50 protein-coding genes and 2 pseudogenes (1 of these 52 running past the window's edge) are annotated in these 57,671 nt (G+C 57.4%); 26 read left to right on the top strand and 26 right to left on the bottom strand.

Annotation, left to right across the window (positions count from 1 at the left end):
- Positions 1-11, bottom strand: the 5' portion of a protein-coding gene (locus QN399_RS22305) for a GAF domain-containing protein (protein ID WP_330201677.1). It extends 475 nt beyond the left edge of the window; 11 of the gene's 486 nt are visible here — the first part of the coding sequence; the start codon lies at positions 9-11; the stop codon falls past the left edge of the window.
- A complete protein-coding gene (locus QN399_RS22300; protein WP_330201676.1) occupies positions 8-898 on the bottom strand; it encodes an ATP-binding protein in 891 nt (296 codons plus the stop codon). Before QN399_RS22300 ends, QN399_RS22305 begins: the two co-directional genes overlap by 4 nt.
- 86 nt (positions 899-984) lie before the next feature.
- Here QN399_RS22300 and QN399_RS22295 point away from each other — a divergent pair, with 86 nt between their 5' ends.
- Entirely contained in the window at positions 985-3,315 is a 2,331-nt protein-coding gene (locus QN399_RS22295) for a response regulator (RefSeq protein ID WP_330201675.1), read from the top strand.
- Between the two features lie 15 nt (positions 3,316-3,330).
- On the opposite strand, the gene QN399_RS22290 is transcribed toward QN399_RS22295, so the two are convergent.
- Complete coding sequence (locus QN399_RS22290; protein WP_219061655.1) at positions 3,331-3,813, bottom strand: glutathione peroxidase; 483 nt, start codon at positions 3,811-3,813, stop codon at positions 3,331-3,333.
- Between the two features lie 112 nt (positions 3,814-3,925).
- Positions 3,926-4,321, bottom strand: coding sequence for a peptide-methionine (R)-S-oxide reductase MsrB (gene msrB / locus QN399_RS22285; protein ID WP_330201674.1), 396 nt, complete (start codon positions 4,319-4,321; stop codon positions 3,926-3,928).
- Between the two features lie 192 nt (positions 4,322-4,513).
- On the opposite strand from msrB, the gene QN399_RS22280 reads away from it, so the two are divergent.
- From QN399_RS22280 to QN399_RS22270, 3 genes are all read left to right on the top strand, one after another.
- Complete coding sequence (locus tag QN399_RS22280; RefSeq protein ID WP_323565997.1) at positions 4,514-5,725, top strand: pyridoxal phosphate-dependent aminotransferase; 1,212 nt, start codon at positions 4,514-4,516, stop codon at positions 5,723-5,725.
- Between the two features lie 230 nt (positions 5,726-5,955).
- Positions 5,956-6,846, top strand: coding sequence for a protease HtpX (gene htpX, locus QN399_RS22275; RefSeq protein ID WP_330201673.1), 891 nt, complete (start codon positions 5,956-5,958; stop codon positions 6,844-6,846).
- A 73-nt stretch (positions 6,847-6,919) separates the two neighbouring features.
- Positions 6,920-7,570 carry a DUF2959 domain-containing protein gene (locus tag QN399_RS22270; RefSeq protein WP_330201672.1) on the top strand — a complete coding sequence of 217 codons (651 nt, stop codon included), beginning with the start codon at positions 6,920-6,922 and terminating at the stop codon, positions 7,568-7,570.
- On the opposite strand, the gene QN399_RS22265 is transcribed toward QN399_RS22270, so the two are convergent.
- The gene (locus QN399_RS22265; protein ID WP_330201671.1) at positions 7,547-8,212 is read right to left on the bottom strand and encodes a thiopurine S-methyltransferase; all 666 of its coding nucleotides are present in this window, start codon (positions 8,210-8,212) and stop codon (positions 7,547-7,549) included. The two genes, QN399_RS22270 and QN399_RS22265, sit on opposite strands and share 24 nt — an antisense overlap.
- Before the next feature lie 103 nt (positions 8,213-8,315).
- On the opposite strand from QN399_RS22265, the gene QN399_RS22260 reads away from it, so the two are divergent.
- Positions 8,316-9,083, top strand: coding sequence for a class III extradiol ring-cleavage dioxygenase (locus QN399_RS22260; protein WP_330201670.1), 768 nt, complete (start codon positions 8,316-8,318; stop codon positions 9,081-9,083).
- A 144-nt stretch (positions 9,084-9,227) separates the two neighbouring features.
- Here the strand turns inward: QN399_RS22260 and QN399_RS22255 are convergent, their stop codons facing one another.
- Positions 9,228-10,943, bottom strand: a complete 1,716-nt coding sequence (locus QN399_RS22255) for a DEAD/DEAH box helicase (RefSeq protein WP_330201669.1) — start codon at positions 10,941-10,943, stop codon at positions 9,228-9,230.
- Between the two features lie 385 nt (positions 10,944-11,328).
- Here QN399_RS22255 and QN399_RS22250 point away from each other — a divergent pair, with 385 nt between their 5' ends.
- The gene (locus QN399_RS22250) at positions 11,329-12,120 is read left to right on the top strand and encodes a crotonase/enoyl-CoA hydratase family protein (protein ID WP_330201668.1); all 792 of its coding nucleotides are present in this window, start codon (positions 11,329-11,331) and stop codon (positions 12,118-12,120) included.
- Between the two features lie 12 nt (positions 12,121-12,132).
- Here the strand turns inward: QN399_RS22250 and QN399_RS22245 are convergent, their stop codons facing one another.
- Positions 12,133-12,888 carry a spermidine synthase gene (locus QN399_RS22245; protein WP_330201667.1) on the bottom strand — a complete coding sequence of 252 codons (756 nt, stop codon included), beginning with the start codon at positions 12,886-12,888 and terminating at the stop codon, positions 12,133-12,135.
- Positions 12,889-13,262: 374 nt separating this feature from the next.
- Between QN399_RS22245 and QN399_RS22240 the strand changes: the two genes are divergently transcribed.
- Positions 13,263-14,609: a class II 3-deoxy-7-phosphoheptulonate synthase gene (locus QN399_RS22240; protein WP_330201666.1), complete on the top strand. Its 1,347-nt coding sequence runs from the start codon at positions 13,263-13,265 to the stop codon at positions 14,607-14,609.
- A 73-nt stretch (positions 14,610-14,682) separates the two neighbouring features.
- Here the strand turns inward: QN399_RS22240 and QN399_RS22235 are convergent, their stop codons facing one another.
- Together QN399_RS22235 and QN399_RS22230 are read right to left on the bottom strand one after the other, a co-directional pair.
- On the bottom strand, positions 14,683-15,897 hold the full coding sequence (locus tag QN399_RS22235) for a winged helix-turn-helix domain-containing protein (RefSeq protein WP_330201665.1): 1,215 nt from the start codon (positions 15,895-15,897) through the stop codon (positions 14,683-14,685).
- A 50-nt stretch (positions 15,898-15,947) separates the two neighbouring features.
- Positions 15,948-16,184, bottom strand: coding sequence for a DUF1127 domain-containing protein (locus QN399_RS22230; protein WP_330201664.1), 237 nt, complete (start codon positions 16,182-16,184; stop codon positions 15,948-15,950).
- A gap of 94 nt (positions 16,185-16,278) precedes the next feature.
- Between QN399_RS22230 and QN399_RS22225 the strand changes: the two genes are divergently transcribed.
- Positions 16,279-17,133: a LysR substrate-binding domain-containing protein gene (locus tag QN399_RS22225; protein ID WP_330201663.1), complete on the top strand. Its 855-nt coding sequence runs from the start codon at positions 16,279-16,281 to the stop codon at positions 17,131-17,133.
- Here QN399_RS22225 and QN399_RS22220 read toward each other — a convergent pair.
- A complete protein-coding gene (locus QN399_RS22220) occupies positions 17,123-17,869 on the bottom strand; it encodes a sulfite exporter TauE/SafE family protein (protein ID WP_330201682.1) in 747 nt (248 codons plus the stop codon). The two genes, QN399_RS22225 and QN399_RS22220, sit on opposite strands and share 11 nt — an antisense overlap.
- A gap of 210 nt (positions 17,870-18,079) precedes the next feature.
- Here QN399_RS22220 and QN399_RS22215 point away from each other — a divergent pair, with 210 nt between their 5' ends.
- Together QN399_RS22215 and QN399_RS22210 are read left to right on the top strand one after the other, a co-directional pair.
- Complete coding sequence (locus tag QN399_RS22215) at positions 18,080-18,550, top strand: MarR family transcriptional regulator (RefSeq protein WP_330201662.1); 471 nt, start codon at positions 18,080-18,082, stop codon at positions 18,548-18,550.
- 190 nt (positions 18,551-18,740) lie between these two features.
- The gene (locus tag QN399_RS22210; protein ID WP_330201661.1) at positions 18,741-19,160 is read left to right on the top strand and encodes an organic hydroperoxide resistance protein; all 420 of its coding nucleotides are present in this window, start codon (positions 18,741-18,743) and stop codon (positions 19,158-19,160) included.
- Positions 19,161-19,260: 100 nt separating this feature from the next.
- Here the strand turns inward: QN399_RS22210 and QN399_RS22205 are convergent, their stop codons facing one another.
- Both QN399_RS22205 and earP read right to left on the bottom strand, forming a co-directional pair.
- Complete coding sequence (locus QN399_RS22205) at positions 19,261-19,830, bottom strand: elongation factor P (protein ID WP_330201660.1); 570 nt, start codon at positions 19,828-19,830, stop codon at positions 19,261-19,263.
- Between the two features lie 47 nt (positions 19,831-19,877).
- The gene (earP, locus tag QN399_RS22200) at positions 19,878-21,011 is read right to left on the bottom strand and encodes an elongation factor P maturation arginine rhamnosyltransferase EarP (RefSeq protein WP_330201659.1); all 1,134 of its coding nucleotides are present in this window, start codon (positions 21,009-21,011) and stop codon (positions 19,878-19,880) included.
- Positions 21,012-21,137: 126 nt separating this feature from the next.
- Here earP and QN399_RS22195 point away from each other — a divergent pair, with 126 nt between their 5' ends.
- From QN399_RS22195 to QN399_RS22180, 4 genes are all read left to right on the top strand, one after another.
- Positions 21,138-21,515, top strand: coding sequence for a hypothetical protein (locus tag QN399_RS22195; RefSeq protein WP_330201658.1), 378 nt, complete (start codon positions 21,138-21,140; stop codon positions 21,513-21,515).
- Between the two features lie 17 nt (positions 21,516-21,532).
- Positions 21,533-22,015: a transcription elongation factor GreAB gene (locus QN399_RS22190; protein ID WP_330201681.1), complete on the top strand. Its 483-nt coding sequence runs from the start codon at positions 21,533-21,535 to the stop codon at positions 22,013-22,015.
- A 122-nt stretch (positions 22,016-22,137) separates the two neighbouring features.
- Complete coding sequence (locus tag QN399_RS22185; protein WP_219061673.1) at positions 22,138-22,335, top strand: hypothetical protein; 198 nt, start codon at positions 22,138-22,140, stop codon at positions 22,333-22,335.
- Positions 22,336-22,446: 111 nt separating this feature from the next.
- Positions 22,447-23,016 carry a DUF1003 domain-containing protein gene (locus QN399_RS22180; RefSeq protein ID WP_330201657.1) on the top strand — a complete coding sequence of 190 codons (570 nt, stop codon included), beginning with the start codon at positions 22,447-22,449 and terminating at the stop codon, positions 23,014-23,016.
- A gap of 207 nt (positions 23,017-23,223) precedes the next feature.
- On the opposite strand, the gene mgtA is transcribed toward QN399_RS22180, so the two are convergent.
- The 9 genes and pseudogenes from mgtA to QN399_RS22135 all read right to left on the bottom strand — a co-directional run bounded on the left by mgtA (position 23,224) and on the right by QN399_RS22135 (position 38,604).
- Entirely contained in the window at positions 23,224-25,989 is a 2,766-nt protein-coding gene (gene mgtA / locus QN399_RS22175) for a magnesium-translocating P-type ATPase (protein ID WP_330201656.1), read from the bottom strand.
- 515 nt (positions 25,990-26,504) lie between these two features.
- Positions 26,505-27,782: a serine/threonine transporter gene (locus tag QN399_RS22170; protein WP_330201655.1), complete on the bottom strand. Its 1,278-nt coding sequence runs from the start codon at positions 27,780-27,782 to the stop codon at positions 26,505-26,507.
- Positions 27,783-28,443: 661 nt separating this feature from the next.
- A complete protein-coding gene (locus QN399_RS22165) occupies positions 28,444-32,436 on the bottom strand; it encodes an EAL domain-containing protein (RefSeq protein WP_330201654.1) in 3,993 nt (1,330 codons plus the stop codon).
- Positions 32,426-33,097 (bottom strand): biliverdin-producing heme oxygenase, encoded by a 672-nt coding sequence (locus QN399_RS22160; protein WP_330201653.1) that lies wholly within the window; start codon positions 33,095-33,097, stop codon positions 32,426-32,428. Before QN399_RS22160 ends, QN399_RS22165 begins: the two co-directional genes overlap by 11 nt.
- 8 nt (positions 33,098-33,105) lie before the next feature.
- Positions 33,106-34,053 (bottom strand): MerR family transcriptional regulator, encoded by a 948-nt coding sequence (locus QN399_RS22155; RefSeq protein ID WP_330201652.1) that lies wholly within the window; start codon positions 34,051-34,053, stop codon positions 33,106-33,108.
- A gap of 198 nt (positions 34,054-34,251) precedes the next feature.
- Positions 34,252-34,870: pseudogene (locus QN399_RS22150) on the bottom strand (IS630 family transposase); the annotation flags it as partial.
- Between the two features lie 68 nt (positions 34,871-34,938).
- Positions 34,939-36,429 (bottom strand): DASS family sodium-coupled anion symporter, encoded by a 1,491-nt coding sequence (locus tag QN399_RS22145; RefSeq protein WP_330201680.1) that lies wholly within the window; start codon positions 36,427-36,429, stop codon positions 34,939-34,941.
- Positions 36,430-36,586: 157 nt separating this feature from the next.
- Positions 36,587-37,918 carry an ATP-binding protein gene (locus tag QN399_RS22140; RefSeq protein WP_330201651.1) on the bottom strand — a complete coding sequence of 444 codons (1,332 nt, stop codon included), beginning with the start codon at positions 37,916-37,918 and terminating at the stop codon, positions 36,587-36,589.
- Positions 37,915-38,604 (bottom strand): response regulator transcription factor, encoded by a 690-nt coding sequence (locus QN399_RS22135; RefSeq protein WP_330201650.1) that lies wholly within the window; start codon positions 38,602-38,604, stop codon positions 37,915-37,917. The genes QN399_RS22140 and QN399_RS22135 overlap by 4 nt, the downstream gene beginning before the upstream one ends.
- Before the next feature lie 187 nt (positions 38,605-38,791).
- On the opposite strand from QN399_RS22135, the gene dsbD reads away from it, so the two are divergent.
- Genes dsbD through dsbG form a run of 3 tightly spaced genes read left to right on the top strand, consistent with a single transcriptional unit; the run spans position 38,792 to position 42,134 of the window.
- Entirely contained in the window at positions 38,792-40,534 is a 1,743-nt protein-coding gene (gene dsbD, locus QN399_RS22130) for a protein-disulfide reductase DsbD (RefSeq protein ID WP_330201649.1), read from the top strand.
- Positions 40,534-41,370 (top strand): prolipoprotein diacylglyceryl transferase family protein, encoded by an 837-nt coding sequence (locus tag QN399_RS22125; RefSeq protein WP_330201648.1) that lies wholly within the window; start codon positions 40,534-40,536, stop codon positions 41,368-41,370. Before dsbD ends, QN399_RS22125 begins: the two co-directional genes overlap by 1 nt.
- Positions 41,367-42,134 carry a thiol:disulfide interchange protein DsbG gene (gene dsbG / locus QN399_RS22120; RefSeq protein ID WP_330201647.1) on the top strand — a complete coding sequence of 256 codons (768 nt, stop codon included), beginning with the start codon at positions 41,367-41,369 and terminating at the stop codon, positions 42,132-42,134. Before QN399_RS22125 ends, dsbG begins: the two co-directional genes overlap by 4 nt.
- A 173-nt stretch (positions 42,135-42,307) precedes the next feature.
- Here dsbG and QN399_RS22115 read toward each other — a convergent pair whose 3' ends face one another.
- A complete protein-coding gene (locus QN399_RS22115; RefSeq protein WP_219061682.1) occupies positions 42,308-43,261 on the bottom strand; it encodes an AraC family transcriptional regulator in 954 nt (317 codons plus the stop codon).
- 242 nt (positions 43,262-43,503) lie between these two features.
- Between QN399_RS22115 and QN399_RS22110 the strand changes: the two genes are divergently transcribed.
- The gene (locus tag QN399_RS22110; protein WP_330201646.1) at positions 43,504-44,067 is read left to right on the top strand and encodes a TetR/AcrR family transcriptional regulator; all 564 of its coding nucleotides are present in this window, start codon (positions 43,504-43,506) and stop codon (positions 44,065-44,067) included.
- Positions 44,068-44,270: 203 nt separating this feature from the next.
- Here the strand turns inward: QN399_RS22110 and fabF are convergent, their stop codons facing one another.
- From fabF to QN399_RS22090, 4 genes and pseudogenes are all read right to left on the bottom strand, one after another.
- Positions 44,271-45,545, bottom strand: a complete 1,275-nt coding sequence (gene fabF, locus QN399_RS22105; protein WP_330201645.1) for a beta-ketoacyl-ACP synthase II — start codon at positions 45,543-45,545, stop codon at positions 44,271-44,273.
- A gap of 29 nt (positions 45,546-45,574) precedes the next feature.
- A complete protein-coding gene (locus QN399_RS22100; RefSeq protein ID WP_330201644.1) occupies positions 45,575-46,381 on the bottom strand; it encodes an SDR family oxidoreductase in 807 nt (268 codons plus the stop codon).
- 288 nt (positions 46,382-46,669) lie between these two features.
- Positions 46,670-47,005, bottom strand: coding sequence for a helix-hairpin-helix domain-containing protein (locus QN399_RS22095; RefSeq protein WP_330201643.1), 336 nt, complete (start codon positions 47,003-47,005; stop codon positions 46,670-46,672).
- 1,283 nt (positions 47,006-48,288) lie between these two features.
- A pseudogene (locus QN399_RS22090) lies at positions 48,289-49,199 on the bottom strand (IS630 family transposase).
- A 276-nt stretch (positions 49,200-49,475) separates the two neighbouring features.
- Here QN399_RS22090 and QN399_RS22085 point away from each other — a divergent pair.
- From QN399_RS22085 to QN399_RS22050, 8 genes are all read left to right on the top strand, one after another.
- Positions 49,476-49,739: a hypothetical protein gene (locus tag QN399_RS22085; protein ID WP_330201642.1), complete on the top strand. Its 264-nt coding sequence runs from the start codon at positions 49,476-49,478 to the stop codon at positions 49,737-49,739.
- 725 nt (positions 49,740-50,464) lie between these two features.
- A complete protein-coding gene (locus tag QN399_RS22080; RefSeq protein ID WP_330201641.1) occupies positions 50,465-51,490 on the top strand; it encodes a glycosyltransferase in 1,026 nt (341 codons plus the stop codon).
- Positions 51,490-52,668, top strand: coding sequence for an FAD-dependent oxidoreductase (locus QN399_RS22075; protein ID WP_330201640.1), 1,179 nt, complete (start codon positions 51,490-51,492; stop codon positions 52,666-52,668). The genes QN399_RS22080 and QN399_RS22075 overlap by 1 nt, the downstream gene beginning before the upstream one ends.
- Positions 52,661-53,455 carry a pyridine nucleotide transhydrogenase gene (locus QN399_RS22070; RefSeq protein WP_330201639.1) on the top strand — a complete coding sequence of 265 codons (795 nt, stop codon included), beginning with the start codon at positions 52,661-52,663 and terminating at the stop codon, positions 53,453-53,455. The genes QN399_RS22075 and QN399_RS22070 overlap by 8 nt, the downstream gene beginning before the upstream one ends.
- On the top strand, positions 53,452-54,288 hold the full coding sequence (locus tag QN399_RS22065; protein ID WP_330201638.1) for a TIM barrel protein: 837 nt from the start codon (positions 53,452-53,454) through the stop codon (positions 54,286-54,288). Before QN399_RS22070 ends, QN399_RS22065 begins: the two co-directional genes overlap by 4 nt.
- Positions 54,285-54,641, top strand: coding sequence for an EamA family transporter (locus tag QN399_RS22060; protein ID WP_219060389.1), 357 nt, complete (start codon positions 54,285-54,287; stop codon positions 54,639-54,641). The genes QN399_RS22065 and QN399_RS22060 overlap by 4 nt, the downstream gene beginning before the upstream one ends.
- A 14-nt stretch (positions 54,642-54,655) precedes the next feature.
- A complete protein-coding gene (locus QN399_RS22055; RefSeq protein ID WP_330201679.1) occupies positions 54,656-55,462 on the top strand; it encodes a glycosyltransferase family 2 protein in 807 nt (268 codons plus the stop codon).
- Complete coding sequence (locus tag QN399_RS22050) at positions 55,459-57,255, top strand: hypothetical protein (protein ID WP_330201637.1); 1,797 nt, start codon at positions 55,459-55,461, stop codon at positions 57,253-57,255. The genes QN399_RS22055 and QN399_RS22050 overlap by 4 nt, the downstream gene beginning before the upstream one ends.
- Positions 57,256-57,671: the final 416 nt, after the last annotated feature.

The raw sequence follows: 57,671 nt of genomic DNA, 5'->3' as shown, positions 1-57,671 counted from the left end.
AAATCGATCATACTTGTTGCTCCAACAATTTTAGTCCTACCCAATAACGCGCAAATTGATAAGCACAACGACCGTTGCGATTACCGCGCCCGGTCGCCCAACGGACCGCCGTGATATCCAGCGCCTCATCGCGCTGCCACTCAAGGCCTGACGCTGATGCCAATTGACCAATCCAGTGTTCGACCACGCTCAGAAAGTGCTCCTGAGTGAACGGATAGAACGAGAGCCACAGGCCAAAACGGTCAGACAAGGCAATCTTGTCTTCCACCGCCTCGCTGGGGTGCAGCTCGCCGTCGACCCGCTGCCAGTTTTCGTTATCGCTTTCCTTCTCCGGCACCAAATGGCGACGGTTGGACGTGGCGTACAACAGCACGTTGTCCGGCGCCTGCTCAAGCGAACCGTCCAGCACGCTCTTGAGCACGCGGTAATCGCTCTCGCCCGCTTCGAACGACAGGTCATCGCAAAACAGTACGAAGCGCTGAGGCAATTTCTGCAATTGCTCCACCACACGAGGCAGATCGCCCAGGTGATCGCGCTCAATCTCGATCAGACGCAAACCGCGCTGATGATTTTCAGCCAACAATGCACGGACCAGCGATGACTTGCCGGTCCCTCGTGAACCCCAGAGCAACGCATGGTTGGCCGGCAGACCATCAATGAACTGCCGGGTATTGCGCGCCAGTTGATCGCGCTGTTTATCGACACCGATCAGGTCAGACAAGCGCGTGTCCAGGCTGACGTGGAGTGGCATCAAGTAACCACTGCGACCTTCCTGCACCCAACGCGCGGCCAGGGAGTGCGCCCAGTCGATGGGACGACGAGGTGCCGGCAATAGCGGCTCCAGACGGGCCAGCACCGCATCGGCGCGTTCGAGAAATGCATTTAACCGAGAGTCCACGGTGTCTCCTTAATTAAACTGAATAAAGGCAAGGCCTGATCGGCTATGATTTCCTGGCGAAGAAACACGAGGAATGGCTTTACCCCATGGATATATCGTTCACCAACCGTCTGTCGTTCAAGCAAGCGCGCCTGACAGTGCTGGTCGGTTTCGCGCTGGGAACCGTGCTTAGCCTGATTCAAATCACCCTCGATTATGCCAGCGAAGACGCCTCCATCGATCGCGAAATTCGCTCCCTGCTGGAAATCAGTCACAACCCCGCCTCGCGAATCGCTTACAACATTGACGCCGAACTTGCTCAGGAACTGACCCAGGGCTTGCTGCGCTCCCCCGCTATCATGGGCGCGAAGCTCAGCGACAATAACAATGTGGTACTTGCCGACGTTGAACGCCCACGGGCGGAGAGTCGCTACCGGATGATCAGCGACTTTCTTTTTGGCGAAAGCCGCCAGTTCGAAGATATCCTGCACCTGAACCACATGCCCAACGACTCGATCGGCACCTTGCACCTGGATGTCGACACCTTCGCGTTTGGCAGCCACTTCCTGCAACGGGCCGAAATCACCCTGATCAACGGGTTTGCCCGCAGCCTGCTGCTGAGCGGCATTTTATTAGCGATGTTTTATTTCACCCTGACCAAGCCACTGGTGGGAGTGATCCGCGCACTGAGCCGTAGCGACCCGCACAGCCCGGAGCAAACCCGGTTACCGTGCCCGCCGTGTCATGAGCAGGACGAGATTGGCGTTTTGGTGCAAGTCGCCAATGAGCAGCTTGAAACAATAGCCAGCGAACTCGCCCAACGCCGGACGGCAGAAAACCGCCTCACCGACCACCTGAGCGAGCTGGAAAACATCGTTTCAGCACGGACTAACGAACTCAAAGCCAGTAATACCCGGCTCAGCCAGTCTAACGAGGAACTGCAGATAGCGCGCTGCACCGCTTTGGACATGGCCCAAGCGCGCTCAGCCTTCCTGGCCAACATGAGCCACGAAATCCGCACTCCGCTCAACGGCCTGCTGGGCATGCTAGCGCTGTCTCTGGACAGCCCCCTCAACGCCGAACAGCGTCAACAACTGTCCATTGCGCATGACTCGGGCAAGGTACTGGTGGAGTTGCTCAACGATATTCTCGACCTGTCGAAGTTTGATGCCGGCCAGCTGGAGCTTGAGCATATCCCCTTCGACCTGGGTGTTTTAATCGAGGACACCGCCAACCTGCTATCGCAAAACGCAGCACCCAGCGTCGAACTGACCTGCCTGATTGATCCGCACTTCCCGGCATTGGTACTCGGCGACCCCACCCGGGTTCGACAAATCGTCAGCAACCTGCTGTCCAACGCGTTGAAATTCACCCGCCTTGGCCGCGTCGATGTGCGCCTGAGCACCCACGCTGACGGCGTACGGATCGAAGTCCGGGACACCGGCATCGGCATCGCCCAGGACGCCCAGGCAAAAATCATCCAACCGTTCATGCAGGCTGCAGCGGGCATCACCCGACAGTTCGGCGGTACCGGTCTTGGGCTGGCACTGACCCACAATCTATGCGGCGCCATGAAGGGCTATCTGAGTATTGAGTCTCAAGTCGGTTTCGGCAGCCAGTTCTGCGCCGAGCTGCCCCTGCCCAGCTACGCCCCGGCACCGGTGTTCGCACCGCTCAAAGGGCAAGTGATTGTCGTCAGTCCTGCAAGCAGCGGCCTGGCGGAGTTGCTGAGCAGCCTGCTGCCCAGCTGGGGCATCGCATACCGGCGCTATGGTATCGGAGACAGCCTTTATGGCCTTGAACCCGACCTGCTGATCACCGACTGTCCGGAATGTCTGTTCGGCCTGCGTCCCGCGATCAAAGCACCGATCCTGCTGATCACGGCATACGGCAACTTCATGCCCAGCGACCAGGTCATAGCGCTCGAACCCCTGCAACAACAGGCCCGCCCGCTGGCACGCAATGCGCTGTATCAGAGCTTGCGACGGGTGCTGCAAGCAGACGAATCCGGCCACCGCGAACTGTCGCTCGGGAATCAGGCAACGGCGCGCAGAGCGCGAATTCTGCTGGTCGAGGACAATCCGGTCAATCAACTGGTGGCCAAGGGCATCCTCAGCAAACTCGGCTGCGAGGTGGTTGTCAGTGGGCATGGTGCCGATGCGCTCGAACGGCTTGAGCATCAGACCTTCGACTTGGTGCTGATGGACTGCAACATGCCGGTGATGGATGGCTACGAAGCCAGTCGGCAGATTCGCCAGTCCGGGCGCTGGCAACAGCTGCCGATCATTGCCCTGACGGCCAACGCCATGCCCGAAGAACGCGAACACTGTCGCGCGGCGGGCATGAGTGACTACCTGGCCAAACCCTTCCGCCGCGAAGAACTGATCAGCCTGCTGGACAAGTGGCTGCCCGTCGCCCCTGGCGGAGCCCCTCTGTAGACACTGGCCTGCGCCCTACAGCAATGCTTCGATTTCGCTGGAGAGATCCTCTGGCTTGGTCAGGGGTGCAAAGCGTTTGACCAGCTTGCCGTCCTTGCCAATCAGAAACTTGGTGAAGTTCCACTTGATGCGTTTCGAGCCCAGCAGGCCCGGCGCCTGTTTTTTCAACTGGACGAACAACGGGTGAGCGTCGCTGCCATTGACATCGACTTTCTTGAACAGCGGAAAACTGACCCCGAAATTCAATTCACAAAACTCGGAAATAGCCCCTTCGTTCCCCGGTTCCTGATGGCCGAACTGATTGCAGGGGAATCCCAACACCACCAGACCTCGGTCCTTGTAACGCTGCCAAAGCTGTTCCAGGCCTTTGTATTGGGGGGTGAAACCGCATTTGCTCGCGGTGTTGACCACCAATACGGCCTTGCCAGCAAAATCTGCCAACGTCTTTTGCTCGCCCTTGATGGTCGTGCACGGGATGGACAGTAGATTTTCGCTCATGGCAAAGCCCTCAAAGGCTGGAGTGTGGGGGAAACATAGTGCGCAATTTAATTGCGCGCAATTTAATTCACCTCATCAATATCACAGCATAGGCAAATAGCCCGGCGGCGCGTTACTCCCGAGGCACCAGGTTCAGGCACACCGAGTTGATGCAATAACGCAGGCCCGTCGGCGGCGGGCCATCAGGGAACACATGACCCAAATGGGCATCACATCTGGCGCAAACCACTTCGGTGCGAATCATGCCGTGGGTCATGTCGCGAATTTCGACGACCGCACTGCCCTCAAGGGGCGCGTAAAAACTTGGCCAGCCGCAACCCGAGTCGAACTTGGTCGAAGAATCAAACAACGCCTCATTGCAGCACACGCAGTGATACACCCCAGCGGTCTTGGTGCTGTTGTACTTCCCGGAGAAGGGCCGTTCGGTCGCTTTCAGGCGACACACGTTGTACTGCTCCGGATCGAGCATTGCTTGCCATTCTTCACGGGTTTTTTCCAACTTTTCCACGGGTACACCTCCACATCTTAAAAAGCCCGATCTGTATCTTTTCCGCTGATCGGGCGGCACGTATCATTGCGCTTCGTTAGACGTCAGTCTGGCATCCGTGTTTCGCGCATACAAATCCATTTTCATGGCGCTATGCCCGGCAATCCAGGCTATGTGAATACAGTGGATCGTCCATTTTCGGGATCAATCACCATGCAGGTCAGCAAATCGAACAAGCTCGCCAACGTCTGTTATGACATTCGCGGCCCAGTGCTCAAGCACGCCAAACGCCTGGAAGAGGAAGGCCATCGCATCCTCAAGCTGAATATCGGCAATCCCGCGCCATTTGGTTTCGAAGCGCCGGACGAAATCCTCCAGGACGTCATCCGCAATCTGCCGACCGCACAGGGCTACAGCGACTCCAAAGGCCTGTTCAGCGCACGCAAGGCCGTCATGCAGTACTACCAGCAAAAGCAGGTAGAAGGTGTCGGCATTGAAGACATCTACCTGGGCAATGGCGTCTCCGAGCTGATCGTGATGTCGCTGCAGGCCCTGCTCAACAATGGCGATGAAGTGCTGATCCCGGCACCCGATTACCCGCTGTGGACTGCCGCCGTGTGCCTCGCAGGCGGTAGCCCGGTTCATTACCTGTGCGATGAACAGGCTTATTGGTGGCCTGACCTGCAAGACATCAAGGCCAAGATCACACCGAACACCAAAGCCATGGTGATCATCAACCCGAATAACCCGACCGGCGCGGTCTACCCCAAAGAAGTGCTGATGGGCATGCTGGAACTGGCGCGCCAGCACAATCTGGTGGTGTTCTCCGACGAGATCTACGACAAGATCCTTTACGACGACGCCGTACACATCTGCACCGCGTCGCTGGCGCCAGACCTGCTCTGCCTGACGTTCAACGGTCTGTCCAAGTCGTACCGCGTCGCGGGCTTCCGTTCAGGCTGGGTTGCCATTTCCGGGCCCAAGCACAACGCCCATAGCTACATCGAAGGCATCGACATGCTGGCCAACATGCGCCTGTGTGCCAACGTGCCGAGCCAGCACGCGATCCAGACCGCACTGGGCGGCTACCAGAGCATCAACGACCTGGTGCTGCCACAGGGTCGCCTGCTGGAGCAGCGCAACCGGACCTGGGAGCTGCTCAACGACATTCCCGGTGTCAGCTGCGTCAAACCGATGGGCGCGCTGTACGCCTTCCCGAGGATCGACCCGAAAGTCTGCCCGATCCACAACGACGAGAAGTTCGTTCTCGATCTGCTCCTGTCGGAAAAGCTCCTGGTGGTTCAGGGCACAGCCTTCAACTGGCCATGGCCGGACCATTTCCGCGTGGTGACCCTGCCGCGTGTCGACGACCTGGATCAGGCGATTGGCCGCATCGGCAACTTCCTCAAGACCTATCGCCAGTAAGCTAACGATTCACGCTCTGCCTCGCGTGGCCTGAACGGGCCACGCCGCCAGCCCACGTGGCTTTCCGCGCCCCAGGGACCCTGGATCGCACAGGTGTGGGCTGTGCTGAACGGGCAGGGGAAACAGACAGATGACACAGTTTGAAATAGTCCCCCTGTTGAATAGCCGCGTGCATCCCCTTATATACCCCGCATCACGTTACATACTTTCATGAGGAGAACGTTTCAACCATGATGCGCATTTTGCTGTTCTTGGCCACTAACCTGGCGGTCGTGCTGATTGCCAGCATCACCCTGAGCCTTTTTGGCTTCAACGGGTTCATGGCGGCCAATGGGGTTGATCTGAACCTCAATCAGCTGCTGGTTTTCTGCGCAGTATTCGGTTTTGCAGGCTCGCTGTTCTCGCTGTTCATCTCCAAGTGGATGGCGAAGATGAGCACCAGCACCCAGATCATTTCCCAGCCACGCACGCGCCATGAACAATGGCTGTTGCAAACGGTTGAGCAGTTGGCCCGCGAAGCCGGGATCAAGATGCCTGAAGTCGGCATCTTCCCGGCCTATGAAGCCAACGCCTTCGCCACGGGCTGGAACAAGAACGACGCACTGGTCGCCGTCAGCCAGGGTTTGCTGGAGCGTTTTTCGCCCGACGAAGTAAAAGCAGTCCTGGCGCACGAAATCGGCCACGTTGCCAACGGCGACATGGTGACCCTGGCGCTGGTACAAGGCGTGGTGAACACCTTCGTCATGTTTTTTGCACGGATCATCGGCAACTTCGTCGACAAGGTGATCTTCAAGAACGAACAGGGCCAGGGCATGGCCTATTACATCGCGACCATCTTTGCCGAGCTGGTATTGGGCTTTTTGGCCAGCACCATCGTCATGTGGTTCTCGCGCAAACGCGAATACCGGGCGGACGAAGCCGGTGCACGTCTGGCAGGCACCAGCGCCATGATCGGCGCCCTGCAGCGCCTGCGCTCTGAACAAGGCGTGCCGGTGCAAATGCCGGACAGCCTGACAGCATTCGGCATCAACGGCGGCGTTCTCAAGCACGGCCTGGCGGGTCTGTTCATGAGCCACCCGGCACTGGAAGACCGTATCGAGGCGCTCCGTCGTCTTGGCTGATAAGCTTCAGGCAGTGTTACGAGAGGGCGACGCGAGTCGCCCTTTTTTTATCCAGATCAGGGAATAAACCGTCATGCGCTCGCTCGCCCTCGCCTGCATCGCCCTGTTCGCCCTGAGCGGCTGCCAAAGCGCGTACTTCGCCGCCATGGAAAAAGCGGGCATCCCAAAACGGCAAATGCTGGTCAACCGGGTGAATGACGCACGCGATGCGCAACAAGATGCCAAGCAGCATTTCAGCAGCGCGTTGCAGAACTATCGCAGCGTGGTGCAATTCACGGGTGGCGACCTGGAGAAACGCTACAACGCGCTGAATGATGATTACCAAGCCAGCGAAAAAAGCGCCGCCGCCGTACGCCACCGCATCGGCGCCATCGAAAACGTGGCCGATGCGTTGTTCGACGAATGGAGTGAGGAACTCGATCAATACAGCAACAAAGACCTGCGCGCCGCCAGCGCCAAGGAGCTGGCTCGCACCCAGACCGAATACCGAGAGTTGCTACAGAAAATGAAAACCGCTGAAAGCCGCATCGAGCCGGTACTGAGCGTATTACGCGATCACGTGCTGTTCCTCAAGCACAACCTCAACGCCCAGGCGATTGGCGCGCTCAAGGGTGAAAACAGCAACCTGCAAGGCAATGTCGACCAACTGCTCAAAGACATGCAGCGCTCAATCGACGATTCCAATGCGTTTGTTCGCCATCTAAAGGGCAGTGCGACGCAGTAGGCGATAGGCCCGCTCCTCAAGCCGCGTAACGCCGCCCTGCAAAAATCTCCAGCTCTTGCCCAGCACATCGCACTCATCAAGGGCGTCCAACTGCCAGTCCGCTGCCAGCAACTGCTGTACTTCGGCATCAGGCACTGAAAACGGTGGTCCGTCGATTTGAGTCTGATCGTAATCCAGGGTGATCAATAGCCCTTGGCACCCGCGAGGCAAAATCTGCGTGAGGTGTCGCGTATAGCGTTGGCGCATCTCAGGTGGCAGCGCGATCAAGGCCGCACGATCATAGAGCCCGACACACTCACTGACGTCATCCGCCGTGAGCGCGAAAAAATCGCCACACCACAACTCAATCGACTCAACACTGTAGACCTTGAACGGCCCGCGCTGGCTGATTTGCGCATCCAGTTGCTGTTCGCTGAAGAAGTCCTCCACGGCTTTTTCCGACAGCTCGATACCCAGTACGCGAAACCCTTGGCCAGCCAACCAGGCCAGATCAAGGCTTTTACCGCACAGCGGCACCAGCACCCTGGCGTGCTCCTTGAGCTCAAGCTCGGGCCAGAAGCGTTGTAAATACGGATTAACCTCGCCAAGATGAAAACCGATCTGATCGAGTGCCCAGCGCTTGTGCCAAAAGTCCGGCTGCATAAATACTCCTGATAATTCGATAAAAACACGCGAAAACTTATATTAGATTTAGATCAATGTTCTACCTGAAGATAGCCCCATCTTAACGCTCAGGACGCTCACTATGTTTCCCAGCTTATTTATCTCTCATGGCTCGCCGATGCTTGCACTCGAACCTGGCGAAAGCGGCCCCGCACTCGCTCGCCTGGCCGCCGAACTGCCCAAGCCGCGAGCCATTGTGATCGTATCAGCCCACTGGGAAAGCCAGGAACTGCTGGTCAACGCCAACCCTCATCCGGAAACCTGGCATGACTTCGGTGGCTTCCCGCCCGCCTTATTTGCCGTGCAGTACCCCGCACCCGGCTTACCCGAACTGTCAGCACAGGTGGTCGAGCTCCTGACCGCTGGCGGCCTGACGGCAAAAATCGACAGCCAGCGACCGCTTGATCATGGCGTGTGGGTGCCATTGTCGCTGATGTACCCTCAGGCCGATATTCCTGTCGTGCAGGTTTCGCTCCCCACCCGCCAGGGGCCTGCCCTGCAAACCCAGGTCGGTCGCGCACTCGCCAGCCTGCGTGAGCTAGGTGTGCTGGTGATCGGTTCTGGCAGCATCACCCATAACCTGCGCGAACTGGACTGGCATGCCGGACCGGAAAGCGTCGAACCCTGGGCCAAAGAGTTTCGTGACTGGATCATCGACAAGCTGAAGAACAATGATGAAACCGCCCTGCACGACTACCGCCGCCTGGCGCCCCACGCTGTTCGTAGCCATCCCAGCGATGAACACCTGCTGCCGCTATTCTTCGCCCGCGGCGCTGGCGGCGAATTCAGCATTGCGCACCAAGGCTTCACCATGGGCGCGCTGGGGATGGACATTTATCGGTTTGGGTGAAAACCGGTATACCGCGTCAAGCTAATCGCGGCGGGACGCGCAGTTGCAAGCGCGCACCTACAGGGTTTTCGTCAACTGACAGGCAAAAAAAATCCCCGAACCAGTCGGGGATTTTTTTGTTCAGACGATCAGCTCAAGAGCAGATCAGTCTTCGCGATAGCGACGCAGCTTCAACTGCTTGCCAGCAACGCGGGTGTCTTTCAACTTGGTCAGCAGACGCTCAAGGCCATCTTCCGGCAGCTCTACCAGGCTGAAGCTATCACGCACCTGGATGCGGCCGATTGCTTCGCGGGCCAGGCCGCCTTCGTTGAGGATTGCACCCAACAGGTTTTTAGCAGCGATACCATCACGCGCACCCAGCGCGGTACGGCAACGAGCACGGCCTTCAGCCAATGGAACCGGAGCACGACGCTCACGATCAGCACCGCTGCGCTCAGGACGATCACCCGAAGATGAACGATCGCTACGCTCACGTGGCGCGCTGGTCGGAACCAGTGGGCGATCACGTTCGATGGCTGCCAGGGTCAATGCTTGACCGTTGGTAGCTTTGCGCAACAGAGCGGCGGCCAGGGCACGTGGGCTGCAACCGATATCGGCGGTCAGGCGATCAAGCAGATCACCGTGGGTCGATTCAGCGTCAGCAACCAGCGGAGCCAGGCTGTTAGTCAATTTCTTGATGCGGGCATCGAGAACTGCTTGAGCATCCGGCAGGCGGACTTCAGCAACTTTCTGACCTGTAACGCGCTCGATCACTTGCAGCATGCGGCGCTCACGTGGCGTCACCAGCAGCAATGCACGACCTTCGCGACCGGCACGGCCAGTACGGCCGATACGGTGAACGTAGGACTCTGGATCGTAAGGCATGTCCACGTTGAATACGTGGGTGATACGCGGAACGTCAAGACCACGGGCAGCAACGTCGGTCGCAACCACGATGTCCAGACGGCCATCCTTGAGCGATTCGATGACGCGTTCACGTTGGTTCTGAGCAATGTCACCGTTCAGCGCAGCGGCTTTGTAGCCTTTGGCTTCCAGGGCGCTGGCCAGATCCAGAGTCGCTTGCTTGGTCCGCACGAACATGATCAGTGCGTCGAAGTCTTCCACTTCCAGCAGGCTCAGAACAGCAGAGGTCTTCTGGTCAGCGTGAACCAACAGGTGAGCCTGTTCGATCGCGGTAACGGTCTGGGTCTTGGTCTGAATCTTGACGTGCTTCGGATCGCGCAGGTGGCGCTCAGCGATGGCACGGATCGATTGAGGCAAGGTAGCCGAGAACAGAACGGTCTGGCGGGTTGCTGGCAAGGCCTTGAAGATAACTTCGAGGTCGTCCATGAAACCCAGCTTCAACATTTCGTCCGCTTCGTCGAGAACCAGGTGGTTCACGGTAGCGAGGACTTTTTCGTCACGGCGAAGGTGATCGCACAGACGACCCGGCGTGGCGACAACGATCTGCGCGCCATTACGGATAGCTTTCAATTGCGGGCCCATCGGCGCACCGCCGTAGACAGCCACAACCGTTACGCCCGGCATTTGCTTGGCGTAGGTTTCGAAAGCGGTAGCTACTTGCAGGGCCAGTTCGCGAGTTGGCGCAAGAATCAGCGCTTGTGGTTCGCGTTTGGTCGGGTCGATGCGATGCAGGATCGGCAAGGCGAACGCGGCGGTTTTACCCGTACCGGTTTGCGCCTGACCAATCATGTCGTGACCGGCCATGATGATCGGGATAGATTGCTGCTGAATAGCCGAAGGCTCTTCGTAGCCAGTCGCGATAACGGCTGCAAGAATAGTAGGGTGTAGTTCAAAAGCGGCGAAGCCGCCGATTTCCTGGGTCATGGGTCTGCCTCTAGTGCATCCGCAAAGACCCATGTTCCAAAGCTGCGCGTGCCGTGTAAGACCCTAGAGTCGCCCTGGCTGCTTTGTCGGCGGGGATTTGCGAAAACGTTTGAATGAATGGATCGTCAAGGATAGTCCGCAGAGCGAACAAGCAGCCGAAGCTGGCTTCGGGGAATTGCAATACCTGTACGAGGGCCCTGTTAAAGGCCGGCGCGCACTATACCGGAATTACGCACAAAAGTGAGGGTTTTTTAACAAAATAATGGCTGCGCGTCCGTCCGTCGCAGGCTTTGCGTAAATTCGTCGCAGTGTCTATTTTGCAAAGGCCCGGTATCGCGAGGCCACGCTGCTTAAACGGTTCACTGATCCAGGTGTTCACCGCACGTCAAATGCCACTCTGCGCACAAGGATTATGCCTATGCCCTCCCCCTCCATCGGCCGAGTCAGTCGCGAACAGCGGGGTCATATCATGCTGATAGGCCTGGATCGCGTCGCCAAACGCAATGCCTTTGACCTTGACCTGCTCAATGACCTGAGCCTCGCCTACGGGGAGTTCGAACGCAACGATACGGCGCGAGTGGCCGTGGTGTTCGCTCACGGCGAGCATTTCACGGCGGGCCTTGATCTGGCTTCGGCTGGGCCGACCCTGGCCAGCGGCTGGGAAGTGCCCGAGGGCGGGTGTGATCCCTGGGGCGTGTTCGCCGGGCCCAGGGTCAGCAAGCCGGTGATCGTCGCCGCGCAGGGTTACTGCCTGACCATCGGCATTGAGCTGATGCTCGCCTCGGACATCAACCTGTGCGCCAGCAACACCCGCTTTGCGCAAATGGAGGTGCAGCGCGGGATCTTTGCATTTGGCGGCGCCACCTTGCGCCTGCATCAGCGGGCCGGCTGGGGCAATGCCATGCGCTGGTTGCTGACTGGCGACGAGTTCGACGCGCATGAGGCTTATCGAATGGGCCTGGTTCAGGAGGTCATGGCCAGCGAGGATTTGCTGCCCCGCGCGATCAAACTGGCCGGGCGCATCGCCGAGCAAGCACCGCTAGGGGTCAGGATCACCCTGGCTTCAGCCCGTCAGGCATTGCTGGAGGGGGAAACCGCAGCGGCGAAAAGTTTGCCAGAGCTCATTCGCCACGTCATGGACAGCGAAGACGCCAAAGAAGGCGTACGGGCGATGCTGGAACGCAGGCCCGGCGACTTCAAAGGCAACTAGCGGTCCCGACAATCACGTCGCCGGTCGGATGGCCTTGATCAACGGCAGCAGCGAATAACCAAGGCGTGGCGCGAGGGTTTCGGCGCGCTCGGTCAGTTGTTCCAGGTCCAGCGTCTGCTCCAGGTTCGCCGGCACCATCAGAATCACGTTGCCCTCCTTCACCGGCAGTTCCCAATAGTGGCGGTGATAAAGACCGCGCAACAGCGCAGCGCCCAAGGGTTTACCGTCATCGGTCGCCCATTGATTGATCACCAGCCAGCCACCCGGATTGAGGTGCTTCTGACAGTTTTCCAGAAATTGCCAGGCCAGATGGCCGACACCCGGACCCAGATCGGTGTACAGATCAACGAAGATCAGGTCGGCGGTTTCGGCAGTGCTGAGCAATTCAAGGGCATCGCCAATGCGTATGTAAAGGCGCGGGTCGTCATCCAGACCGAGAAACTCGATGGCCAGCCGCGGTACGTCAGGGCGCAACTCGATGGCTTCGACGTCTTCAAGCGGCAAAAACTTGAGGCAAGCCTGGGTCAATGTCCCCGCGCCAAGGCCCAGGAATAGTGCAGTTTCCGGCGCTTCGTGGCACAACGCACCAATCAGCATGGCGCGGGTGTAGTCGTACTCCAGCCAGCTAGGGTCGGCGGTGAACGTGCAGCTTTGCTCGATGGCGTCGCCGAATTCGAGGAAGCGATACTCGTCCACTTCCAGCACGCGAATCATGCCAAAATCATCGTGCACCTCAGCCAGTACACGCTCCACCCTCTCCTCAGTCATTGCCGCTCCTATCAAAAAACAGTAACTAATTGAAAAATAAATAAAATATTCAGGCAAACGCTGATCCCTGTAGGAGCTGACTTGTCTGCGAATCGGTCCGGGGTCGCGTCCGACCGAAGCGCTAGCAAAAATAGTGAATTCACTGCCGTCGGAAGGTCGTTCCGACTTTTTGCAGACAAGACTGCGCGTCCCGGTCGCTCCTACGCCCTCCGGGCAGAATCGAGACCGAGCTTGCTGTACGAACGCCCGGATTGTCCGCGAACAAGGCCCGAGAGGTCACGTTAATTATTGACTGAGCCTACGGCCCCATCCGCTGGCACCCAGGCACTGAACTGCTAACATGGCCGTCCGACCGCACTGACTTAGAGTTCACCATGAGCCAACCCTGGAGCCCCGACAGCTGGCGGGCAATGCCTATTCAGCAGCAACCTCAATACCCCGACGCCGCGCACGTGTTGCGTATCGAACAGAGCCTGGCCGGTTATCCGCCGCTGGTGTTCGCCGGGGAAGCCCGAGAGTTGCGGCGTCAGTTTTCCGAGGTGACCCAGGGTCGCGCGTTCCTGCTGCAAGGTGGCGACTGCGCAGAAAGCTTTGTCGAGTTCTCGGCAGCGAAGATTCGCGACACCTTCAAAGTGTTGCTGCAAATGGCCATCGTCATGACCTTCGCCGCCGGCTGTCCGGTGGTCAAAGTCGGACGCATGGCCGGTCAGTTCGCCAAGCCTCGCTCCTCCAACGATGAAACTATTGGCGGCGTGACGCTCCCGGCCTACCGGGGCGATATCGTCAACGGCATCGGCTTCGATGAAAAAAGCCGCGTGCCCGATCCAGACCGTCTTTTGCAGGCGTATCACCAGTCCACCGCCACCTTGAACCTCCTGCGCGCATTCGCCCAGGGCGGTTTTGCCGACCTGCATCAGGTGCACCAGTGGAACCTCGATTTCATCGCCAATTCAGCGCTGGCCGAAAAGTACAGCCAACTGGCCGGCCGCATCGACGAAACCCTGGCCTTCATGCGTGCGTGCGGCATGGACACCTCGCCGCAATTGCGTGAAACCAGTTTTTTCACCGCCCACGAAGCCTTGCTGCTGAATTACGAAGAAGCGTTCGTGCGCCGCGACAGCCTGACCAACGACTACTACGATTGCTCGGCGCACATGCTGTGGATCGGCGACCGCACGCGACAACTGGACGGTGCCCACGTCGAGTTTCTGCGCGGGGTCAAGAACCCTATCGGAGTCAAAGTCGGCCCAAGCATGGACCCCGAGGACCTGATCCGCCTGATCGATACGCTCAACCCGGACAACGATCCAGGCCGCCTGAACCTGATCGCCCGCATGGGTGCGAACAAGGTGGGCGATCACCTGCCGCAACTGATTCAGGCGGTCGAGCGCGAAGGTCGCAAGGTGCTGTGGAGTTCCGACCCGATGCACGGCAACACAATCAAGGCCAGCAGCGGCTACAAGACCCGTGATTTCGCGCAGATTCTCAACGAGGTCAAACAGTTCTTTCAGGTGCATCAGGCTGAAGGCACTTACGCTGGGGGTATCCATATCGAGATGACTGGACAGAACGTCACCGAATGCATCGGCGGCGCACGCCCGATCACCGAAGACGGCCTGTCTGATCGTTACCACACCCACTGTGACCCACGGATGAACGCCGACCAGTCGCTGGAATTGGCGTTCTTGATTGCCGAAACGTTGAAGCAGGTAAGGCGCTGACTTATTCGCCTCCAATGTAGGCGCTGCCGAAGGCTGCGATTAACTCCGGCCTTATCGCAGCCTTCGGCAGCTCCTACAACGGACCTAATGCGACCCGCAACCGCACCCCACTCGCCCGCTGACAATTGATCTGCACCTCAGGCAGCCCCAACCACTCCGCCATTTGCCGCAGATTACGGGCCAAGGCCAATATCCCTGCCTCATCCAGCCCTTGCGCTTCCTCATGCACCGCGTGCACCGCCAGCCGCCCCAACCCTCGCTCAGCCCGCAAGTCGACTCGCGCGGCGATCCGTTCGTTGTGCAAAAACGGCAACACGTAGTAGCCGTATACCCGCTTGTGCTGCGGGGTGTAGATCTCCAGGCGATAACGAAAGTCAAACAACCGCTCGGTGCGACTGCGTTCCCAGATCAGCGAATCGAAAGGCGACAGCAAAGCACTCGCCGATACTTTGCGTGGCAGTGTGATCTCCGGCAGGCAATACGCGGGCTGGCGCCAACTGTCGACCTGCACCACCTGCAACGCGCCCGCCTCCACCAGTTCGGCCAAACCCACACGACTTTGCGCCGGACTCAGGCGGAAATAATCGCGCAGGTCTTTGTCAGTCCCCACCCCCAATGCCGTCGCCGCGTGCAACAGCAAACCGCGCTGGGCCTCGGTTTCACTCAATTCCGGGTAATCGAGAATCGCGGCGGGCAATACCCGCTCAGGCAGGTCATACAAGCGCTCGAAGCCACGACGACCCGCCACCGTCACTTCACCGGCGGCAAACAACCACTCCAAGGCATGTTTCTCCGCGCTCCAGTCCCACCAAGGGCCCGCGCGCTCCTGGCGACTGCTCAGGCTCCCAGCACCGAGCGCACCTCGCTCGCGAACAACCTGTAAGACACGGGCAATGGTCGCTTGCTGTTCGCGTCCGAATTTAGCCATCTCCTGATAGATCCCGACCCCCAGGGACGCCTGACGCATCCGCCAGCGCAGCAAGGGATAAAGGCTGAGCGGCAATAACGAAGCTTCATGCCCCCAGTACTCGAACAACTTGCGCTGCCGGCCCTGGCTCCAGGCCACTTGATCCAGCAACGGTTGGGGATAGTTACCCAGACGGGAATACAGCGGCAGGTAGTGCGAACGCACCAAGGCATTGACCGAATCGATCTGCAGAACGCCCAAGCGCTCGATCATCCGGGTGATGTGCGCGACCTTGATCGACGCTGGCGGCTGGCGCCCGTTGAATCCCTGGGCGGCCAGCGCCATGCGCCGTGCCTGTTTGAGCGATAGACCTGCGGACATACAGAACCTCCTGTTCAGTCCACAACGCTACCTGATCGATCGCCGTAGTGTCAGCGTTTCATTGGGTCATTCCAGAACGGCAACTCGACTTCTTGCTGGGTATCGGCACGACTCAGGCCGATGTCCTTCAGGGCGTCATCACTCAGGCTCGCCAGTTGTTGGCGTTGACGATGCAGTTCATACCAGCGCAGCAACTGACGCGTGATCATGCTGATCAGGCGTGTACCCAGTGAACTGCGATTCACGCCGCCCTGCACCAGCACATAACCTTTTTGACCTTTCATCATCTTGCCCTCCAAGTGGGGATGACTAAAGTCTCGCGCCAGCGCTAAGATCAATCCAACGAATGTTTCTTATGCGCTGCATCTGGGAGATTGATGAATGGCCACCTACCCGAGCATCGACAGCGAGCTGTTGCGCACCTTTGTCGCGATTGCCGACGAGGGTGGGTTCACCCGTGCCGGAGAAGTGGTCAACCGCACGCAATCGGCGGTCAGCATGCAGATGAAACGCCTGGAAGAAGACATTCTCCAGCGCTCACTCTTTCAAAAAGACGGCCGCACCGTCAGCCTCACAGTCGAGGGCCAGGTGCTGCTCGGTTACGCCCGACGTATCCTCAAACTGCACAGCGAAGTGTTCAACACCTTGCGCGAGCCGCACATGGTCGGCGTGGTGAAAATTGGCTCTCCGGACGACTACGTGATGCGGTTTCTGCCGGGGATTCTGTCGCGCTTCGCTCAGGCTTATCCACTGGTGCAGGTGGAAGTTCACTGCGAACCCTCCAAGCAATTGCTACAGCGCCAGGACCTGGACTTGAGCATCGTCACCCGAGAACCGGGCACCGAAATCGGCCAGATTTTGCGTCAGGAGCGATTTGTCTGGATGGAGGCGCGAGGTTTTTGCCCTCACGAACAAACGCCGCTGCCGCTGGCGATGTTCAACACCGACTGTTTTTGCCGGATATGGGCCTGCAATGCGCTGGACGCGATGCAGCGCGAGTACCGTATCGCTTACACCAGCGCCAGCCTGTCGGCGATCAGTGCCGTGGTCACCGCCGGTCTGGCGGTAACTGCACAACTCGAGAGTTTGCTCACCCCGGACCTGCGCATCATCGGCGAGGTCGAGGGAATGCCGCAGTTGCCGTCCGCCAGCATTGTGCTGCTGCGCAACCCGAAAAATACCTCGCCGGTCACCGAATGCCTGGCCGAACACATCGCTGACGGCTTCAAACTTTAAACGCGAGCACCACGGCGCAGATCACCAGAAAGCCGCAGAACAGCGAACGCAGGAGCTTTTCCGGCAGCGAATGGGCGAGCCTCACGCCCCAACTGATGCTCAGCAGACCGCCCACCGCCAAGGGAATGCCCATCTGCCAGTTGACGTGATCATGCACCGCGTAAGTGACCAACGTGATGGCGGTACTGGGCGCTGCCAGCGCCAGCGCCAACCCTTGCGCCGCCACCTGTGTCGCGCCGAACACGCCGGTCAGAATCGGGGTCGCAACCACCCCGCCACCGACGCCGAACAAGCCGCCCGTCATCCCCGAGCCGACACCCAGCAGCCAAAGCCATTTCACATGCCGCAATTCGCTGCTGGCCTGGCCCTTGTGCCAATACATCTGAATCAGGTTGAACAGCGTCAACACCATCAAGAACGCGACGAAGCCCAGACGCATGCTGTGCGCATCCAGACGCACCGCCCACAACGACGTCAGCCAAGCGAAGCAAAAACCGGGAATGATCAGCATCAGGGCATTGCGCAGGGAGATCCGGTTGCGCTGGTGATAACGCAACAAGGCCAATAAAACGTTGGGCAAGACCATAAGCAACGCCGTGCCTTGTGCCATTTGCTGGTTCAGACCAAACAACACCCCCAGCGCAGGAATCGCGACCAGACCGCCGCCGATGCCGAACAACCCACCCAACGTCCCCATGACGGTGCCCAATAAAACATACATCCCGATTTCAATCACACCGCGTCCCCAGTCAATCCATGGGCGCATGCTACGCAGTCCGATGACATTGGGAAACGCAAAGGCAGGCTCAACGCCTTCACATTCCATGCACAGAGGCTTCACCTTTCATGAATGCGACGGCGGCTGACGCTGAGCCGTAGAATTTATCTGGTGCATTAAAGATCGCGGCACTAAATTAGAGCGTATTACCGCACACAGGACTCTCACATGAGCGCTGACGACAGCTCCACCCGCAACGCAGACAATGGCAACCATTTGCTGCTCGACAGTCAGCTGTGCTTCGCCCTGTACTCAACATCGTTGATGATGACCAAGGTCTACAAGCCTTTACTGCAAGCCTTGGGCCTGACTTATCCACAGTACCTGGCAATGATGGTGCTCTGGGAACACGACGGCATGACGGTGGGGGAAGTCAGCACCCGACTGCTGACCGACCCGGGCTCCCTGACACCCTTGCTCAAACGCCTTGAAGGCGAAGGCCTGCTGAGCCGCACCCGGAGCAAGGAAGACGAACGTGTTGTGCGGCTGTACCTCACCGAGCAAGGCCGTGCGTTACGCGAAAAAGCCAAAAGCGTGCCCTCCTGCATCTTCGCTGCCACAGGCACGACAGTGGACACGCTGAAAAATCTGCAAAGCGAACTGCTCGCCCTGCGCGGGAATTTGCACGACAGCCTTTGACTGACCGTCACACCGTGAAGACGATTTGTCAGACAAAGGCGTGCGCGCCCCGCCCCTAAAACCCGCCGGTCATCACATTCCTCACTATTTATCTTGCGCACTAACTATTCGAGCGATACATTTGCCGCTCACTTAGTTAGCGCGCAAACATTTAGCGCGCGATTGAAAATCAACGCTATGAGGATTCACCATGAACACGCTCTATACCGCTGTCGCAACCGCAACCGGTGGCCGTGATGGTCGCGCTGTTTCCAGCGACAACATCCTCGACGTCAAACTGGCTACCCCAAAAGAACTGGGCGGCGCTGGCGGCGAAGCCACCAACCCTGAGCAACTATTCGCTGCGGGCTACTCGGCCTGCTTCATCGGCGCGCTAAAATTCGTTGCCGGTCAAGAAAAACGCACTGTCCCGGCAGACGCCTCGATCACCGCCCACGTCGGTATCGGCCAGATCCCCGGTGGTTTTGGTCTGGACATCGACCTGCACATCAGCCTGCCAGGCCTGGAGCCCGCCGACGCACAGCAGTGGGTCGAGGCCGCTCACCAGGTTTGCCCTTACTCCAACGCGACCCGTGGCAACGTCGATGTACGGTTGCACGTCACGGTCTGACTCGCTGGTGGTGAAGCAAGCCCCTGCTTCACCCATCAACACGTACAAAAAAGCCCGACTCGATGGTCGGGCTTTCGTGTGTTGCGGAACAAGACTGCGCTTATTTAGCGCGGCCTTTGTAAGAACCGCCATCACGTGTGTCGATCTCGATCCTGTCGCCGATGTTGACGAAGTCAGCAACGCTCAGCTCGGTACCGTTTTTCAGTTTGGCTGGCTTCATCACCTTGCCCGACGTGTCGCCACGTGCGGAACCTTCGGTGTAGTCAACTTCACGAATGATGGTAGTCGGCAGTTCAACGGAAACCAAACGCTCTTCAAAGAAGATCGCTTCGCAAACGTCAGTCATGCCTTCTTCGATGAACGGCAGAACGGCTTCAAGGTCTTCAGCGTTCAGCTCGTACATGGTGTAGTCGGTGGTGTCCATGAACGTGTAGGTGTCGCCGCTGATGAAAGACAGGGTGGCGGCCTTGCGATCAAGGATCACGTCGTCCAGTTTGTCGTCGGCGCTGTACACGATCTCGGTCTTGTAACCGGTCAACAGGTTCTTCAACTTGGTTTTCATGATCGCGCTGTTACGACCGGACTTGGTGAATTCAGCTTTCTGAACCAACCAAGGGTCATTCTCGAGCCGAATCACGGTGCCGGGTTTCAGTTCTTTACCAGTTTTCATTACGATTATCCGAATTTGGATGGATTTACAAATATCTAGGCCGCGCATCATATCCAATTTCGGTAAAACTGTACTAGAGCCGCTGCAAGATCTGCCCGCGAAGCCTGTTCCTGGCACCAGTATTCGGCGTGCCGGGTGACTTCCGGCCAGTGTTGCAGCACATCAGACCAGCTTTGCCCCATGTCCTGTCCGGCATTCCAGGCTCGCCAAACATCCCTCAGTGCCTGGGCAGCCGCGGGCGAGAGGCCCAGGAGGTAGAGATCGAGGAACGCGTCGAGCTTGACCCAGTGTGCATCGTCATCTTGTTCATAGATGTGCCAGAGGAACGGTCGACCGGCCCATTGCGCACGAACAAACGAGTCTTCCCCGCGTACAGCGTTGAAATCGCAGCACCACAGGAGGCGGTCATAGTCCTCCTGTCGGACGAATGGCAGCACGTGGACCGTCAGCGAATCACGGACTTCCATGGCTCCCGGCCGCAAACCCTCGACGCCCAGCCAACGCTGCAGGTCGCCCAGAATCCGCCCTTCAGGCACCAACAAGTGGGTCCGTCGGCTATCGGCGGCCAATGCCGTCAGCCAACTGGCCAGCCCGGCGTTTTCATAGGCGAACAGCGATATCAGGCGCGCGCCTTCTTCCGGAGCCACGCCCAAGCTTCGTAAAAAGGTTCGCTGCAGGGCTTGGTCCTGCTGGAAAGCGTGGCGCTGATCGAGCAAGCCGGCTTCGCGCAACAAGCCCCCGGTCGTCTGACGAAACCCGGGAAAGAAGAAAATCTTGCGCAAGCCGTTGGATTGCGGTGATGGCAACGCATGGCAACCGGACACCCACTCCTCGGCGCTGAGGTAGTCCAGGTTCAGCCACAGCGGCGGGCGCATGCGCTGAGGCATGGCGTCCCGATAAGCCTGTGGCAAACGGCAGGCAAACGACTCGATCACCACGTCCGCCGGCTCGGTCGGCTGCCAGTCCTTGGTCCAATGGCAGACGCTGACCCCCTCCTGCCACTGCTGCGCGGCATCCACCTGGGCACCCGGACACAGCCGCACGAAGGGCTGTAAATCATCTACCCACAAACGTACCGCGAAGGGGTACTCCGCCGCCAATTGCCGGGCCAGACGCCACGTAACACCGATATCGCCGTAGTTATCAACAACGTTGCAGAAAATATCCCAGGAGACTTTCATGCCTGGTTCCCTAAAGAAGAAACGCTAAAGCCGCTGATTGTCTGTCATAACGGCCTGTAAGCTCCAGCTTCGGCCGTCTGTCGTGCGACAATCGTCGGCATCCGCTGATCACGCCAGGAATGTGCAATGCTCTCTCAACCGCTGAAATTGATTATTTGCATTGCCCTGGGCGTCTGGCTGGGGTTCATCGCTATCGCGGTGACGGTGGGACTGGCTTACACCACGACACTCGCCAGTCAGGTCAGCACATTGAACAGCGTCGTCAGCCAGTTCAAGGCCTCCACCCTCGGCTCGCGTCCTCCGGCGCAACCGGCGTCGGAAAACCCGATGTTCGACAAGTACAAACAGAACCTGCAGGACAGCCAGGCCCAGCAAGCCCAGGAACAGAATCAGGCCGCTCAGGAAAAACGCCTCAGCGCGCCGAAATGCCAATTCTGGTTACAGCAGGATCAAACCGCGCCCAGTGAAAAAACCCGGGCCAATGTCAGTCAGTTTTGTGGTTAGGCCTGATGCAATCAACCCTGAATAAGCAGTCTGTACTCGAACTGATCATCGCCAGACTCGTCGTTGATCTGGACGTTGCGCAACGTGCGGCCCAGACCGCCTACGAAACCGCGACCCACGAAGAAAATATCGCCGAAAACAAGTACGACACCCTGGGCCTCGAAGCGTCGTACCTGGCAGCAGGTCAAGCACGGCGCGTCGAGGAAATCCGCCAGTCGCTGGTGCTGTACCAGAACCTGAGCCTGCGACCTTTCGACGAGCAACGCGGGATTCAAATCGGCGACCTGCTCAGCCTGGAGGCCGGCAACGGCAGCCAGCAGCAGTTATTCCTCGGGCCCGATGCCGCAGGCTTGAAGATCTACCAGGGCGACGTATTGATCACGGTCATCACGGCCCGCGCGCCGCTGGGGCAAAACCTGCTCGGCAAGGCGGAAGGGGACGCTGTAGAAATCACCATCAATGGCTCGCGCCAATCGTTCGAAGTCACTCACGTGATGTGAAACCTATCCGTTTGCAGGGTTGATCCCCCCAACTTTTTCTGGGTAAGGTGCACTGTCGCTACATCACCAGTGGCCTGGACAGACATCCGGGAACAAGGACTCAATACGCAAGGAGATTTTTCATGACGAACGTCATCACTTTCCCTGACGCCCATGAACGTGATCGCCTCAAGTCCGATGACCATCCTGGGTTGTTATATCTGAGCAAGAAAGAGCGCCTACTGATCGAGGAGCTGCGACTGACCAGCCATGCAGGTCGGCAATACGTCTACGACTATGCGCACATCATGCAGGTGTCCAAGCCCTTACACCCGGATTAAGAGCGACCGGCGGTATCGGCTTGCCGAACATATCGAGGCGGCTGGAGTGCGGCTATAGTGGCGGCAAGGGCGTTAGTGCCCGTCCGTTTACTTGAGCATCAGGAATTTTTCATGACTGCCGCCGCGCCCGACTCCCCTGCTTCCGATCCCGCCGCACCGACTGCTCCGAAGAAGGCGCATGTCGATCATTTGCGCTTCCACAAGCAGCATGCGCACCTGTCGCCCACGTTTGGCAATGACAGCTTTGCGCTCAAGGCTGAAGCATTCGCACGCTTCTTTGGCACGCCAATGTTTCTTGGCGGGCAAACGTTGATCGTCGTGCTATGGATCGGGGTCAACCTGAGTGGCTTCACCCAATTCGACGTCTATCCGTTCATCCTGCTCAACCTGGCGTTCAGCCTGCAAGCGGCCTACGCCGCGCCCTTGATCCTGCTCGCCCAGACCCGTCAGGCCGCACGGGACAAAGCCCACGCCGATGCCGATGCACAGCACCGTGAAGCACTGGCCTTGGCCAACGAGCAGCGCATGGCAATGGCCGCACAGAACGCCGCACAAATGCTTCAACTGCTCGAGCAGAACACCCGCCTGACCGAAATGACCAAAGCCCTGACCGAACGCGTCGAGACCCTGACCATTGAAATGCACGGGCACTTCGTCAAAAAGAAAACGGACCCTGTATAGCGCGCTGTCGCGCAGAAACCGAGGGGTCAGCGTTCGGCCGGAAATCCCACCAAATAAAACCATTATCATTCAATGAGTTACAGCCTTTCCGTAGGAGCTGACTCGTCAGCGAAGACCATTCAACGAGGTCTGTCAGGCACACCGCGTTGCGGCTTTCGCAGACAAGTCTGCTCCTACAGAAGAGCGAAGACCATTCAGCCAGGCCTGTCACTGCCAGCCAAAACGCCGGATGTAGAAGCCTTTCACCGCCTGGGTCAGGCCCATGTACGCCAGCAGAATCACCGGCAGGAAGGCGAAGTACAGCGACGGCAATGCTTGCAGTTTGAAGTAGTGCGCCAGCGGGCCCATCGGCAGGAAGATCCCCACGGCCATGATGACGAAGGTCATCACCATCAGCGGCATGGCCGCGCGGCTTTGCAGGAACGGGATCTTCGGCGTGCGGATCATGTGCACGATCAAGGTCTGGGTCAGCAGCCCGACGACAAACCAGCCCGACTGGAACAGGGTTTGATGGTCTGGAGTATTGGCGTCGAATACGTACCACATCAAGGCAAAGGTGGTGATGTCGAAGATCGAGCTGATCGGGCCGAAGAACAGCATAAAGCGTCCGACGTCCCCTGGCTGCCAACGCTGCGGTTGTTTGAGCATTTCCTCATCGACGTTATCGAAGGGGATGGCAATCTGCGAAATGTCGTACAGCAGGTTTTGCACCAGCAGATGCATGGGCAACATTGGCAGGAACGGGATGAACGCGCTGGCCACCAGTACCGAGAACACGTTACCGAAGTTGGAGCTGGCGGTCATTTTGATGTACTTGAGCATGTTGGCGAAGGTCCGACGGCCTTCCAGTACGCCCTCCTCCAGGACCATCAGGCTTTTTTCCAGAAGGATGATATCGGCCGCTTCCTTGGCGATGTCCACCGCGCTGTCGACTGAAATACCGATGTCGGCCGTACGCAACGCCGGGGCGTCGTTGATGCCGTCGCCCATAAACCCGACCACGTGCCCGTTGGCTTTGAGCATGCGCACAATGCGTTCCTTGTGCGCAGGCGTGAGCTTGGCGAAGACGTTGGTGGTCTCCACCGCGACGGCCAATTCAGCATCGCTCATGCGCTCGACATCCCCCCCGAGCAGCAGCCCTTGTTGCTCGAGGCCCACTTCACGGCAGATTTTCGCGGTCACCAGCTCGTTATCGCCGGTCAATACTTTTACTGCCACACCGTGCGCGGCCAACGCCTTGAGCGCCGGAGCGGTGCTTTCCTTGGGAGGATCGAGGAACGCCACATAGCCGATCAATGTCAGCTCTTGTTCATCCGCCAGACTGTAGGTGTCTCGACCCGGCGCCATTGAACGAGCAGCCACCGCCACAACCCGCAGACCCTCTTCGTTGAATGCCGCAGTCACCTGACGAATACGCGCCAGCAGTTCAGCGCTCAGCGCTTCATCGTCATCGCCATGGCGAACGCGCTTGCACACCGCCAGCACTTCTTCCACAGCACCTTTGCAAATCAATACGTGCGCCTGATCCTGCTCGGCCACCACCACCGACATGCGCCGGCGGGTGAAGTCGAAGGGGATTTCATCGACCTTCTGAAACGCGGTGGCGACTTTCAGCTCGCGGTGCACTTCAACGTGTTCCAGCACCGCCACGTCCAGCAGGTTTTTCAGACCCGTCTGGTAATAGCTATTCAGATACGCCATTTCCAGAACGTCATCCGACTCATCGCCCCAGACGTCAACGTGGCGCGCCAGGAAAATCTTGTCCTGCGTCAGCGTGCCGGTTTTGTCCGTGCACAGCACGTCCATGGCGCCGAAGTTCTGGATCGCATCAAGGCGCTTGACGATGACCTTCTTGCGCGACAGGAACACCGCGCCTTTGGCCAGGGTCGAGGTGACGATCATCGGCAGCATTTCCGGGGTCAACCCGACTGCGATGGACAGCGTGAAGAGCAGCGCCTGAGTCCAGTCACCCTTGGTGAAACCGTTGATGAACAGCACCAGTGGCGCCATCACAAACATGAAGCGGATCAGCAACCAGCTGACTTTGTTAACCCCGGTCTGAAACGAAGTCGGGGCGCGGTCGGTAGCGCTGACCCGTTGAGCCAGCGCGCCAAAATAGGTGTTATTACCCGTGGTCAGAATCACCGCCGTGGCGGCACCGGACACCACGTTGGTGCCCATAAACAGAATATTTTCCAGGTCCAGCGGGTTGTGGGTGCCGGCATCCTGCTGACGGGCGTACTTCTCGACCGGCATGGATTCACCCGTCATCGCCGCTTGGCTGACGAACAGGTCCTTGGCGCTGAGCACCCGGCAGTCAGCCGGGATCATGTCGCCAGCCGACAACACAATCAGGTCACCGGGCACCAGTTGCTTGATCGGCAGTTCGATCCGCGATGCACCTTGAACCGCCGCTGCCGCACCATAAAACCTGGCGAACATCGGCGTCGCTTCCTCGCTGGCCCCGCGACGCATGACGGTCGCGGTGTTGCTCACCATCGCCTTGAGGGCGTCAGCGGCCTTGTTCGACTTGGCCTCCTGCCAGAAGCGCAGCAACGTCGAAAGCACCACCATCGAGAAAATCACGGTGGCGGCTTTCATGTCGTCGGTCAGCCAGGAGATGACCGCCAGCAAGGTCAGCAGCAGGTTGAACGGGTTTTTATAGCAGTGCCACAGGTGAATCCACCACGGCAGCGGTTGCTCATGCTCGACCTCGTTGAGGCCGTATTGCTCGCGCAGTGCTTCGGCTTCGCTGTCGCTCAGGCCTTCGTTGTGGCTGCCGAGTTTCTCCAGCAAAGCACGCGCATCACTGTTGGCCCCCGCCACCAGGGTTTGTGCCAGGGTCGGCGGCACCTCACGGCTGACCGTGGCATCGGTCACGCTGTCGAGCAGCGCCAATCGACGGAAGTGCCGGGAGAAATGCCGGGTCCGCAGAAAACCTGCGAAAAATTCTTTCAAAAGGGTGAGTTTCATCGCTGTTCCCCTAACGGTTTACGGCAAGAGACCTCTTGGCAGGCACAGCCAACCTGAAACCCTGCTCGACTTATCGGCAAGGCAGGCTTGGCCCGCATGTCGAAAACGACACGCGCGTCCGCAGCACCGCGATGACCGACTCGGGGGTCGGTCAACACGCACTGTTCAGCGTCGATGAGAGGACTTCGGGACAGGAACCTGGTCAGGTCTGTCGGGCTGCCGCTTCTCGCTTTTCGGCGAGACAACGGCAAGGGAATCTGCGCGTTATCGTGCCGAGAATATGCCGGTTATCAAAACCGGCCGACTACTGTCACTCGAACAAGTACCCACTGTGGGTCTCCGCAATTGGTGAAAACGAGCGAAGCTTACGCCTCGGTATCAAGGGGAGTAAACCGCTGAAAAGCATCCGACGGGTCTATCAGAAACTTCTTCAGGAACGGTTCAGGAACAGTCAGGTAATCGAGGGCTGATCGCGCCAAAACGCCCATGTGAGCGCGATGCCCCTCTAATGCCGATCAGTCGATCAACGAATAAACCAACGCCGAAATCGCCACCAGACCGACCACGGTCACAAAGACATTGGACGCCTTGCCTGCGTAACGACGCATTGCCGGGACTTTATGGATGGCGTACATCGGCATCAGGAACAACAGCGCGGCGATGACCGGCCCGCCCAGGGTTTCGATCATGCCGAGGATGCTCGGATTCAACGTCGCCACCAGCCAGCAGACCAGCAACATGAATGCGGCTGTCAGCCGATCCAGTGTACGCGGCACCGGACGACGCCCGGTTTTGACGACCAGGCCTTTAAGGCCTTCACTGGCACCGATGTAGTGACCGAGAAACGACTTGGTGATGGCCACAAAGGCAATCAGCGGCGCGACGAAAGCAATCGTCGGGTTGCTGAAGTGATTGGCCAGGTAGGACAGGATCGACAGGTTCTGCGCCTTGGCTTCGGCCAGTTGCAGCGGCGACAAGGTCAGCACGCAACTGAACACGAAGAACAGCACCATCACCACCATCAGGCCGTGGGCGCGCGCGAGAATCTGCGAACTGCGCACTTCGGCGTGACTGCCGTACTGACGCTTCTGGTCCACGGCGAAGGCCGAGATGATCGGCGAATGGTTGAACGAGAAGACCATCACCGGAATCGCCAGCCACAGGGTGTGCAACAACGCCGAGGGTTCAGGCAGCGTGGTCGCGGTGGCCAGGATCCCGCCATTCCAGTGCGGGATCAGAAACACCGCCAGGAACAGCAACGCAACGATGAAGGGGTAAACCATCAGGCTCATCGCCTTGACGATTGCCTTTTCGCCACAGCGCACCACCGCCAGTAGCCCGACGATCAGCAAAAACGCCAGCAGCGCTCTGGGTGGCGGCTGCACATGCAGTTGATGCTCGAGAAAACTGCCCACGGTATTGGTCAGCGCCACGCTGTAAATCAGCAGGATCGGGAACACCGCAAAGAAATACAGCAAGGTAATCAGCGCACCGGCGGTCTTGCCGAAATGCTGTTCGACGACCTCGGTGATGTCGGCGCCTTCGCGTCCAGACAATACAAACCGGGTCAAGCCACGGTGGGCGTAGAACGTCATGGGGAACGCCAGCACGGCCAGAATCAACAGCGGCCAAAAGCCCCCGATACCAGCGTTGATCGGCAGAAACAACGTACCCGCACCAATTGCCGTGCCAAACAGGCCCAGCATCCAGGTGGTGTCATGGTGGCTCCAGGAGGCAACGCCCGCTGGCACTGATTCAACGCGTTCATCGACGCTGGTGGCTTGGTCATTCATCCGCTCGACATCTCCGCTAGCCAGTCATTACTGCAAGGCCGGGGCGGATCACAGCACTTTACAGTCCGCACCCCCAACCTTAAGAGGGGCGCGATTGTCCGGGATTAGGCTTAAGAATCAAAGGCCTGTCTGAGGAACGGTCTTTCGCGTGTCAGCAAAACCATGCTCCGACATGTCATCTCCGATTCCCCGAAGCCGCGTCGTGAGACGGTCTAAACATTCGATTTTGCTGCCTGGTTGTTATGTAACGACAGATCGCCGAAGTAAACCTATGCGGTAGTGATCGGTAGTCGCCTGATTCTGTTCGCTATCGATACCCTTACATTCGACTGTGACTACGTCGCCTTTCTTCCACCGCATTCGGTAATTCCGTCGATGACCTGGCGACGCAACCTGGCCTGCCTTCAAGGATTTTTCACGAATCAATGGCTTTCAGGTCTTTTCGTACCTGAGCTAGAACAGCGTTGAGATCCGCGATGTTTTCCTTTCGCATGTAACACGCCGTTACTAGTGTGCAGTGTCCGACTGAAGTCACTTTTCATCTGAGTGTTTCTTGATAAAAATCAGATAGATATGACCGCCTCGCGGGGACGTTTATTTCGAGATAGCACACTAACGGCCCGGCCGTTGTTCAGACTTGCCGAGCACCAGCGCTTGGCCGCTATAAGAGCGGCACCGCATCCATGGATTGTTCAGCCATCCAGGTTTGGAGCTGCATAGGGGGCATCGGTCGGGCGTAGAAATAGCCCTGAATACTCCTCACACCTTCTGCCCGCAGAAACGCCACCTGCTCCGCCGTCTCCGCCCCCTCCGCCACTACTTCCAATTTAAAGATAGTACCTAGGGCCAGAATGGTGCGTACGATGGCGACATCATCTTCATCGCCAGGCACTCCGTCGATAAAGGATTTATCGATCTTGAAGCAGGTAATGGGAAACAACTTGAGATGGGAAAGCGACGAGTAGCCGGTGCCGAAATCGTCGATGGACAACAGCACGCCAAGGCCACGCAGCCCGCCGGTGATCCGGCGCGCAAGTTCCCCTGATTCCAGAGTCCCCTCGGTTATTTCCAGCTCCAGTTGCTGTGGGGCAATCCCCGTTTCAGCAATGACCCGTGCCACTGTGGCGACAAAGGCGTCATTCAATTGCGACGGCGCCACGTTCACTGCAACTCGGGGTATCGAAACCCCTTGGTCGGTCCATGCCCTCATCTGCCGACACGCCTCGGCCAACACCCAAACACCGAGTTCTTCCATCAGTCCTAGCTCTTCGATCAAGGGCAGGAAGGTCGCGGGCGCCTGGGGACCACGCTGCGGATGCTGCCAGCGCACCAGCGCCTCCACCCCACGGACGATGCTTTTCTCTGGGTCGACTTGGGGTTGGTACACCAGGAAAAACTGATGCTCTTGCAGGGCATGGCGCAATTCGCTGGTCAGCGTCAGCTTCATGCTCATGTCCGCTGACATGGCCATGTTTTCAGCATAGAACTCGAAGCAGTTACGCCGCGTCTTGGCGCAGTACATCGCGGTATCGGCCGCCTTGATGAGTTCGGCAGTTCGGTTGCCGTCATCCGGATAGAGGCTGATGCCAATGCTCGCGCTCGGTAGAAGTTCATGCCCCGCCAGGTAGATCGGTTCGGCCAACTGGTTCAGCATACGCGTCATGGCGGCGCCAATTGCCTGGCGATCACTGACGTCCTCCATTGCCAGGATGAACTCATCACCGCCCCAGCGTGCCAACACATCCTGCTTGCGGATGGATGCCAACAGTCGCTCGGAAACGGCCTTCAGGTAGCTGTCACCGATCGCATGCCCCAGGGTGTCATTGATGATTTTGAAGCGATCGAGGTCGATAAACACCACCGCCGTCCCTTTGCCGCGCTGTTTGCTACGCTCGAGGAGTTGCAGCAGCTTGTCGGTAAAATGCAGCCGATTGGGCAAGCCGGTGAGGGCATCGTGGTTGGCCAAGTGGTACAGCTTTTCCTCGGTCTGCTTGGCCTTCGAAATGTCGGAGAACACGGCAACATAGTTCTGCACCTCACCCGCGGCATTGAGAATGGCCGAGAGACTGCCCCACTGCGGGTAGATTTCGCCATTCTTGCGGCGGTTCCAGATCTCCCCGGCCCAGCGCCGCTTGTCTTTTAGCACGCGCCAGAGCTCCTGGTAAAAATGCGGCGTGTGGACCCCGGACTTGAGAATCTTGGGGGTATTGCCAATGGCCTCCGCAGCTGAAAAGCCGGTTATTTCACTAAAGGCCCGATTGACTGAGGTGATGCGGCTGGCCGGGTCGGTCACCATCACCGCTTCGAGCGCCTGATCAAGGATCACCTCGGTGGCCGCCGCCTGCCCGAACAATAGCGGCTGAGCAGACTGACTGAACACCACCACACACCCGACAATGTGGTGATTATCGACCAGAGGGGTACAGACGTACTCCGCCAACCATGACGCCCCGTCCCCATACCCGACCAGGCCTCGTATCCCTTGGCGCGACTCGCCATCACGTAGCGTGGAGAGCATGGGGCACTCGGCCTGGCCGCAGTCAGCGTTGGAAGTCTCATCAGCCCATCGAAAGACCTGGCGGCAATGAACTCCGACCAAACGATCCTCGTTGCGCCCCAGCATCTTTACGGCCATTTCGTTGGCGTAGACAATGAGCCCCTGTTTATCCAGGCTGACCAAGCCCTCGCCAGCGGCTTCCATGATCTGGGTATTGCGCCGGTGAACATCCTCGATCGCCAACTGGTAATTGTAGCGCTGAGTGACGTCGCGTGCGTTCAGCAGGATTTCGTTCTCGCCGCGACTGCCTAGCGTATGCCGCAAGGTAGCCTCGACCCATAAGGGCCGTGCATCTGGACGAATCCCGCGCACGACTCGGGTCACCACGGCGCCGAGGGACTTCAGGCCCGCCAGCAAGCCTTGCTCGGCGACCACGCCCTCATCGAACACCGCGGCCAACGGCAGACCGACAAGCTGCGTACTGTCGCGCCCCAGTAGCTCCTGGCATGCCGGAGAGGCAAAGCGGAAGTAGCCGTTGAAATCGAGGCGCGCGATCATATCAGTGGAGTTCTCGGCCAGCAGCCGATAGCTCTCTTCGCTCGTTTCTAGGGCTTTATGGGCCATCAGTTCAATCAGAGCAAGCGATAGCGAATTGGCCGCGACGATTTCCACTTGGGACCAGGCCAACGACTTGTCGTGGTAAGTTTCAACCCAGGTCTCGAACGACTTGCGGGGGGACAGGTGTACACCCGCAGCATCCACCACTACCGTCTTGTCCGGCTTGCCCGCCCAGCGCAGGGTGCGCAGCAGACCCGGGCGAAACCATATGACGAAATTTCTGGTTTTCCGGTCCAGCGGGGCAATCAGTACCCCACCAGTAAAGAACTCATCCGGCGCGAGCGGACTGCCTAGCTCACAGAGCAACTGGCGCAAGTCGTCAGTGTGGAAAACCGTCGCAAGCGGGCGATCACGCAAGACCTCGAGCAAGCGCTCAACCATCGCCATCGGGGGCGTATCGCCGAGTACATGCCGCTTGCCATCCAGAATGAACACAGCACCCGATGAGCGCACCAGGCCGAGCAGCTTGTCCTGCAGCAGATGGATCACCCGATCGAGGTCGTCGGAGCGTCGAATCAGTTCGGTCATTTCGAACAGCAGGTCGCGAATCCGCCGATTCAGGGCATCCCGTTCGTCCTTGTCCATGTTGGTGAGTTTGAGGGATGCCGAGCGTCCGATGAACTCATCCAACTCCCGGGCGCGCAAGCTCACGTATTTGGGCGTTAAGTGATGACAGGCTATCAGGCCCCAGAGCCGGTCATTTTGCACCAGGGAAATGCTCAAACTGGCACGCACCCCCATATTGCGCAGGTACTCAACATGCACCGGCGATAGGTTGCGCAACCAGGAGTGACTAAGGTCCAGCGGCGCGCCCGGTTGACTGGCGTCTTGCCTAACCAATGGCACGGGTTCGGCATCGACATCGGCAATGATTCGCACCAGGTTCTTGGTATACAGCTCGCGGGCTTGGGCCGGAATGTCCGATGCCGGAAACCGGTTGCCCAGATAAGACAGGGCTTGCTCGACTTTGCTCTCCGCGATGACTTCGCCGTCCCAGTTGCCATCGAAGCGGTAGATCATCACTTGGTCGAAACCAGTCAATAAGCGCACCTGATCCACGGTCGCCTGGGCGTAACGCCCCAGATCGGCTTCCGCGTCCAGTTTCCAGAGGGCATCGCGGATGGGAATGAACAGCTCATGGAACACGTCGCCAGCAGGTGGCTGCCAGTGCTCCACCTCGATTACCAGTGAGTTCCCCGAGCGAAAGACCTGAGCGTCATACTTGAGCCACTGCCCTTCGCGAAGCAAGGACAGAGACCAGATTTTCGGCCCCATCGCCTCATCATCCAGGTTCAGACCTTTCAGCCATGCCACCGAGTCCAGTCCGATCAACTCCTGTAATGGTTTGCCGAGTGCCTCGTCAGCATTGATGGGAAAAATGCTGGCAAGGTTCTGGCTGGCCGTATGAATCACCCAGTGCCGCGGGTCCACAACCAGCAGCACCCCGAACGGCTGGATACTGCCTACCAGATGGATAGGTTCGCGGGCGCAGTTCTTCAGCGCGTCCTCGAGCACCTCTGACTCGTGATTATTCAACATGAGCGTCTGCCTGATATCTATCCAGCACTTCCCTGACCCGCGAGAAGGTGGTCTTGGCTGCACTCACCGCCTGGTCCCTGACTACGGCATCGCTGCCGTGCACTTCCAGGTACACCAGGAACTGCTCCCATCGGTGGGCGGTCTGCGGGCCGTAGCCATTGAAGAATCGCGCCCCTGCGTTGGCCTTCAGCCCGAGATGAGCGGCAACCTGTCTGGCTATAAGCTGCCCACCCAGCGTGGCGCCTTCCACTGCGTACAGCACCCCCAACAACTGCCCCAGCGTGTTGATTTCAAACACTGCGCTCGTCAGTTGCGGGCCACTTGAGACGTCATCCGGCCCACCGCCAAAATGCTGCAAATCAGCGAGCAACCAGGGCAGCTTGGGGGTGTAAGCGAAGCTCACGGCTGAGCGTTGGGAAAAGCCGCCGATGGCGTGCTCCAGCGCCTGATAGAGCGGCATGTAGGCGGCCAACAGCAGCCGGTAATGTTCGATGGGGTAGCCGGCTTGGGTGATACCGGCCAGCAACGGCTGACGATTGAGCTGAGCATGTTCCGCATGGGTACTCTGTCGCAATAAATGACGCAAGGAGCCACCGGCATCGTGCCGCGGCAGAGGGTCATGGGTTGGACCGGCATTCAGCGGCAGCAATTCACGGGACAAGGGCGTACTCACAGACAGACGGCAGACGATGTGCCGGGTAAGGAAACAACAGTTGCAGACCCGGCTCGGCCCGGGAAAAACTCAACGGGTTGCAAAGCGCCGGAAAAGACCCGTACACCAGCAGGTGCTCGCTTGATCGACGCGACACCCGCCCCCCCCGTCCAGAGCTGTACGGCATCGGGCAGGCGCGCCCGCAACTCGATTAAGAAAGGACGGACGCGGCGTTGCGGGTAGGCCCCACTGAAGGACAGCGCAACTATATCGGCGCGATAAGCACGGGCCGCCTTGTCGAGTTCGTTCAGGGACAATTGCGTCCCCACATGCAGACAGTGGGCGCCATGCTCAGCCTGTACCGCCTGGAGCATCAGCAGCCCCAGCACATGGAGCTCTTCGGGCGGTGTCGCGAACAGGATACGCGGATGACCGGGAAGCGGTTTTATCGCGCTGATGGCGGCGAACAACAGACGCATCAGGACGGCACTGCACAAATGCTCCTGATAGACCTGGATCTCGCCACAAGCCCAGCCAGCGCCAACGGCCGCCATCAAAGGCCCCGCCGTCTGCTGCACGAAACCGGTCAGGCCCTGTTCGATAAGGGCCTGCGCAAGATTTTTTTCCAGCCCGTCGACGTCGTCCACCCGCAGCCGCTCGAGTGCGGCTTGAGCGGAGAGACACAAAGCGGGTTTGAAGGAGGAAACAGCGACGGCCTGGGCCAGGCGCTCCAACTCCGCCAATTGCTTGCCGACGACTTGCGCCGGACGGAAACCGACGTCCAGCAAGCGTTTGATCAAGCACAGCTGAGCGATCTGCTCGCGTGGATAGCCGCTTCCGGCCGGCTCTTGATGGATGGGGTGCGGAAAGCCGTAACGCGAACGCCACTTGCGCAACAGGTCCTTACTAAGACCGGTTTCGCGCTCGAGATCGATGGCCTGCACAAAAGAATGAATAGGTATCATGTTGCCATCATACAGATTGTTACGCTTGTCCGCTCCGGCGCGTCACGGACAATGTAGAAAACAAAGGCCGCGGGCTCTATGAGTGAAGCAGCCTGTTGGAGCGTGTGCTGGCTTGGGTTTGCAGCAGAGCCCAAGCCTGCAAATGCTCCCTGCGCGGCGCTGCCTGCGGCAATCGGCCGCTGCTAGTGGCCTGAGCGGTTAGTCCATTAATTTATTTTTTATCACGCTCAACTTCGCCTTATGCACCGAGCTAATGGTGGCCTCAGCCGTTCTATTCCACTTGAACGGCTTGGCTGAATGCTCAGGCTCGATGGCGCTGGGTAATACGTCCGATTATTTGGCCGGTCATGATGTCGAAAGCCGTGTACAGACTCGCCGTACCATGGCGTTTGTAATCATGCGTCCGGCGTTCAACTTGACCTGGGCGTAGCGGCAGCATCGGTTGGGTGCGATCCAACGCCTGGATCTGGGTTTTCTCATCAACCGACAACACCAGGGCGTTATACGGTGGATTCAGATAGAGCCCGACCACGTCGACTACCTTGTCGGCAAAATGAGGGTCGTTGCTGATTTTGAAGGTCTTCAGACGATGAGGTTTGAGGTCGGAAGCGGTCCAGACCTGCCGAACCTGCCACGTGGTAACCCGCGCATACTTGGCCAGCAAACGAACGCTCAAGTGAGTGGCTTCCTGGGGTACACGCCGGGTGGTCAGTGTCAGTATTTCGTTGATTTTTTCGGGCCCAAGTTTGAGTGGCTGGCCGCTGCGCGGCAGGTCGCTCAACCCTTCGATTCCCGCCTCCAGATATCGTCATCGGTAGATACATGAATTAACCGCTCAGTCCGCTAGTCATGCCAACGAGTAATGCAACGCTTCGCGAAAAACCCTTACATCCAGCCCAGCCACTTCCAGTAGGTCGCGCCGAACACCAGCATCAGCAGGTACCCAATCAGCGTCACAACCAGGCCGACACGGGCGAATTGTTTGGCGGTGAAGGTTTCCGTGCCCAGGCACACCATGTTCTGCGGTGCATTGACCGGCAGGATGAAGCCGTAGCTGACCGCGAAGCCCAGCAGCATGGTCATGCCCAGTCGATTGAAATCGCCGGGCAAGGTTTGCAGCACGGCAATCAGGATCGGCAACATGGCCGAGGTCAGCGCGGTCGCACTGGCGAAACCCAGGTGAATCAAGATCAGAAACGCCCCGAGGATTGCGAAGACGCCCAGCGGGCCCACTTGGTCCAGGCCGGTATGGCTGACCACCTGAGTGCCAAGCCATTGACCCGCATGGGTGGTCAGGAGCGCTGTGCCGAGGCTGATCCCCACCCCGAACACAATCACCGTGCCCCATGGAATTCGCGACTGCACATCCTTCCAGGTCATGATCCCCCAGCGCGGCAGCAGCAGTATCACCAGCCCGGCATAGGTCGTCGAGGTGGTGTCGAAGCTGTGCAGCTTGCCCTCGGTGGCCCAGACCAGGAGCAGCAGTATCGAGACGGTCAACAGACGTTTCTGCGCGCCGGTCATCGGCCCGATATCGGCCAACGACTTGGCAACCGCCTCTTTGCCGCCGGGAATGCTGTCGCTTTCAGGCGGGAGCATTTTCAGCACCAGGAACATCAGCACACCGGACATGATGATTGCCCACGGAGCGCCGGCAATCAGCCAGTCGATCCAGGCCACGCGCTGACCCAGCATTTTGTCCATGAAGCCGGCCGTCAGCAGGTTCTGCGCGGCGGCGGTCTGAATCCCTACGTTCCAGATGCTGGTGCCCTGCGCCACGATGATCATGATCGCAGCGGCGATATTCGAGCGTTTATCCACACCGAACGCCGCGATGACCCCCATCATGATGGGCACGACACAGGCACTGCGCGCCGTCGCACTGGGGACCACAAGGCTCAGTAAAATCGTCACCACGATGGCGCCGAGCATGATGCGTCGGGTGCTGGTGCCGATCCGCGACAGCGTAACCAGCGCTATGCGCCGATCCAGCCCGGTATGGGTCATGGCCGCGGCGATGAACAGCGCACCCACGACCAGCGCCAGTGCGGAATTGGAGAACCCGGTCAGCGCCATGGTAATCGCGGCAGAAGAGCCGTAAATCACCGAAGGGTCCTGAAGCGTCGGCGCAGTCCCCAGCAAAAACGCCATGAGCGAGGTAATCATGATCGCGCTGGCTTCGTACGACACGGCCTCGGTAATCCAGACAACCACGGCGAATGCCAGAATCGCCAGCATCCGGTGGCCTGCGACAGGCAAGTCGGTCGGCAACGGCAAGAGCAGCACGCCCACCATTACCAGCACGGCAACCACCAACCCCACAGGGAATTTGATGCGGGCCGCAGGCTGCGCCGGCACGGTCTCGGGTGCGTTCATGTCCATCCCCACTGATCCTTCATGACCTGATTCAGACAGACGTCCGCAACACCGCGAGCATCCAGCTACTGCGCGCAGAATAGCAGCACACCCGCCAACAGGCTTTGACCCGAGTCAACAGGCCCGGGCCTGAGCCTTGATCCATCAATGCGGGGGGCTACTCCGCCTGATTGCTCCGCAGTGGCGCACGCAGCTCTACGCGCAAACCATCAGGTTGGCTGTCGAATGTCAGGGAGCAAGCGCAGCGCTGAACAATGGCCTGCACGATGGCCAGGCCCAGGCCGCTTCCAGGGCTTTTACCGTTGCGCCAGAAACGTTCGGTGAGGTGCGCCAGGTCCTCGCTCGCAATGCCAGGGCCATGGTCGCGCACACGGAAGCAGGCAGTATGCGCATCGGTCTCAAGGCTCAGCTCGACCTGTGCATCGGCAGGCGTGTGGCGCAACGCGTTATCCAGCAGATTGCGCAACGCGGCGACGGCCAATACCGCAGGCATCTCCACCGCCGCGCGAGAGAGATTCTTCGGCATGTGCAGCTCGATGCTCGAACTGTCGCCCAGGCTAGCGTCGTGGATGGCCAACCGCGCAACCTCTTCAGCGCTGCACTGCACCCCATCATCAAACGACAGACTGCCCTCCACCCTGGCCAGTAACAGCAATTGCTCCAGGGTTCGGTGCAGACGGTCGGCACCCTCTTCCGCGTGGGCCAATGAGCGATCCCGCACCGGGCCTTCGGTCATGCGTGCCACTTGCAGGTGGGTTTTGATAGCGGTCAGCGGGCTGCGCAGTTCGTGGGCGGCGTCACCGGTCAGGCGGCGCTCGCGATCAAGGGTCTGGGCGATGCGCTGGAACAATTGATTCTGGGTGTCCAGTAACGGCTGCAGTTCGCTGGGCAGATCGGGGACGTGCAGCGGCTCTACAGAATCCGCACTGCGCCGCCTCAAGGCATCGCGCATTCGATTGAGCGGCGCCAAACCCTGACCAATGCCCAGCCACAGCAACGCCAGGCTACCGAACAAGGCCACCGCCACAGGAACCGACGCCGCGAGCAAGATGGAATGCTGGAGGGTGTCGCGTTCAGCCTGCCGATCTGCCGTGGTAATGCGCAGATCGCCCTGGGTCAGGGTGAAACTGCGCCAGTGTTCGTCATTGATCATTTGATCGTGAAAGCCCGACTGCTGGGCGTCGAGGGCCTGATCGGGGTCGGCATGACTGCGCACCAGCACCTCCCCCCGCAGCGAGCTGACCTGGCACGCGAGCCCACCGGGAATACCCAGTTGCTCGGCACTCAGAGGCGTGCCGTCACTTTTGCCAGGCGTCGGCAACTGCTCAAGCAGACCGGCAACCATGTGCGCCGACGCGCCCAGACGCTGGTCGAGGGACAGCATCATCTGGCTGCGCAAATCGCAGAGCATCCAGGCCGCCGCCAGGGCCCAGATCAACACGAACACCGACCCGAGAATCAGGCTCAGGCGCACCCTTAAACTCATCATGGCGCCTCCGGGCCGGTGCTCTTGGCATCCGCTGGACCGAGGCGATAACCCAAACCACGCACAGTTTCGACGATTGTGTGACCCAGCTTTCGGCGCAGATGGTGGATGTGCACGTTGAGCGCATTGCTCTCCACTTCATCGCCGAAGCCATAGACGCTGTCCTTCAATTGCTCGCTCGACAGCACCCGACCGTGGTTATGCAACAAGGCGTGCAACAGCGCCTGTTCGCGACGGGAAAGGTCCACCGGCTGCCCGGCCAGCAGGGTTTCGCGGCTGCTGGGATCATAAGTCAGGCAGCCATGTTCGATCAGGTTCACCGAGCGCCCCGCCACCCGACGGATCAGGGTATGCAAGCGAGCGCTGAGCTCGCGCAGATCGAAGGGTTTGAGCAGGTAATCGTCAGCCCCCGCCTGTAAACCGGCGACCCGATCAGTCACCGTGTCCCGCGCCGTGAGAATCAGCACGGGCAACTCAAGACCGTTCTGGCGCAACTGGCGCAGCAGCATCAGGCCGTCTTCATCGGGCAAACCGAGATCGAGAATCAGCACATCGAACTGCGCCGCCAGCACCATCGCCCGCGCAGCCGCCGCCGTGGCGACATGATCCACCGTCAGCCCTTGGGCATTAAGGCCCGCGACAATGCCGCTGGCGATCAAGTCATCGTCTTCGCAGAGCAATACGTGCATGGTGGACTCGGGAAAAAAAAAGCCATTAAAGCAGAACACGATTAACCCGCGATTAATGATCCCGTGTCCACCCATCCCGGTAAGAGACTCCGCAGCGCTGAAGACGGTGCTCGCGCTCTGGCATTAACGCTCGCTTAATCGACAGGCCGCATCCTTGCCCCACCTGTCACTTCAAGGCTTTTTGTTCATGCGGATTTTTTGGCTGTTTATCTTTTACCTGATACCCGCCCTGGCCCTGGCACTCCCGAGCACCGACCCTTTCGCTCAGGCGGACTTTCTGCCAGCGGACAAGGCGTTTACATTCAGCTCCGAGCGCCTGGCCTCGGGCGAGACGCGCCTGCACTGGCGTATCAGTGAAGGGTATTACCTGTATCAGCAGCGACTGAAATTCGAGGGCTTGTCGCCGGAAAACAGGCCCGCGCTGCCTGAAGGCGAGGCCCACAGCGATGAGTATTTTGGCGAACAGGAGGTCTATCGCACTACCCTGGCGCTACTGATCCCCGCCTCCGCCAGCGGGCAAGTGAAACTGAGCTGGCAAGGGTGCGCCGACGCCGGGCTGTGCTACCCACCGCAAAACAAAGTGCTCGACCTGGGCGGCAACAGCGACGTCAATCCAGGCATTTCCCAGGCGCCGGACCAGGCACTGGCGAGCAGCCTGCAGCAACGTGCACTCGGCTGGAGCCTGTTGATTTTCTTTGGCCTGGGCCTGCTCCTGGCCTTTACCCCCTGCTCGTTACCGATGTTGCCGATTCTGGCCGGCGTCGTGGTCGGCAGTGGTGCGAGCCCCAAACGCGGGCTCGCCCTGGCCAGCAGTTATGTGCTGAGCATGGCGCTGATCTACGCAGGTCTCGGTGTACTGGCCGCGTTGCTGGGCGCCAACCTGCAAGCGCTGTTGCAACAACCCTGGTTGCTCGGCAGTTTCGCCGCGCTGTTTGTCATTCTGGCGCTACCGATGTTCGGCCTTTTCGAACTGCAACTGCCTGCCGCCCTGCGTGACCGACTGGAAAGTGCCGGGCGCCAGCGTCAAGGCGGGAGTCTGGTCGGTGCCGGGGTGTTGGGTGCCTTGTCCGGGTTGATGGTCGGCCCATGCATGACCGCGCCGCTGGCTGGCGCGTTGCTCTACATCGCACAAAGCGGCAATGCGCTGGACGGTGGTCTGGTGTTGTTTGCCATGGGCCTGGGCATCGGTGTGCCGCTCTTGCTGCTGGTCACCGTGGGCAATCGCTTCCTGCCGAAACCGGGCGCCTGGATGAACCTGCTCAAAGGCGTGTTCGGCTTTCTGTTCCTTGGTACCGCGTTAATCATGGTGCGACCGCTGCTGGATGAGGCGCTGTGGGTCGGGGGGTGCGGTGTTCTGCTTTTGGTCGCGGCCTATGCCGCTGTGATGCAGGCCCGGCAACTCAAACGCGCCGCGATCCTGTTCGGCCCCGGCGGACTGGTGATGGGGCTCTGGGGAGCCTTGATGCTGATCGGCGCAGCAGGCGGCGCAGAAGATCCGTTGCGTCCATTGCAGGTGTACAACGCCACGCAGGGGCCAGCAGTGCAGAACGCCGTTGAACATAGCGCGTTCACCACAGTCAATGAACCCGAAGCCCTTCAGCGCGAACTCGACGCTGCAAAGGCGCAAGGTCAATGGGTGTTGCTCGACTACTATGCCGACTGGTGCGTGTCCTGCAAGGTCATGGAGAAACAGGTGTTCGCAAAACCCGAGGTGCTGGCTGCATTGAAAGAGGTACGCCTGCTACGCCTGGATGTCACTGCCGACAACGCCGCCAGCCGCGAACTCCTCAGTCGCTATCAAGTACCGGGGCCGCCGAGCCTGCTGTGGATAAGTCCAACGGGCGAAGAGCGGCGTGACCGACGCATCACTGGCGAGGTGGACGCCCAGCCTTTTCTGCAACACTGGCAAGTAACACGAGAGCGTGGCTGATGTTAAGTGTCTCGATTGGCCCGTTCGCCCTCGCGATGAACCACGTGCTGTTGATCGTCGCCCTTGGGTTGGCAACCCTGGTCGGCTGGCGTGTCGCCAAACGTGGCGGCGTCAATCCCGAATCAGCGCTCTTCAGCCTGTTCGTGCTCGGTCTACTCGTCGCGCGGCTGGGGTTTGTGATCGCTTACTGGCCACAGTTCCGCGAAGAACTCTGGCAGATCATCGACATTCGCGACGGTGGCTTTCTGATCTGGCCCGGCGTGCTCGCAGTGATACTCGGCGGCCTTTGGCGCGGCTGGCGTCAGCACGCATTGCGTCGACCGTTGGGCCTGGGCTTGAGCAGCGGCCTGCTGTTCTGGTTGCTGGCAACCATGGGCCTGAGCATCTACCAGGAAAGCGCGCGCCTGCCACAGATGACCTTGCGCAATGCCGCCGGAGAATCGGTGCAACTGGCCGACTACACAGGTAAACCGTTGGTCATCAACTTGTGGGCAACGTGGTGTCCGCCGTGTCGCCGGGAAATGCCGGTGCTGCAAAAGGCACAGGCAGAACGCGAGGACGTGGTCTTCCTGTTCGTTAACCAAGCCGAAAGCCAGCAGACCGTCGCTGGCTTCATCGCCGTTCAAGGCCTGCATCTGCGCAACGTGCTGTTCGATGGCAGCGGCAAACTGGCGCAAAGCGTCGGCTCCATGGCCCTGCCTACCACCATTTTCTATACCGCCGATGGCCGCCTGCGTGGCAGCCACCTCGGCGAACTGTCCAACGCCAGCCTGGCGCGCTACCTCGATAGCGTCGACAGCGATGCGCCCTCTTCACGCTCAAGGACTACCCCATGACATTACCCCGTCACTTTTTAGCCGTCTCCATCAGCCTGATCGCCCTGCAAAGCTCGCTGCTGCACGCCGAAACATGGCCCGAACCGATCCGGGCGCTGGAAGCCAAGGGCGCACGCATCGTCGGCAGTTTCGATGCCCCGGATGGCCTGCGTGGGTATGCCGCCGAGTATCAGAACCAAGGCATGGCGTTCTACCTGACACCGGATGGCAAACATGTGCTGGCCGGCAATCTGTACGACGAAAAAGGCAAAGACTTGAGCAAGGCGCCGCTGGACAAGCTGGTGTATGCGCCGATGGCGAAGGAAGTCTGGAACAAGATGGAGAACAGCACCTGGATCGCCGACGGCAGCAAGACCGCGCCCCGAGTGATCTACCTGTTCAGCGACCCGAACTGCCCTTACTGCAACATGTTCTGGGAACAGGCGCGACCGTGGGTCAAGGCTGGCAAAGTACAGTTGCGGCACATCATGGTCGGTATTATCCGCGAAGACAGCGCCGCCAAATCTGCCACGCTCCTGGCCGACAAATCCCCCGAAACCGCGCTGAACGCTCACGAAAGCGCTGGCAAAAGCAGCCCGCTCAAACCCTTGGCAACCATCCCGAAAGAGATCCAGACCAAGCTCGACGCCAACCTGAAATTAATGACCGACCTGGGACTGTCCGCCACCCCGGCCATCTTCTATCTCGACGACCAAGGCCACCTGCAACAGCAACAAGGCGCACCATCGCCTGAGACGCTGAGCACAATAATGGGGCCCAAATAACCTTGGCAGGATATGGAGCGGCCTTGTCTGCGAAAGCCGCAACGCGGTGTGCCTGACAGGGCTCGTTGAATGGTCTGACACAATGCTTTTGATAGGTAGGAGCTGACTTGTCTGCGAATAAGCCCGCCACGGGCTTCCAGCAAGCACGGCAGCGCAGCATTTCCCACAGAGAGTCAGCGGCGTTTCAATGTCACCGACGGCAATTCACCAAACTGATTCTTGTAGTACTCGGCGAAGCGACCCAGATGGAGGAAGCCATAATCCAGAGCGATTTCAGTCAGGTTGCGCACGCCGTGACTCGGGTCGGACAAACTGGCCTGGATACGTTCAAGCTTCTTGCTGCGGATGTAGTTCATCGGTGTGGTACCCGCATGGCGTTCGAACAGCGCATACAGCGACCGAATGCTCATGTGGCTCAACTGCGCCAGTGACTCGACGGTGATGTCTTGCTTGAGGTTCTGCGCAATGTACTGGGCCAGTCGTTCGAATGGCGCGGACTGCACGTCAAGCGTCTCGCGGTTGACGTTGGTACCCAGTAGCGAGAGCAGTTTGCTCGCAATGATCTGGGTGTAATGCTCACGAACCCGAGGCAACACCAGGTCCGTTTCCGCTTCCTGACAGACCAACCCCAACAGGCTCATAAAACCATCGAGCTCGGCCAGATTATGGCGATTGGAGGCAAAACGAATGCCTTCGCTTGGCTTATGCCAGCGCAACTCGGCGCAGGTCAGGTCAAGCAAAGGCAGCGGCAACTTGAGAATGAATTTTTCGCAATCGGCGGAATACATCAAGTCCACCGGATCGTCCGGGTTAATCAACAGCAACTCGCCCGGCGCGAAGTAATGCTCCTGCCCATAGGATTTTGACAGGCACTGACCCCGCAGCAGAATTTGCAGGTGATAGATGGTTTCAAGCGCGGGAGACGTCACGTGGACACTGGCGCCATAACTGATCCGGCACAGGTCGAGACTGGCGAATTTAGTGTGATTCAGGCTGGCCTGCGGCCTTGATGTTGCAGGCAGCCGGATACAGTGGGAACCGACGTGCTGATTGACGTATTCCGACACCGCGTAAGGGTCGGCGCGCTCAAACACCATGCTCTTTTCGTTAAGCAGAAGGCTTTGCATACACCGCACACCCATCTTGTTTTTATAGTTGCTCACAGTGCCCGGAAGATCCGGGCATTGGCACTATCAAGAGGGTACTGGAGATACCGAGTAAACAACAGACGACTGTCCGATCACCGAACACTCTCTGCAATCAACTGATAGCCGGGCAACTGTCCAGTGAATGTTTGATGCGGCATGTTGCGCATCCATGTGAAAATGACATACACCATCTCACGAGCCCTAAACGGGAGGCTCCAGTAATGCGCTATTCGGAAGACCATAAAGCCCAAACTCATCAACGGATCATCGATGAAGCGTCTGCGCGCTTTCGGCGTGATGGCATCGGCGCCACGGGCCTGCAACCGCTGATGAAAGCCCTGGGCCTGACCCATGGCGGCTTTTATGCTCACTTCAAGTCCAAAGATGACCTGGTCGAACAATCCCTGCGCAAGGCGGCCGACGATCTTGCCGATCACTGCAACAATCTTTTCGCAGAGGAAAGCCCGCTTGTAGCCTTTATAGACAGCTACCTGTCGTCAGAGCACCGTGCTTCGCCAGATGAAGGCTGCCCGCTGCCGACCATGTCTGCGGAGCTGGGCCAACGCGGACAGGCCAGTCCGACGACCGATGAAGTTATCCAGTCACGGCTCAAATCCATCGAAAACACCCTGCCCGACCAAACCCGTGCCCGCGAGCAAAGCATCGTCATCCTCTCGACCCTGGTCGGTGCATTGCTACTGTCGCGCAGCGCAAATGATCCAGAGCTATCCGACCAAATCCTCGACACCACGCGTGAGTGGCTTAAGCAGCAAGCCACCGCTTGACTATTCACTTACACACCCGCCGCTTCTGGCCGACAGGCCGTGGGAGACTTGTCTGCGAATCGGCCCGGGGTCGCGTCCGACTGGAGCTGTCGCAAAATGGCTGGATTCACCATCGCTGGAAGCCCGTGCCGGGCTTATTCGCAGACAAGTCAGCTCCCACTATGGGCAGAATCTATTTCCGTCCGGTGCCGACGATCACCCCCTCAATCGTGCCAACGCCGAAACAACACGCTCGCGTTGACCCCACCAAACCCGAACCCGTTGGACAAGGCATATTCAATAGTCATTGGCCGTGCCGCGCCGTGGACGATATCCAGGCCCTGCGCCGCTTCATCGGGATTGTCGAAATTGAGGGTGGCTGGCGCAATTTGATCGCGAATCGCCAATGCCGTAAAAATCGCCTCGATCCCGCCTGCCGCGCCGAGCAAATGCCCGGTGGCTGACTTGGTCGACGTCACGGCAATCGACGCCTGATCACCAAACACCGCCTTGATCGCCGCCATCTCGCCCTTGTCGCCCACCGGCGTGGACGTGGCGTGCGCATTGAGATGCTGGATCTCGGAAGGTTGAATCCCCGCCTGACGAATCGCCGCCTGCATCGAGCGCCGGGCCCCGCTGCCATCTTCCGGCCCCGCGGTCAGGTGATAGGCATCAGCCGTGGTGCCATACCCCACCAACTCGACAATCGGCTTAGCTCCACGCGCCAACGCATGTTCCAGCGACTCAATCACCAGAATCCCTGCGCCCTCACCCATCACAAACCCATCGCGGTCACGATCAAACGGACGCGACGCACGTTCCGGCGTGTCATTGAACGCACTGGACAGCGCCCGCGCCGCCGCAAATCCGCCCAGACTCACGCGATCAATCGCCGCCTCAGCACCGCCGCAGACCGCAATATCGGCCTCGCCGCAACGAATCATCCGCGCCGCATCGCCAATCGCCTGAACACCCGCCGCGCACGCCGTCACAGGCGCGCCCAGCGGCCCCTTGAAACCATGCTGGATCGAAACATTGCCAGCGGCGAGATTGACCAGAAACGAAGGGATCGTGAACGGCGACAAACGACGCGGGCCACGGCTGTCCGTGATCCGAACCGCCTCGGCAATCGCACTGAAACCACCCACGCCAGAACCAATGATGGTCGCCGTGCGCTCCTGAGCTTCTTCGCTGTCAGCAACCCAACCCGCCTGCGCCACCGCCTCCTTGGCCGCCGCCAGTGCGTACAGAATGAAGCGGTCCATCTTCTTCTGCTCTTTAGGAGGCGCAGCAGCGTCCACATCGAACCCGGCCTCGGCGTCATCGGCGATCAACGGCACAACGCCACCGACCTTGCCAGGCAGATCCGCCACCACCTCTTCCGGTAACCGAATTATCCCGGAACGGCCCGCCAACAGACGTTGCCACACCGCCTCTACGCCACTGCCCAAAGGTGATACCAGGCCCATGCCCGTCACTACGACTCGGCGTTCACTCATGCAATAACCCTCGACTTTAAAATAGACGCTCAAGCAACCGGAGCTTTGTAACGAGCCGCCGCACTGCTCAAAGACAAACCAGGGCCCAGCGCAGCACGGGCCGCTATCGCAGCCTCCCAGTCCGCTGCATTCGCCAGAGAAGGAATGGTCACCCACTCGCCCTGATCAAAACCCGCCAGCGCAGCATCCACCATTTCGCCGACCTCCATCACCATCTCCGGTGGAAACGTATTCACATCCACCCCGCTACGCGCCCAGATCTCAGTACGCGTTGCACCGGGCAGCACCGCCTGAACCTGTACACCCAGCGGACTGATCTCCGCATTCAACGATTGGGTAAGACTCAGCACATACGCCTTCGTCGCCGCATACCCCGCATTGAACCGCTCAGGCATCAACGCCACCACCGAACCCACATTAATGATCGCGCCGCGCCCAGCCGTGGAAAACCCCTGCGCCGCTGCCGACGCCAAATGCGTCAACGCCACCACATTGAGCTGAATCATACGATCCACCCCCTGCAAATCCGCCTCGGCCAACGTACCGGCCAACGCCACACCTGCGTTATTGAGCAACAGCGAAATAGACGCATCGCCCCGCAAACGCTGCTCGACCTTCAGCAAATCAGCGGTATCGGTCAAGTCCGCTTTCACGACCTCTACCTTTACACCCGTTTCGCTGCGCAGTCGCGTTGCCAAGGATTCGAGGCGATCCAGATCGCGTGCAACTAACAACAAATCGTAGCCGCGTTTGGCGAAACGGTCGGCATAAGTCGCGCCGATACCAGAAGAAGCGCCAGTAATCAGGGCCGTGCCTTTTGCGTTCAAGGTGCTCATTGCAATTCTCCTGGGCGCTGAAGGCCACGTAGCGGAAGATACATTTAATATTACGACCGTAATTTTCTAGATTATATGTCGACCGACATCAAACGTGTCAAGGTGCTACAGAGACCAGATTCTGCCGGGGGGGCGTAGGAGCTGACTTGTCTGCGATAAGGTCGGCACGACCTTCCTGCTGTGGTGAATCCAGCCACTTTGCGACTGCTGCACAGTCGATTCACAGACAAGTCATCACCCATTAAAAAGGCCAGTCAAAAGACCGGCCTTTCATCCACCAACGCCTGCTTAGTTAAGGCTGACCTTGTCGCGATTTTTTTCAAGGATCGCTTTGCCGATGCCTTTCACCTCAAGCAGCTCATCAATCGACGCAAACTCGCCGTTGGCTTCACGGTAAGCCACGATGGCTTTGGCCTTGGCTTCACCCACTCCAGCCAATTCGCGCTGAAGCATCTCGGCATCCGCAGTGTTGAGATTGACTCTTTCGCCCTGCTCGGCCTGCATCATGGCTGGGGCACTGACAGGGACCGGCGCTGAAACCTCCGCAACAGGCGCTGCACTCACAGCGACCGAAGCAGTGGTGAACAAGGCAAACAAGAAGGACGAGAGGACAGAAGTACGCATAAGTGACGCTCCATGTTATCCAGGGTGAGAGCAGCTTTCCGAAGCTGCCTCTCAAAGGTAGCCGAGCGTCGCCCCCCGTCAAAAACCGAAGCGTTACCGAATATTTGATCGCGCATGCAAAGCCATAGCGAGCATCGGCTCCGTCCTAAAGCGCCGATAAGGTTCATTTGAAACAATTATTTTTCAAACCCATGCTTATTCTGCGTGGAGCGACGTAATTCTGTCGAAGCACGACAATCCAACATTTATACGTTCTATCTCTATGAAATAACTCATTTAAATAAATGCCAAAAAATCGCCAAAATATAAAAACGTCAACTTGCCGGCAGCCACACAACAACAGCTCCAAAAAAAACAAACAAAAGCCGTTTTTTTGACGACAAAAATAACGGACTTAAACTTGAACAACTTAATTTTAGAGGTAAATTTAGTTCAGGCGTTTTTTGACGCCCAGCAAAAAAGCTCAAATCCGCGGTTGTTCGGACAAAGACATACCGAATCAGGAGCAATACATGGTCACGTTTTTTCTGTGCTGGGCTGCTATGTCAGTAGTCGGCACGTTTATCGCCCTTAGCCTCATATGGAGCGGCAAACGCAACAGTCGAAACGCTGGGGCGAGCTCACAGCAGTCAAACAACGAGACTCAGCCTGAACCAGTCAAGTTATTGGCTTGACTGGCTCAAAGAACATCCCGCGTTTTTTTCCGCGCCCTAGCCCACTAAATATGCATACCTTTCAGCAGGTATCTTCCCCGATCAGTGCCAGGCAGCGAACCTACTTCGCCAGTCGCCCATAACGGTCTTCGAAAGTAAGCGACCCATAAACCCCACATACCGTTAGATGGGCTTTACGTTTACCTTGGCATCTCTGGCGAGCAGTTCCATGGCAGCAAGGCTTCGAAGTCTTCTGCCGACGAGGCTTGTGGCAGGGAGGTCAGCACTCACAGTTGCGAGTACGAAAGCCAAAATCAGGCGAGCATGGCTGTCGCACACCAGATGAGGCGCTCGCGATGATCAGCAGTATGGCAGGCGATGGTCAGATCAAGACATTGCTGCGTCGTTGAACCGTATGGGAATGCGCTCAGGGCAAGGGAAAACGTGGAACGCGAGCCGCGTCAGTTCACTTCGCAGAGTGCATGGAATACGTGCCTATCATTCGGCGCAGAAGAATGGCGAGTGGGTAACCATGACCGAAGCGGCCACGCAATTGGGCGTAACCAATCATGTGATCCGCCGTCTCATCAAAGATCAGATTCTAGTGTGCAGTCTCATAAATAAAGTTCCTCATGCCTGGGAGGCCATTGCCTCACGGGCTCGGTGTATCTTGTTCAAAATATCTTCCCTCTTGGCGTTCCAGACGTAGCGAGTCGGCTGCGCATTTCGCAGTGCCAGGAACGTGGTGATCGAGCTTTCCAGTTCGCGAACCGAACTGAAACTGCCGTCACGCAGATATACCGTGATATCGCGAAAGAAGCGTTTAACCATGTTCATCCACGAGCTGGATGCCGGTGTTGGCACTCGATGGAACTGATCAAGCATCCCTGAAAGTAATCCAGCGCAGTGCACAAGGTGACGGTGCCATGGCGGACATAATCGTGCGATTGCGTACGGATATGACCGATCCCCAGAGGCAGTCCCGGCTGGGTGCGCTCCAAGGCCTGAACCTGGCTTTTTTCATCGAAACAGAGCACCAACGCCTTATCCGGCGGATCCAGATACAGCCCAATGACGTCCCAGAATTTCTCTTGGAAGTTTGGATCTTTGGACAGTTTGAAGGTGCGTGTCAGGTGCGGCTTTATGTCGTTGGCGACCCATATACGCTGGACGCTGGCCGGTGAAATACCGGCGACTCGCGCCATGCTTCGACAGCTCCAGCGAGGTTGACCGATACGCGGTTGAATCACTTGCTCAATGACTCGCTTAAACGCTTCGGCCGGCAAGGATGGCTTGCGACCTCGTCCGGGCAGATCCACCAGACCTTGCAGACGCAGCTCTTGAAAACGCTTGCACCAGCGTGTAACTGAAACAACCGAAAGACCGGTCAACTGGGCAATCTCGTTACGAGAACAACCTTGAGCGGCCAGCAAAATCACTCGCGCCCGACGACCGTCGCGCTGACTGATCGTGGCTGATCTTCTGCGCCGACTCAGTTCAATTTGTTCGTCTTCACTGAGCACGATGTCCTGAAAGTTCATGTGATCACTCCAAGCACTGACTGACCACATAAGCATAGCTAGGGTTAGAAACTTATTTCAAAGACAGGACACTAGCTTTCAGCTTCTGCAACCTCCTTGAACTCATCAGCAGTGGCAGCCACGCCTGCCGTCCATCTTTCAGCGCTCGTGGGCAGGTCAGAGAACGCCATTGCGGCGCGCTATTGCTACCTAAACCTTCACTGCCGGTTGCCGATAAAGCGGTTGCGAGCCCAAAATGGGCCATAGAACGTATTTTGTAGGTGCAGGGTGAAGCTTATGGAAAATATTTATTTGCTGGTTGAACACGGTCGCGATCAAGGCGAAGCCTATGTCCTTGGCTGGTTTGATGACGAGCGCAGGGCAAAAGAAACCGCGAATGAAATGGAGTGGAAGGCCTATCGGGCCGAGCTAAACCGTGCCCATCAGTGGTCGAATCAACAGCCGTTGTCACCTGATCAATCGGACTACCGTCGCTTTTGGGTCAAGGAGATAGCCAAGCTCCATAATACGTCCGTACCAAAGTCATCAGCGGTTCATTGAGCCAGACTAATGACCATGGTATGCTGAAAAAAAACGCCGTTCGTACCTTCTTCGCTCGCGGGGTTATACCAGTAACGCCCTCACCTTACTCGCGGGCGGATCTGCTTTATTCATAAGCTATCCCGTACCCTTAGTATTGCTCCCGACTTCAATTAGGGACCAGCAACAGCTATGCGTCTCGGGCTATAAGCAGGTGACCACCTAAAATAGCTACCAATGAATGCGGCCTGTTCATTTTTTCGACCCGCCAGGCCTGCACTACTGGGCCAAATGAGAGTTACCTTGTCGCTAAAATCGAGTCGAACTTTGCGCAAAAACAGCGTCCGAATGCGTCGCCAGAGCAGAGTCACAGGCTCAACTACAGAAGTGGCCAAACGTGTAATGGCCAGCCTGCTGGCAAGCGAGCCAGATGCATCTGGTGGTTTTACCATTAAAAAGAGTGATGTTCGTGATACTTTTGCGCGCGGCTAAAAGTATGCCGGCCTCTTGGTAGCTTTTGCTAAAGCCGGCTGTTGTTTTCGTAGATTCACTTCGCAGGGAAAGCCTCACTTGGCCAGCGCACAGGGACGAGCTTTCGTGACTGCCTTTGCTCTTTCCTCTCGTTGTCGATCTCAACGGTATCGTCCGGCGTTTCGACCTGTTGCCTGCATGGCCGTTTCTAGTTCAGTTTTGCGACTGAAACTATGACCCGGCTTTCTGGACAGTAGAATCTAAGAGAATTTAAAATGGCATATTTCACTTGTTTTTTGTCCGTGGTGTTCGTTATCCGTAATCAATCCGAAGATATTGAAAAAATCCTATCTGACGCTGCGACGGTGATTACTCCAATCGTCGGTGATTATGAATTGATCGTCGTCGATAATGCGTCGCATGATGACAGCATTTTAGTTTTAAAAAATCTGACCAGCGAAAGCGGATTGGCCAATCTACAGGTGTATGCGCTGACCAAGGAAGTGGATGCGGACACCGCCTCATGGGTCGGGCTGGAGAATGCATTGGGCGACTTTGTGGCCGTTATCGATCCTCTGGCTGATGACATCAAGTTTGTCCCAGAGATGCTTAACCAAGCGGTCAGTGGTGCGGATGTGGTGTTTGCCCATAATGAGCAAAAGCCAGCGCAGAGTCTTCGCTACAGAGCGGGTTACTCGATCTTTCATTGGCTCTATAACGCATTCAACGGCGTCCACCTTGCCAAAGAAGCGCCGCAATACCGCATCCTGAGCAAACGGGTGATCAATTTCATTCTTCAGCACCCACAGCCCGCGATGACTTATCGCCATCTCCCTGCAACAGCTGGTTTTGCACGCGCTTATCTCAGCTACAGCGCAACACCGAAGGCGTCGCGCGTCAAGCTATTGGGAGACAGCCTCGACCGAGGCATAAGGTTACTGGTATCGACCACCCGGGCTCCGATGCGTCTGGTGACATCGCTATCGGTGTTCGGCGCGGCTGCCAACCTGTTGTACTGCGTTTATGTGATTGCGATTGGTATTTTGAAAACTGATGTTGCACCAGGCTGGATCAGTCTTTCTCTCCAGCAGTCGGGGATGTTTTTCCTGATATCACTTGTTCTGCTGGTATTGGGCGAATACATTCTGAACATGGCCAGCCTATCGAATGAGGGGCCGCTCTATCATGTTGCCCAAGAGTTCACCAGTGCCCGAATGACCCGCCTAGAGAAGCTAAATATTGAAGGGGTTGCGTCAACTCCAGCTGAGATGACTCCCCGAACAAGCGAACGAGCTTCCTGATGTCGAGTCTGGATAAAACCCAGGATGCCGTGATAATCGGCGGCGGGTTTTATGGTGCTGCTATTGCTGTGTATCTGGCCAAGCTCCGAGGATTTAAGCGCATCATTCTGGTTGAGCGTGAGCCGGCGCTGCTGATGCGTGCTTCTTATAACAACCAAGCGCGTGTGCACAACGGCTATCATTACCCTCGCAGCTTCACTACAGCCTATCGAAGCCGGATTAACCTGCCTAAATTTGTGCGCGATTGGCCACAAGCCGTTAAGCAAGACTTCACCAAGCTCTATGCCATTGCCCGGCGAAACTCAAAGGTCACGGCCAAGCAATTTGAGCGTTTTTGCCGGAACATTGGGGCGAGTATTCAGTCAGCCGATCCGGAATTAAAGGCATTGTTTGAACCTCGTCTGATCGAAGATGTGTTCCTGGTCGAGGAATATGCATTCGACACGACAAAACTTGCGAGCTGGGCAGAACGAGAACTGAAAGAAAGCGGTGTGCAGGTCTGCTATGAAACGCGGGTGACCTCGATCTCGAAAGGGCCGAATGCGGATACGCAGTTACGTGTCATTGCCGAAACAAAACAGGGGGGCCAGGAGCTGATTTCCTGCCGTTATGTATTCAACTGCACTTACAGTGGCCTTAATCAGTTCAAAGGCGATTTCCCAGGGGTACAAACCGGTCTCAAGCAAGAAATCACAGAAATGGCCCTGATGCAGGTGCCCTCATCACTGAACGGCTTGGGCATTACCGTGATGGATGGCCCTTTTTTCTCGATGATGCCGTTTCCTGCTCGCGGACTACATACGCTGTCCCATGTTCGCTATACGCCACACCTGCACTGGAATGACCAGCAAGGCATCGATCCTTACGAAAGGCTCCGGAATTACGAACAGGCAACCCGTGTGGATCGGATGGTCAGAGACGTTGGACGATATATCCCCGATGTATTGAAAGCCAAACACGTCGACTCGCTGTTCGAAGTCAAAACCGTTCTTGTGAAAAATGAGGGTGACGATGGGAGGCCGATCCTTTTTGAAAAGCACGCAGAGTTGCCGGGATGCTATTCAGTGCTGGGTGGGAAAATTGACAATATTTATGATGTCCTTGAAACGCTTGATGCTGAAATTTTCCTCAGCATCAGTGACCAAGAACGATCCAAATTTGGAGCAGTGAATGGCTAACTCACTTATTGGCTTTTCAGGATTTGTTGGCAGTACGCTTCTAAAGCAGCAAGCCTTCACATCACTTTATCGATCAATAAATATTGGCGATATAAATGGAAAGTTATTCGATACCGTCGTCTGCGCAGGCGCCCCCGCTCAAAAGTGGATGGCCAACCGCGAACCTGAAGCGGATCGGCAGAAAATCGAGGGCCTGATCGCCCACCTGAAAACCATTCAGTGCAACACCTTCATTTTGATCAGCACGGTCGATGTCTTCAGCACCGTCATGGGCGTTGATGAGGATACCCCTGTCGATGAGTCGGACCTGCACGCCTATGGCCTGCATCGTCGGCTCTTGGAGAAGTTTGTCGAAAGCCATTTCCCTAATCATTTGATCGTCCGTCTGCCTGGGCTTGTCGGGCCTGGTCTGCGTAAGAACGTGATCTTCGACTTTCTGAATGACAACAATCTTCAGGCCATCGATAGCCGCGGGGTCTTCCAGTTTTACCCGATGGTCAATCTTTGGTACGACATTCAAACCGCGCTGAACGCCGGTTTGAAGTTGGTTCACCTCACCGCAGAGCCGATCAGCGTGGCGGATGTGTCACAACGGGGGTTCGGCAGGCCGTTCACGAATGCCTTGGCTACCCCGGCAGCAACCTACGACATGCAGTCCAAACACGCTCACGTGTTTGGAGCCGCCGGGCGCTATCAGTACAGCGCCCGTGAAACGGTGCAGGCGGTCAGGACCTACGCTCAGTCCGAGCCGCTCACGATCAAAGTCGATGCGGGAGCGAAAATATGAGGTTGGCTATTTCCAACATTGCGTGGGACACCGCAGAAGATGAAGCCATCGCCACGCTCCTTCAGCGCTTTGCGATTGATGCGATTGATGTCGCACCCGGCAAGTATTTTCCTGTTCCCGCCAACGCTACGGATGAGCAGATTACTCAAGTCAAAGACTGGTGGGCCGAGCGAGGCATCGACATCACCGGGATGCAGGCGCTGTTGTTCGGCACCACGGGGCTGAATGTATTTGGTTCAGCCCAAAGCCAGTGCGCACTGTTGAAACACCTGGACGCCGTGTGCCGAATCGGCTCGGGGCTGGGCGCCACGCGGCTGGTTTTTGGCTCACCAAAGAATCGTGATCGCACCGGGCTTGATGACCAGGAAACACTGGACGTGGCGGTACCTTTCTTCAGACAGCTGGGGGACATCGCTCAGGCCCACGGTGTGACGATCTGCCTTGAGCCTAATCCTACGTGTTATGGCGCCAACTTCATGACCACCAGCGCTGAAACGGCTCTGGTGGTGAAGCAGGTCGATCATCCCGCCATCAGGATGCAACTGGACACTGGCGCGTTGGCCATCAATGGCGAAGACCCTTGTCTGGTGCTGCAAGACTGCGCCGCCCTTATCGGGCATGTGCATGCCAGCGAGCCCAATCTGCTTCCTCTGGGGGATGGAAGCACGGATCATGGACTGATGGTGACGGCCCTGGAGCGCTATCTACCCAACCCTGTCGTGACCATCGAGATGCTCGCGACCAAGGATGAGCCGCATGCTGTTTCGATCGAGCGAGCACTGAACGTGGCGATCCAGCATTACCGCAGGCATAGCGTGGGGGGCCGCGTATGAAGTGGCTCATCCTGCTTGTCGGGATTCTCTCCAATGCCTCCGCCAGCGTGCTGGTGAAGATGGCCATGATGCCGCCGCGCAAGTTTCCGTCTCTCAGTGACCCACTGGGCGCACTGAGTAATTGGCCGTTCTGGCTGGGCCTCGGGTTGTACGGTGGCGCCTTTCTACTCTATGCCGCAGCGTTGGCCCGCCTCCCTTTAAATGTGGCACACCCGGTGCTGACCGCCGGGGCAGTGGCGACCGTGGCGTTGTCTTCGGTGCTGATTTTTCGTGAACCCTTCCACTGGACGACAGGGGCGGGAATTCTACTGGTAATTGCTGGCGTAGCGCTGATCACAGCGCGCGTCGCTTGATGGTAAACACAATGATGCCTACCGATATAACGTCTGCGGCGCGTAAGACCTGGCAAGTACCCGCCTTTGAAACTCCGCTATGGCTCGGCCGTCAGCACCCTTGGTGCGTGGTGATTCCGGTCATCAATGAAGGTGAACGGATCAAGAGCCTGCTGGCCAGGATGGCAGCTCTCAACATCCACGGCATTGCCGATATCATTATCGTGGATGGCGGCACCACAGATGGCTCGCTTGAGTTGCAAGCGCTGCAACAGGTTGGCGTGCGAGGACTGCTGCTCAAAACCGCTTCGGGAAAATTAAGCGCTCAACTGCGTTGCGCTTATGCCTTTGCACTTGACCAAGGCTATGAGGGCATCGTCACGATTGACGGTAACGACAAGGACGACCCTGAGGCCATACCTCGCTTCATTGACGCGCTCAAGCAAGGCGTGGACTTCGTCCAGGCGTCCCGCTTTGTCTCGGGAGGTGTTGCAGAGAACACCCCTAAATCGCGAGACTTCGCGATCCGCTTTATCCATGCGCCAATGCTGAGCCTGTCTTCCGGTTTTAAATGGACAGACACCACCCAGGGTTTCCGTGCCTACAGCCGCAAATTACTGTTAGACCCGAAAGTGGCGATATTCCGCGATGTGTTCATGACCTACGAGCTGCTCGCCTATCTTTCGTATAGAGCACCGAAGTTGGGTTATCGCTGCGCCGAATTAGCGACAGTTAGGCGTTACCCTAAAGGAGAGGTGCCGACCAAGATAAGCAGTATCAGAGGTAATTTTTCCGTACTTTTGATTCTTTGTATGGCGTGCTTTGGATCTTATAATAAATGAAATTAATTTCTTCTTTTTATGAAATCACAAAAAGAAAAAAAATATACGAGCTCGTAGTCCCTTTGTTGCTACTTGTAGTTGGTATGGTCGTTCTATTTTTAAGGAATCCTGATCCCTTAATCAACCCTGTGATGTATGCAGAAGATGGCACTTGGTCTGCGCTAGCCTTAAGGGAGGGGTGGTGGCACGCATTAATAAACTCAAGGGATGATTACTTTGTATTTATAAATACGCTCATCTTATTTCTCTCATCAAAAATAAGTTTGCTTTTTTCTGGGAACCCATTAGCCCTGTTGCCGCAGGCTATAGCAGTAACTTCTTTTCTGTTTTTTTCTGGGGTGGCGACTTTATCGTTCTTAACTGTCAGGAGAGTTTCCTCGTCAGCTTTAGGGGTTGTTGCGTTTTTTGCTGTGATATTTATCCCTTTGGGAACAAGTCAGAATGAAATAATTGGTAGGGCTTTGCAGGTTGGTTTCTATATGCCGCTAATTGCTGTCTTGTTGCTTTTTTGGCGAGACAGAGTTACTGCATTGTACAAGATAGCGCTAATAGATTTTTTATTGCTATTGTGCGCCGCAACCAATCCGTTTGTATTTGCGGTATGTTTTTTGTATTTATCAATAGAGTTTTTAAAGGGGTTTAATATAAGGTCATTGCTCCTTAGGAGTGTATCACTTGTTGCGCCTCTCACCATCCTTCTGTTTTTTTTGCTCCCAAGAATGGGTAGCGCTGGGGGGATACAGAGCGGATTTTTTATTGGTAGCCTCGTTGAGGTGTTGATTGCTAGATCAATTACGTATCCATTTTTATTTCCTTGGTATGGAAGTATCTCTGATGCGACAGCACTGATTGCATTTTCTTTACTTGTAGGTTTTGTCGTCGTTTCTTACTTTAGATCTGTAAATGAAAATGCTAGATCCTTTATTTTGCTTTTATCTTTGACTGTTATTTTCTATAGCGTTGCGACTGTTGTGATGCGTCCTGGACTTACTTTGCTGCTGTCTAATTATAAAACCACTTTCCCTGATAGATATTTTATGGGGATAAATGTTCTAGTTGTTTTGCTATTCATTATTTGTGCAGGTCAAATAGTTAGCTGCAAAAAACTGAAATTTCTTGGGATTTCTTTTTTGATTGCATTTATTAGTCTGTATTTTTATGGGTATAGCTATATTTTTGAATGGTCTTCTCCGGGGCTTCCAATAAAATCACAGCTTGATTTTTCAGAGCAGATGTGTGCTAGCACTACTGTTGATGAAACATCCAATTCGTCAATTCCAATTTACCCCTATGCGTGGCGAATGATTGTTCCTAGTAAGTACATCGATAAAGAAAACTGTATGCGTATCTCTAATTCTAGAAGCGGGTTTGTCAGTCATGCTCAGGGAATTGCAACGTATACTAATGATCTCGCGATCCTGGATAGCTTGGGCTCCTATAAAACAACAGGAGTCAGACCCTTCGTCATTTACAAACTTTCCAGCCCTGTGCAGCCGAAGTACGCTGAAAAACTCTTATTAGACCTGAAATGCGCTAACAGTCCGGATAATGAAAAAATTCAAGTTCAGGTATTTTGGGCCACTAAAGCATCTGATTTTTCTGAGAAAAACAGTGTGGCTTTCCCAGCAAATCAAGGCATTACATCCATAGATATAGCTAAACTTTCTTCTTGGATCCCGCGTCAGGAAATTACGGATATCCGTATTGGTCTATTCTCACCAAACGACTGTCCTTTGTTGTCGATTAGGAGTATTGAGTTGGGTGTTGACGCAATATCTAATAATTTGCTCTGATTACAGGCTGTATATATTTTCGAGCGTCCGAGCCGCATATCCCTAACTATTGGCTCACTCACCTGCGAACTGTTCGCCGGAGATCGCTCGGCGTCGGCAATCGATCTCCGGTGAGCTAGGTGAGAAGACCGCTTGGAACTGTCTGTAGGTGTTATAGCAGAAAATGGGGCCTGCGCTGCCTCCAGCGGGGCATTCCCTTTATCTCCGCCGGATATCCCTCCGGTCTTGCTGGGGAGGTTTGCTACAGCTTGTGCTTTAGAGCCGGCCCCACCTTTACTGGTAGATCCAGAACCGCTTTTGCTACTGCCAGACTTTGCCATGATCTGCTCCTGGGTAGTACGTAAGCGCGCCATAAAGCACACATTCCAAGCCGTCGGCTAATGCCTGACGCTGTGCTCCCGATCTCTCTCTGGAGC

Origin of the sequence: Pseudomonas sp. 10C3 (assembly GCF_036346185.1) — a bacterium.
Classification (GTDB): Bacteria; Pseudomonadota; Gammaproteobacteria; order Pseudomonadales; family Pseudomonadaceae; genus Aquipseudomonas.
This window is presented reverse-complemented; position numbering and strand designations above follow the sequence as displayed.

Coding starts and splice junctions, on each gene's coding strand:
- QN399_RS22295 (WP_330201675.1), top strand. CDS start 985: ATGGATATATCGTTCACCAACCGTCTGTCGTTCAAGCAAGCGCGCCTG.
- QN399_RS22290 (WP_219061655.1), bottom strand. CDS start 3,813: ATGAGCGAAAATCTACTGTCCATCCCGTGCACGACCATCAAGGGCGAG.
- QN399_RS22280 (WP_323565997.1), top strand. CDS start 4,514: ATGCAGGTCAGCAAATCGAACAAGCTCGCCAACGTCTGTTATGACATT.
- htpX (WP_330201673.1), top strand. CDS start 5,956: ATGATGCGCATTTTGCTGTTCTTGGCCACTAACCTGGCGGTCGTGCTG.
- QN399_RS22270 (WP_330201672.1), top strand. CDS start 6,920: ATGCGCTCGCTCGCCCTCGCCTGCATCGCCCTGTTCGCCCTGAGCGGC.
- QN399_RS22265 (WP_330201671.1), bottom strand. CDS start 8,212: ATGCAGCCGGACTTTTGGCACAAGCGCTGGGCACTCGATCAGATCGGT.
- QN399_RS22260 (WP_330201670.1), top strand. CDS start 8,316: ATGTTTCCCAGCTTATTTATCTCTCATGGCTCGCCGATGCTTGCACTC.
- QN399_RS22255 (WP_330201669.1), bottom strand. CDS start 10,943: ATGGGTCTTTGCGGATGCACTAGAGGCAGACCCATGACCCAGGAAATC.
- QN399_RS22250 (WP_330201668.1), top strand. CDS start 11,329: ATGCCCTCCCCCTCCATCGGCCGAGTCAGTCGCGAACAGCGGGGTCAT.
- QN399_RS22245 (WP_330201667.1), bottom strand. CDS start 12,888: ATGACTGAGGAGAGGGTGGAGCGTGTACTGGCTGAGGTGCACGATGAT.
- QN399_RS22240 (WP_330201666.1), top strand. CDS start 13,263: ATGAGCCAACCCTGGAGCCCCGACAGCTGGCGGGCAATGCCTATTCAG.
- QN399_RS22235 (WP_330201665.1), bottom strand. CDS start 15,897: ATGTCCGCAGGTCTATCGCTCAAACAGGCACGGCGCATGGCGCTGGCC.
- QN399_RS22230 (WP_330201664.1), bottom strand. CDS start 16,184: ATGATGAAAGGTCAAAAAGGTTATGTGCTGGTGCAGGGCGGCGTGAAT.
- QN399_RS22225 (WP_330201663.1), top strand. CDS start 16,279: ATGGCCACCTACCCGAGCATCGACAGCGAGCTGTTGCGCACCTTTGTC.
- QN399_RS22215 (WP_330201662.1), top strand. CDS start 18,080: ATGAGCGCTGACGACAGCTCCACCCGCAACGCAGACAATGGCAACCAT.
- QN399_RS22210 (WP_330201661.1), top strand. CDS start 18,741: ATGAACACGCTCTATACCGCTGTCGCAACCGCAACCGGTGGCCGTGAT.
- QN399_RS22205 (WP_330201660.1), bottom strand. CDS start 19,830: ATGAAAACTGGTAAAGAACTGAAACCCGGCACCGTGATTCGGCTCGAG.
- earP (WP_330201659.1), bottom strand. CDS start 21,011: ATGAAAGTCTCCTGGGATATTTTCTGCAACGTTGTTGATAACTACGGC.
- QN399_RS22195 (WP_330201658.1), top strand. CDS start 21,138: ATGCTCTCTCAACCGCTGAAATTGATTATTTGCATTGCCCTGGGCGTC.
- QN399_RS22185 (WP_219061673.1), top strand. CDS start 22,138: ATGACGAACGTCATCACTTTCCCTGACGCCCATGAACGTGATCGCCTC.
- QN399_RS22180 (WP_330201657.1), top strand. CDS start 22,447: ATGACTGCCGCCGCGCCCGACTCCCCTGCTTCCGATCCCGCCGCACCG.
- mgtA (WP_330201656.1), bottom strand. CDS start 25,989: ATGAAACTCACCCTTTTGAAAGAATTTTTCGCAGGTTTTCTGCGGACC.
- QN399_RS22170 (WP_330201655.1), bottom strand. CDS start 27,782: ATGAATGACCAAGCCACCAGCGTCGATGAACGCGTTGAATCAGTGCCA.
- QN399_RS22165 (WP_330201654.1), bottom strand. CDS start 32,436: ATGTTGAATAATCACGAGTCAGAGGTGCTCGAGGACGCGCTGAAGAAC.
- QN399_RS22155 (WP_330201652.1), bottom strand. CDS start 34,053: ATGATACCTATTCATTCTTTTGTGCAGGCCATCGATCTCGAGCGCGAA.
- QN399_RS22145 (WP_330201680.1), bottom strand. CDS start 36,429: ATGAACGCACCCGAGACCGTGCCGGCGCAGCCTGCGGCCCGCATCAAA.
- QN399_RS22140 (WP_330201651.1), bottom strand. CDS start 37,918: ATGATGAGTTTAAGGGTGCGCCTGAGCCTGATTCTCGGGTCGGTGTTC.
- QN399_RS22135 (WP_330201650.1), bottom strand. CDS start 38,604: ATGCACGTATTGCTCTGCGAAGACGATGACTTGATCGCCAGCGGCATT.
- dsbD (WP_330201649.1), top strand. CDS start 38,792: ATGCGGATTTTTTGGCTGTTTATCTTTTACCTGATACCCGCCCTGGCC.
- QN399_RS22125 (WP_330201648.1), top strand. CDS start 40,534: ATGTTAAGTGTCTCGATTGGCCCGTTCGCCCTCGCGATGAACCACGTG.
- dsbG (WP_330201647.1), top strand. CDS start 41,367: ATGACATTACCCCGTCACTTTTTAGCCGTCTCCATCAGCCTGATCGCC.
- QN399_RS22115 (WP_219061682.1), bottom strand. CDS start 43,261: ATGCAAAGCCTTCTGCTTAACGAAAAGAGCATGGTGTTTGAGCGCGCC.
- QN399_RS22110 (WP_330201646.1), top strand. CDS start 43,504: ATGCGCTATTCGGAAGACCATAAAGCCCAAACTCATCAACGGATCATC.
- fabF (WP_330201645.1), bottom strand. CDS start 45,545: ATGAGTGAACGCCGAGTCGTAGTGACGGGCATGGGCCTGGTATCACCT.
- QN399_RS22100 (WP_330201644.1), bottom strand. CDS start 46,381: ATGAGCACCTTGAACGCAAAAGGCACGGCCCTGATTACTGGCGCTTCT.
- QN399_RS22095 (WP_330201643.1), bottom strand. CDS start 47,005: ATGCGTACTTCTGTCCTCTCGTCCTTCTTGTTTGCCTTGTTCACCACT.
- QN399_RS22085 (WP_330201642.1), top strand. CDS start 49,476: ATGGAAAATATTTATTTGCTGGTTGAACACGGTCGCGATCAAGGCGAA.
- QN399_RS22080 (WP_330201641.1), top strand. CDS start 50,465: ATGGCATATTTCACTTGTTTTTTGTCCGTGGTGTTCGTTATCCGTAAT.
- QN399_RS22075 (WP_330201640.1), top strand. CDS start 51,490: ATGTCGAGTCTGGATAAAACCCAGGATGCCGTGATAATCGGCGGCGGG.
- QN399_RS22070 (WP_330201639.1), top strand. CDS start 52,661: ATGGCTAACTCACTTATTGGCTTTTCAGGATTTGTTGGCAGTACGCTT.
- QN399_RS22065 (WP_330201638.1), top strand. CDS start 53,452: ATGAGGTTGGCTATTTCCAACATTGCGTGGGACACCGCAGAAGATGAA.
- QN399_RS22060 (WP_219060389.1), top strand. CDS start 54,285: ATGAAGTGGCTCATCCTGCTTGTCGGGATTCTCTCCAATGCCTCCGCC.
- QN399_RS22055 (WP_330201679.1), top strand. CDS start 54,656: ATGCCTACCGATATAACGTCTGCGGCGCGTAAGACCTGGCAAGTACCC.
- QN399_RS22050 (WP_330201637.1), top strand. CDS start 55,459: ATGAAATTAATTTCTTCTTTTTATGAAATCACAAAAAGAAAAAAAATA.